53 protein-coding genes and 1 other RNA gene (2 of these 54 cut by a window edge) are annotated in these 57,671 nt (G+C 45.8%); 48 read left to right on the top strand and 6 right to left on the bottom strand.

Annotation, left to right across the window (positions count from 1 at the left end; translation table 11 throughout):
- From ybeY to rnpB, 14 genes are all read left to right on the top strand, one after another.
- Positions 1-483, top strand: the 3' portion of a protein-coding gene (gene ybeY / locus CXK86_RS25240; RefSeq protein WP_036674804.1) for an rRNA maturation RNase YbeY. The gene continues 15 nt to the left of window position 1, outside the view; 483 of the gene's 498 nt are visible here — the last part of the coding sequence; the start codon falls outside the window, past its left edge; its stop codon occupies positions 481-483.
- On the top strand, positions 483-854 hold the full coding sequence (locus CXK86_RS25245) for a diacylglycerol kinase family protein (protein WP_076250701.1): 372 nt from the start codon (positions 483-485) through the stop codon (positions 852-854). The genes ybeY and CXK86_RS25245 overlap by 1 nt, the downstream gene beginning before the upstream one ends.
- 297 nt (positions 855-1,151) lie before the next feature.
- Complete coding sequence (locus CXK86_RS25250) at positions 1,152-1,565, top strand: cytidine deaminase (protein ID WP_036615035.1); 414 nt, start codon at positions 1,152-1,154, stop codon at positions 1,563-1,565.
- 37 nt (positions 1,566-1,602) lie between these two features.
- Complete coding sequence (era, locus tag CXK86_RS25255) at positions 1,603-2,502, top strand: GTPase Era (RefSeq protein WP_047843779.1); 900 nt, start codon at positions 1,603-1,605, stop codon at positions 2,500-2,502.
- Between the two features lie 104 nt (positions 2,503-2,606).
- Positions 2,607-2,747 carry a YqzL family protein gene (locus CXK86_RS25260; RefSeq protein ID WP_074095877.1) on the top strand — a complete coding sequence of 47 codons (141 nt, stop codon included), beginning with the start codon at positions 2,607-2,609 and terminating at the stop codon, positions 2,745-2,747.
- A gap of 33 nt (positions 2,748-2,780) precedes the next feature.
- The gene (gene recO, locus CXK86_RS25265) at positions 2,781-3,533 is read left to right on the top strand and encodes a DNA repair protein RecO (RefSeq protein WP_047843778.1); all 753 of its coding nucleotides are present in this window, start codon (positions 2,781-2,783) and stop codon (positions 3,531-3,533) included.
- 410 nt (positions 3,534-3,943) lie between these two features.
- Complete coding sequence (glyQ, locus tag CXK86_RS25270; protein WP_076250703.1) at positions 3,944-4,831, top strand: glycine--tRNA ligase subunit alpha; 888 nt, start codon at positions 3,944-3,946, stop codon at positions 4,829-4,831.
- A complete protein-coding gene (glyS, locus tag CXK86_RS25275) occupies positions 4,824-6,899 on the top strand; it encodes a glycine--tRNA ligase subunit beta (protein WP_076250705.1) in 2,076 nt (691 codons plus the stop codon). Before glyQ ends, glyS begins: the two co-directional genes overlap by 8 nt.
- A 207-nt stretch (positions 6,900-7,106) precedes the next feature.
- On the top strand, positions 7,107-7,595 hold the full coding sequence (locus CXK86_RS25280) for a YaiI/YqxD family protein (RefSeq protein WP_047843776.1): 489 nt from the start codon (positions 7,107-7,109) through the stop codon (positions 7,593-7,595).
- Between the two features lie 47 nt (positions 7,596-7,642).
- Complete coding sequence (dnaG, locus tag CXK86_RS25285) at positions 7,643-9,463, top strand: DNA primase (protein ID WP_076250707.1); 1,821 nt, start codon at positions 7,643-7,645, stop codon at positions 9,461-9,463.
- A gap of 43 nt (positions 9,464-9,506) precedes the next feature.
- Positions 9,507-10,646, top strand: a complete 1,140-nt coding sequence (gene rpoD / locus CXK86_RS25290; RefSeq protein WP_017687256.1) for an RNA polymerase sigma factor RpoD — start codon at positions 9,507-9,509, stop codon at positions 10,644-10,646.
- A gap of 184 nt (positions 10,647-10,830) precedes the next feature.
- Complete coding sequence (locus CXK86_RS25295) at positions 10,831-11,589, top strand: tRNA (adenine(22)-N(1))-methyltransferase (protein WP_076250709.1); 759 nt, start codon at positions 10,831-10,833, stop codon at positions 11,587-11,589.
- The gene (locus CXK86_RS25300) at positions 11,565-12,680 is read left to right on the top strand and encodes a Nif3-like dinuclear metal center hexameric protein (protein ID WP_076250711.1); all 1,116 of its coding nucleotides are present in this window, start codon (positions 11,565-11,567) and stop codon (positions 12,678-12,680) included. The genes CXK86_RS25295 and CXK86_RS25300 overlap by 25 nt, the downstream gene beginning before the upstream one ends.
- An 82-nt stretch (positions 12,681-12,762) precedes the next feature.
- An RNA gene (gene rnpB / locus CXK86_RS25305) (RNase P RNA component class A) lies at positions 12,763-13,172 on the top strand.
- A gap of 256 nt (positions 13,173-13,428) precedes the next feature.
- Here rnpB and CXK86_RS25310 read toward each other — a convergent pair.
- Positions 13,429-14,658: an aminotransferase-like domain-containing protein gene (locus tag CXK86_RS25310; RefSeq protein ID WP_076250713.1), complete on the bottom strand. Its 1,230-nt coding sequence runs from the start codon at positions 14,656-14,658 to the stop codon at positions 13,429-13,431.
- Positions 14,659-14,765: 107 nt separating this feature from the next.
- On the opposite strand from CXK86_RS25310, the gene pdxR reads away from it, so the two are divergent.
- Both pdxR and CXK86_RS25320 read left to right on the top strand, forming a co-directional pair.
- A complete protein-coding gene (gene pdxR / locus CXK86_RS25315; protein WP_076250715.1) occupies positions 14,766-16,286 on the top strand; it encodes a MocR-like pyridoxine biosynthesis transcription factor PdxR in 1,521 nt (506 codons plus the stop codon).
- 86 nt (positions 16,287-16,372) lie between these two features.
- A complete protein-coding gene (locus tag CXK86_RS25320) occupies positions 16,373-16,630 on the top strand; it encodes a hypothetical protein (RefSeq protein ID WP_036615016.1) in 258 nt (85 codons plus the stop codon).
- A gap of 102 nt (positions 16,631-16,732) precedes the next feature.
- On the opposite strand, the gene CXK86_RS25325 is transcribed toward CXK86_RS25320, so the two are convergent.
- Entirely contained in the window at positions 16,733-18,607 is a 1,875-nt protein-coding gene (locus CXK86_RS25325; protein ID WP_076250717.1) for a S8 family peptidase, read from the bottom strand.
- 283 nt (positions 18,608-18,890) lie between these two features.
- On the opposite strand from CXK86_RS25325, the gene CXK86_RS25330 reads away from it, so the two are divergent.
- From CXK86_RS25330 to thiI, 6 genes are all read left to right on the top strand, one after another.
- Positions 18,891-19,397: a YpuI family protein gene (locus tag CXK86_RS25330; RefSeq protein WP_017687263.1), complete on the top strand. Its 507-nt coding sequence runs from the start codon at positions 18,891-18,893 to the stop codon at positions 19,395-19,397.
- 165 nt (positions 19,398-19,562) lie between these two features.
- Positions 19,563-19,781, top strand: coding sequence for a DUF1540 domain-containing protein (locus CXK86_RS25335; RefSeq protein ID WP_074095869.1), 219 nt, complete (start codon positions 19,563-19,565; stop codon positions 19,779-19,781).
- 35 nt (positions 19,782-19,816) lie between these two features.
- Positions 19,817-20,230 carry a hypothetical protein gene (locus tag CXK86_RS25340; protein WP_036615008.1) on the top strand — a complete coding sequence of 138 codons (414 nt, stop codon included), beginning with the start codon at positions 19,817-19,819 and terminating at the stop codon, positions 20,228-20,230.
- Positions 20,231-20,420: 190 nt separating this feature from the next.
- A complete protein-coding gene (locus tag CXK86_RS25345) occupies positions 20,421-21,173 on the top strand; it encodes a lytic transglycosylase domain-containing protein (RefSeq protein WP_076250719.1) in 753 nt (250 codons plus the stop codon).
- Positions 21,174-21,345: 172 nt separating this feature from the next.
- Positions 21,346-22,494 carry a cysteine desulfurase family protein gene (locus tag CXK86_RS25350; RefSeq protein WP_076250721.1) on the top strand — a complete coding sequence of 383 codons (1,149 nt, stop codon included), beginning with the start codon at positions 21,346-21,348 and terminating at the stop codon, positions 22,492-22,494.
- A gap of 5 nt (positions 22,495-22,499) precedes the next feature.
- Entirely contained in the window at positions 22,500-23,741 is a 1,242-nt protein-coding gene (gene thiI, locus CXK86_RS25355) for a tRNA uracil 4-sulfurtransferase ThiI (protein WP_076251201.1), read from the top strand.
- Positions 23,742-23,863: 122 nt separating this feature from the next.
- Here thiI and CXK86_RS25360 read toward each other — a convergent pair whose 3' ends face one another.
- On the bottom strand, positions 23,864-24,574 hold the full coding sequence (locus CXK86_RS25360; RefSeq protein ID WP_047843768.1) for a TerC family protein: 711 nt from the start codon (positions 24,572-24,574) through the stop codon (positions 23,864-23,866).
- Between the two features lie 87 nt (positions 24,575-24,661).
- On the opposite strand from CXK86_RS25360, the gene CXK86_RS25365 reads away from it, so the two are divergent.
- From CXK86_RS25365 to CXK86_RS25390, 6 genes are all read left to right on the top strand, one after another.
- Complete coding sequence (locus CXK86_RS25365; RefSeq protein ID WP_076250725.1) at positions 24,662-25,321, top strand: TerC family protein; 660 nt, start codon at positions 24,662-24,664, stop codon at positions 25,319-25,321.
- A 297-nt stretch (positions 25,322-25,618) separates the two neighbouring features.
- Positions 25,619-26,113 (top strand): hypothetical protein, encoded by a 495-nt coding sequence (locus CXK86_RS25370; RefSeq protein ID WP_036614997.1) that lies wholly within the window; start codon positions 25,619-25,621, stop codon positions 26,111-26,113.
- Positions 26,114-26,290: 177 nt separating this feature from the next.
- Positions 26,291-28,135, top strand: coding sequence for a translational GTPase TypA (typA, locus tag CXK86_RS25375; protein ID WP_036614992.1), 1,845 nt, complete (start codon positions 26,291-26,293; stop codon positions 28,133-28,135).
- 298 nt (positions 28,136-28,433) lie between these two features.
- Entirely contained in the window at positions 28,434-28,730 is a 297-nt protein-coding gene (locus CXK86_RS25380) for a YlaH-like family protein (protein ID WP_036614990.1), read from the top strand.
- 90 nt (positions 28,731-28,820) lie between these two features.
- Positions 28,821-29,882, top strand: a complete 1,062-nt coding sequence (locus CXK86_RS25385) for an LCP family protein (protein ID WP_076250727.1) — start codon at positions 28,821-28,823, stop codon at positions 29,880-29,882.
- A gap of 98 nt (positions 29,883-29,980) precedes the next feature.
- Positions 29,981-30,433 (top strand): pyridoxamine 5'-phosphate oxidase family protein, encoded by a 453-nt coding sequence (locus tag CXK86_RS25390; protein WP_017687276.1) that lies wholly within the window; start codon positions 29,981-29,983, stop codon positions 30,431-30,433.
- A gap of 7 nt (positions 30,434-30,440) precedes the next feature.
- On the opposite strand, the gene CXK86_RS25395 is transcribed toward CXK86_RS25390, so the two are convergent.
- Entirely contained in the window at positions 30,441-31,136 is a 696-nt protein-coding gene (locus CXK86_RS25395) for a YhcN/YlaJ family sporulation lipoprotein (protein ID WP_076250729.1), read from the bottom strand.
- Between the two features lie 152 nt (positions 31,137-31,288).
- Between CXK86_RS25395 and CXK86_RS25400 the strand changes: the two genes are divergently transcribed.
- Positions 31,289-32,623, top strand: a complete 1,335-nt coding sequence (locus CXK86_RS25400) for a PhoH family protein (RefSeq protein ID WP_024628438.1) — start codon at positions 31,289-31,291, stop codon at positions 32,621-32,623.
- Between the two features lie 221 nt (positions 32,624-32,844).
- On the top strand, positions 32,845-34,116 hold the full coding sequence (locus CXK86_RS25405) for an ABC transporter substrate-binding protein (RefSeq protein WP_076250731.1): 1,272 nt from the start codon (positions 32,845-32,847) through the stop codon (positions 34,114-34,116).
- Positions 34,117-34,139: 23 nt separating this feature from the next.
- On the opposite strand, the gene CXK86_RS25410 is transcribed toward CXK86_RS25405, so the two are convergent.
- The gene (locus CXK86_RS25410) at positions 34,140-35,219 is read right to left on the bottom strand and encodes a coiled-coil domain-containing protein (RefSeq protein ID WP_076250733.1); all 1,080 of its coding nucleotides are present in this window, start codon (positions 35,217-35,219) and stop codon (positions 34,140-34,142) included.
- A gap of 184 nt (positions 35,220-35,403) precedes the next feature.
- Positions 35,404-35,640, bottom strand: a complete 237-nt coding sequence (locus CXK86_RS25415; protein ID WP_017687281.1) for a DUF2626 domain-containing protein — start codon at positions 35,638-35,640, stop codon at positions 35,404-35,406.
- Positions 35,641-35,954: 314 nt separating this feature from the next.
- Here CXK86_RS25415 and CXK86_RS25420 point away from each other — a divergent pair, with 314 nt between their 5' ends.
- The 18 genes from CXK86_RS25420 to murD form a co-directional block, all read left to right on the top strand.
- On the top strand, positions 35,955-36,605 hold the full coding sequence (locus CXK86_RS25420) for an RsfA family transcriptional regulator (RefSeq protein WP_036674824.1): 651 nt from the start codon (positions 35,955-35,957) through the stop codon (positions 36,603-36,605).
- Positions 36,606-36,756: 151 nt separating this feature from the next.
- Entirely contained in the window at positions 36,757-37,716 is a 960-nt protein-coding gene (locus CXK86_RS25425) for a ketopantoate reductase family protein (protein WP_076250734.1), read from the top strand.
- On the top strand, positions 37,716-38,090 hold the full coding sequence (locus CXK86_RS25430) for a DUF3397 domain-containing protein (protein ID WP_036674826.1): 375 nt from the start codon (positions 37,716-37,718) through the stop codon (positions 38,088-38,090). Before CXK86_RS25425 ends, CXK86_RS25430 begins: the two co-directional genes overlap by 1 nt.
- A gap of 153 nt (positions 38,091-38,243) precedes the next feature.
- The gene (locus tag CXK86_RS25435; protein ID WP_076250737.1) at positions 38,244-39,941 is read left to right on the top strand and encodes a peptide ABC transporter substrate-binding protein; all 1,698 of its coding nucleotides are present in this window, start codon (positions 38,244-38,246) and stop codon (positions 39,939-39,941) included.
- Between the two features lie 189 nt (positions 39,942-40,130).
- Positions 40,131-41,063 (top strand): ABC transporter permease, encoded by a 933-nt coding sequence (locus CXK86_RS25440; RefSeq protein WP_036614893.1) that lies wholly within the window; start codon positions 40,131-40,133, stop codon positions 41,061-41,063.
- 47 nt (positions 41,064-41,110) lie between these two features.
- Entirely contained in the window at positions 41,111-41,992 is an 882-nt protein-coding gene (locus tag CXK86_RS25445) for an ABC transporter permease (protein WP_370511422.1), read from the top strand.
- Between the two features lie 17 nt (positions 41,993-42,009).
- Entirely contained in the window at positions 42,010-43,779 is a 1,770-nt protein-coding gene (locus CXK86_RS32920; RefSeq protein WP_036614890.1) for an ABC transporter ATP-binding protein, read from the top strand.
- A 157-nt stretch (positions 43,780-43,936) separates the two neighbouring features.
- Entirely contained in the window at positions 43,937-45,568 is a 1,632-nt protein-coding gene (bshC, locus tag CXK86_RS25455) for a bacillithiol biosynthesis cysteine-adding enzyme BshC (protein ID WP_036674828.1), read from the top strand.
- Between the two features lie 44 nt (positions 45,569-45,612).
- Complete coding sequence (locus CXK86_RS25460) at positions 45,613-46,878, top strand: adenosylhomocysteinase (protein WP_036674829.1); 1,266 nt, start codon at positions 45,613-45,615, stop codon at positions 46,876-46,878.
- 273 nt (positions 46,879-47,151) lie between these two features.
- The gene (gene mraZ, locus CXK86_RS25465; protein WP_017687291.1) at positions 47,152-47,589 is read left to right on the top strand and encodes a division/cell wall cluster transcriptional repressor MraZ; all 438 of its coding nucleotides are present in this window, start codon (positions 47,152-47,154) and stop codon (positions 47,587-47,589) included.
- A gap of 18 nt (positions 47,590-47,607) precedes the next feature.
- A complete protein-coding gene (gene rsmH, locus CXK86_RS25470) occupies positions 47,608-48,558 on the top strand; it encodes a 16S rRNA (cytosine(1402)-N(4))-methyltransferase RsmH (protein WP_101314793.1) in 951 nt (316 codons plus the stop codon).
- Positions 48,559-48,585: 27 nt separating this feature from the next.
- Positions 48,586-49,014 (top strand): hypothetical protein, encoded by a 429-nt coding sequence (locus tag CXK86_RS25475; protein WP_076250743.1) that lies wholly within the window; start codon positions 48,586-48,588, stop codon positions 49,012-49,014.
- A 12-nt stretch (positions 49,015-49,026) separates the two neighbouring features.
- Positions 49,027-51,360 carry a penicillin-binding transpeptidase domain-containing protein gene (locus tag CXK86_RS25480; RefSeq protein ID WP_076250745.1) on the top strand — a complete coding sequence of 778 codons (2,334 nt, stop codon included), beginning with the start codon at positions 49,027-49,029 and terminating at the stop codon, positions 51,358-51,360.
- Between the two features lie 94 nt (positions 51,361-51,454).
- Positions 51,455-53,407: a stage V sporulation protein D gene (locus CXK86_RS25485; protein WP_036614879.1), complete on the top strand. Its 1,953-nt coding sequence runs from the start codon at positions 51,455-51,457 to the stop codon at positions 53,405-53,407.
- A gap of 140 nt (positions 53,408-53,547) precedes the next feature.
- Positions 53,548-55,035 (top strand): UDP-N-acetylmuramoyl-L-alanyl-D-glutamate--2,6-diaminopimelate ligase, encoded by a 1,488-nt coding sequence (locus CXK86_RS25490; RefSeq protein ID WP_076250748.1) that lies wholly within the window; start codon positions 53,548-53,550, stop codon positions 55,033-55,035.
- Positions 55,035-56,447, top strand: a complete 1,413-nt coding sequence (locus CXK86_RS25495; protein WP_076251203.1) for a UDP-N-acetylmuramoyl-tripeptide--D-alanyl-D-alanine ligase — start codon at positions 55,035-55,037, stop codon at positions 56,445-56,447. Before CXK86_RS25490 ends, CXK86_RS25495 begins: the two co-directional genes overlap by 1 nt.
- A 12-nt stretch (positions 56,448-56,459) precedes the next feature.
- The gene (gene mraY / locus CXK86_RS25500) at positions 56,460-57,428 is read left to right on the top strand and encodes a phospho-N-acetylmuramoyl-pentapeptide-transferase (RefSeq protein WP_047843751.1); all 969 of its coding nucleotides are present in this window, start codon (positions 56,460-56,462) and stop codon (positions 57,426-57,428) included.
- Between the two features lie 3 nt (positions 57,429-57,431).
- On the top strand, positions 57,432-57,671 hold the start of the coding sequence (murD, locus tag CXK86_RS25505; RefSeq protein WP_076250750.1) for a UDP-N-acetylmuramoyl-L-alanine--D-glutamate ligase. 1,182 nt of this gene lie beyond the right edge of the window; 240 of the gene's 1,422 nt are visible here — the first part of the coding sequence; its start codon is at positions 57,432-57,434; its stop codon lies off the right edge, out of view.

Consider the following 57,671-nt stretch of genomic DNA (forward strand, 5'->3'; position numbering starts at 1 on the left):
GCATGGAATAATGAACAACAGGATAAAGAAATTACAGAACCGATGATTGCAATGTTGGAACAGTTGCTGAATCTCGCAGGAGAAGCGGAAGGTGTTGCAGACGGGGAAGTGGCTCTGACTTTTGTGAACGATGAGCAGATTCATGAGTTGAACCGTGATTATCGCGGTATTGACCGTCCTACGGATGTATTGTCTTTTGCAATGAACGAGACGGTGGATGAAGAGCTCGATATTATCTATGAGCTGGACGAAGATGAAGAAATGGAAGAAATGCCGGATGTTCTTGGAGACATCATCATTTCCGTACCACGGACCATCCTGCAAAGTGAAGAGTATGGACACTCATTTGAACGTGAACTTGGTTTTCTGTTTGTCCATGGTTTCTTGCACCTGCTTGGATACGACCATCAGGATGAAGCAAGTGAGGCTGAAATGATGGGCAAACAAGAAGCGGTATTGGCCCAGGCCGGGTTGACACGATAATGAGAAGACGCTCCTGGGGTCTGGTATTCCGCAATGCTGCGGAAGGAATCGCATATGGGTTGCGGACTCAGCGTAATGTGAGAGTTCACACGGGAGTGGCTATTTTGATGTGTTTAGCCGGCTTTTTTTTCAGAATCTCAAGAACGGATTGGATGTTTGTGCTGACCGCTGTCTTTTTGGTCCTGGTGACTGAATTGATGAACACGGCTGTAGAGGCAGCGGTTGACTTGGCACACCCCCATATCCACCCGCTGGCAAAAGCGGCAAAGGATACCGCGGCCGGGGCAGTTCTGCTGGCTGCGGTATTCGCCGTCATCATCGGTTGTATCGTTTTCATTAAGCCGGTGATGAGCTGGCTAGGTTTGTACTGATTTTGTTTTGATTTGTTTTGTGATTTTAATACTACACAAATTTGTGAAGTTAGACCGTTTTTTAAGTTGAACTTGTTGACATTACACGATAACGAAGAGGACAGAAATAAACCTGTAGAAGCGAAGCGTTCGCCTTTATCCCCGGATTTTCACGTTGAAAAAGTGAATCAAAAAATCTGGGGGTAACAGCGATCGAAGGGTTATTCTGGACTCGGAGTGGCTAGTGTAAAATTGGCTTTGGTTGAACTTAATTCGTAGGTACTAACTTTATATTGCACCCTAAGGGAGAGAATATTAATGGATAACGGTTTGTTAATGCAAGAAGCAATTAAGGCACGTACGAAGGCGTATACGCCTTACTCCCATTTTGGTGTTGGCGCGGCTTTGCTTGACAGTGAAGGTCATGTGCATCATGGTTGTAATATTGAGAATGCTGCGTATACACCAGGTAATTGTGCTGAGCGTACGGCGATGTTTAGTGCCATTGCAGGTGGGCAGAAGCCTCGCAGCTTCACAGCGATTGCCATTGTGGGAGACACGGATGGTCCGATTGCTCCATGTGGCGTATGTCGTCAGGTCATGTACGAACTGTGTGAACCTGATATGAAAGTCATCTTGGGGAACTTGAAAGGTGATCTGCAAGAGACCACCGTTGCTGAACTGTTACCTTGGGCTTTTGGGCCTTCTGATCTGAATTCTGCCAAAAAATAAACCAATATTCCAGGCCTAGGCGCCTGAGGAGGAACATATGAAAAAACAAGCATTTAAATCCGGTTTTGTAGCCATTATTGGACGTCCAAACGTAGGTAAATCCACACTGATGAACCAAGTGATCGGACAGAAAATTGCGATTATGTCGGACAAGCCACAAACCACACGTAATAAAATTCATGGGGTGTATACATCCGAACATCAGCAAATCGTATTCCTGGACACACCGGGTATTCACAAACGTCAATCCAAACTTGGCGATTACATGAACCAGACTGCTCTGAATACGCTCGGAGAAGTAGAAGCAGCACTGTTCCTGATCGACGCTTCGGAAGGCTTGGGTGGCGGTGACCGTTATATTGCGGAACAGTTGAAAAATATCCGTACGCCTGTCATTCTTGTCATGAATAAAATTGACAAAATTGAGCCGGAAGCACTGCTGCCACTCATTGAGACGTATCGCAAGCTTCACGATTTCGCTGAAATCGTTCCTGTCTCTGCCATGCTTGGCAGCAATGTCAGCACGTTGCTGGAACAGCTCGGCAAGTATTTGCCAGAAGGTCCACAGTACTATCCTGATGACCAGGTTACTGACCATCCGGAGCAGTTTGTATGTGCCGAGTTGATTCGTGAGAAAATTCTGCAAATGACTCGTGAAGAAGTGCCTCACTCCATTGCTGTAACGATCGAAGATATGAAAGTGCAAGATAATGGTGTCGTTTATATCTCAGCAGTCATTTTTGTGGAACGGGATTCCCAAAAAGGGATCATTATCGGCAAGCAAGGTGCCCTTCTGAAAGAAGTGGGTAAACGAGCTCGACACGACATTCAGAATTTGCTTGGCTCCAAAATTTTCATGGACCTGTGGGTTAAAGTGAAAAAAGACTGGAGAAATCAGGATCGAGTTCTGCGTGACCTTGGCTTTGGCCGCGACTAATCGTCGGAATTGTATCCAGTAATTGCAACACATAGTTTACCTTGCAAGACTCCATCCTATTTGGTAGATGCAGACGTCATTTCCGAAGAGAGGATGAAATTCCGATGCGAGATTTTTCGTGGAAGGTTTTTGCGATGACGGGGGATGTAGAGTCCTATTTGTTATATACCGAGGCTTGTAACTCGTTAGGACAGGAGTCGGATAATGCAAGGGAAGTGATTGAAGATGAAGAAGCTGAAGGATAACTGGCTGATTCGGGAATGGTTAGGTGACGAGGCATGCTATACAGGGTGGAAGGGATTGTCATCCGCAGCATGGACTACGGCGAAGGGAACAAAATCATTACGCTTTGCACCGAAAGCGGCGGGAAAGTAGGGGTACTCGTCCGCGGTGCCAAAAAGCCCAAGAGCCGACATGCTGCACTGGTGCAGCCGTTTACGTATGGTCAATATGTATATTTTCGCAATACAGGTCTAGGCACATTGAACGCTGGAGAAATTGTTGAATCTTATCATGAGTTGCGTGAAGATCTGGTCAAGGCCTCTTATGCCTCTTATGCGTGTGAACTATTGGATCGGGTGCTTCAGGATGAGGAAACAGGTACATTTTGGTTCAAACAGTTAAAGGCGTGTTTGCAGGCGTTGAAGGAAGAGAAAGATCCGGTTGTTATTACAAGTCTGTACGAAATGAAAATATTACAGGCATCCGGATATGGTCCACAGTTCGATGAGTGCATCTCCTGCAACCAGGAGCGACCAGATGAGCAGTTGTTTATAAGTCCCAGACTTGGTGGCGTCTTGTGTCGAGCATGCAAACATTTTGATCCTCCAGCGATGTCAGTTAGTCCAAAGGCTCTGAAGTTGTTGCGTTTGTTCGCACAGTTGGATCTGCAGCGCTTGGGGAATATATCAGTGAGTGAGTCTACCCGTGATGAGATCAAAAAGTTGATGCGTGCCTTTATGGATCATCAGCTCGGTCTGAATCTTAAATCCCGTTCTTTCCTCGATCAGATGGAGAAGTACGGGATTTGAGGCGTTTTGGTGGAAGTGAAACTATATCTTGACTTCATACTAGATTTTATATATTATGAAATATAATTTCTCTTTATGAGACATGCATTGAACGAGAAAGTAAAAGACTGGATTTATTACATTTATGGAGACAAGTCGTTGTATAACACTTGGGAATCATGAATGAGCGAGCCGGGGATGGTGGGAGCCTGGCTGAATCGATCTTTGAAACGGCACTCGGGAGCATGAATGGACACGGAAAAGTGGGCTGGAACGAACAGGATCATCTTGTTTGATCTAAGCCAAGTAGGGTGGAACCGCGGGAATAGCTCTCGTCCCTACGTCTGTACAACAGGCGTAGGACGGGGGCTATTTATTGTTGTCTTCACCGTCCTAAGCTTGCTAACAAACCATTGAAAAGGAGCATGATTATGAATTTTCAGCAGATGATTCTAACGCTGCAACAATTCTGGGCCGAGCATAACTGTATTATTGTCCAGCCATACGATACGGAAAAAGGGGCAGGTACGATGAACCCGATGACCTTTTTACGCTCGCTTGGACCCGAACCTTGGAAAGTGGCCTATGTGGAGCCTTCCCGTCGTCCTTCGGACGGACGTTATGGTGAGAACCCTAACCGGCTGTACCAGCATCATCAGTTCCAGGTCATCATCAAGCCTTCTCCGGACAATATTCAGGAAATTTACCTGGAAAGTCTGAAACGTCTTGGCATTGATCCGCTCAAACATGATATTCGGTTTGTTGAAGATAACTGGGAGAATCCTTCCCTTGGTTGTGCAGGTCTTGGTTGGGAAGTATGGTTGGACGGAATGGAAATTACGCAATTTACGTATTTCCAACAGGTTGGTGGGATCGAGACAAATCCGGTAGCTGTTGAAATTACGTATGGTATGGAGCGTTTGGCTTCTTACATACAAGATAAAGAGAATGTGTTTGATCTGGAATGGGTGGAAGGTATCACTTATGGTGATGTATTCCGTCAGCCAGAACTCGAACACTCTAAATATACGTTTGAAGTATCTGATGTCAAAATGCTGTTTACACTCTTCAACATGCATGAAGAAGAAGCAAACAAAGCCATGGCGCAGCATCTGGTATTCCCGGCATATGACTATGTGCTGAAATGTTCCCACACGTTCAACCTGTTGGATGCACGTGGAGCCATCAGTGTAACGGAACGTACGGGTTACATCACACGTGTTCGTAATCTGGCTCGCCAAGTCGCTGCAACATATATGGAAGAGCGTGAGAAGCTAGGCTTCCCGCTGATCAAGAAAGGGGGAGCCGAGCATGTCTAAGGATCTGTTGTTTGAAATCGGGCTGGAAGAAGTACCTGCACGCTTTATGCGCGCAGCAATCGCACAGCTGCAAGAGCGTGTCGTGAAATGGCTTGACGCATCCCGCATTGCTTATGGTGAAGTGAATGCATATGCTACACCGCGCCGTCTGGCTGTTTTGATTCAGAATGTGGCTGAAAAGCAGGAAGATATCGAGGAAGAAGTGAAAGGTCCTTCACGCAAAATTGCCCTGGACGACAGTGGCAATTGGAGCAAGGCTGCACTCGGATTCGCCCGCAGTCAAGGTGTTGAACCGGACCAGTTCACGTTCAAGGAACTGAACGGTGTCGAATATATCTATGCAACGAAGAGCAGCAAAGGTGTGGAGACGGCGTCTGTGGTTGGCGAAGGGTTACTTTCTGTATTACATGCCATGACGTTCCCAAAATTCATGCGTTGGGCTTCCTATGATTTCAAATTTGTACGTCCAATCCGCTGGATTGTGGCTATGCTCGGCAGTGAGGTTATCGATCTGGAAGTGACAGGTATTAAGTCGGGTAATGTAACTCGCGGACATCGTTTCCTCGGTAAGGAGGCTGTGATCTCCACTCCGTCTTCATACGTGGAAGTGTTGCGTTCCGAACATGTCATTGCTGATATCCAGGAACGTGAACAGATGATTGTATCCCAGATTCAGGCACTGGCTGCGGAGAAAAAATGGGATATCGCGATTAAGGAAGACTTGCTGGAGGAAGTCCTGTTCCTGGTGGAAACACCTACCGTATTGTTCGGGACATTTGACTCCTCATTCTTGAATATTCCACAAGAAGTATTGATTACTTCCATGCGTGAGCATCAGCGTTATTTCCCTGTACTGGACAATGAAGGACAATTGTTGCCATTCTTCGTGACGGTACGTAACGGCGGAAGTGATTCACTGGACGTTATTGCCAGAGGGAATGAAAAAGTTCTGCGTGCACGTCTGTCTGATGCCAAGTTCTTCTATGAGGAAGATCAGAAGCTACAGATTAAGGATGCATTGTCGAAGCTGGAAAGTATCGTCTTCCAGGAAGAACTGGGAACGGTTGGAGATAAAGTGCGCCGTATTCGCAAGATTGCGGATGGACTTGCTGCCAAACTGCAAGTATCCGGTGATATTGCTGAATCCGTTAGCCGCTCAGCAGATATCTGCAAATTCGATCTGGTGACACTGATGGTGGGAGAATTCCCGGAACTGCAAGGTGTGATGGGTGAGGATTACGCTCGTAAAGCTGGCGAAAAAGAAGAAGTGGCCAAAGCGGTATTTGAACACTATCAGCCACGTTTCGCTGGAGATCAATCCCCTGCTTCTCTTGTTGGTGCCATTGTGAGTGCTGCGGACAAAATGGATACAATCGTGGGTTGTTTCTCCATCAATATTATTCCAACGGGTTCACAGGATCCTTACGCGCTGCGCCGTCAGGCTGCAGGTATTGTACAGATTTTGCTGGATCACAAGCTTCCGCTGACATTGTCTGACGTGTTCGGAGTAGCACTTCAAGTACATGCCCAGATGAACCTGTTGAAACGTGCAGACGAAGAGGTTCGTAAAGATCTGCAAGACTTCTTTGGTCTTCGTGTGAAAAAATTGTTGTCCGAAACAGTTCGCTACGACGTAGTGGATGCCGTAATTTCTTCCGGATTCGATGATATCAGCGCTGTGGTTCCAAAAGGTGAAGCGTTGATGGCGGCTGTTATGACAGGAGACGCATTCAAAACAACGGTTGAATCGTTCAACCGTGTCGGTAATCTGGCTGCCAAAGCATCCAATGCTTCCGTACATCCAGAACTGTTCACAGAAGATGGAGAACGTCAGCTCCATGAGGCATGGAGCAAAACGAATGCAGAATATCGTCAGGCGTTGACTCAGCATCATGCTGCTGAAGCACTGGCTATTGCATCTGCCTGGAAGGATGGTATTACTTCATTCTTCGATTCGGTCATGGTTATGGCCGAAGATGAAGCTGTTCGGGCGAACCGACTTGCCTTGCTCGCGGCTATTGATCGTGACTTGAAAGGATTTGCTGATTTTTCCAAGTTGGTTTGGTAATTGGCGTATTTCATGAGTCCTTTTCCACAGACTTGGCGCAAAGCTAAAATTCAGTATTAAAGAAGGATATATGAGGGTATAAATATACGGAACGGGTTGTGAAATGTATTTTTGACAACCGCTCCGTATTTTAGCCTTTGATTTCCCTCGTTCCGGCAGAAGGATTTTGCCTGGCCGGGGTCGTATATAACAATATGCAGCTATTTTATGAAACCGGGTGGTCTGGGTTTGAGTGAGTTAAATATACGCCACATTGTTGTGGATGGTGATGCTTGCCCGGTCAAAACCGAGATTGCGCAAACCGCTCGCCTTTTCAACATCCCCGTACTGTTAGTCTCTTCATTTGATCATTTGCTTCAAGGAGGAGAAGGGGTACGAACCGTGCAAGTGGATCGCAGTGATCAGAGCGCAGACCTGTATATTGCTAATCATATTAAGCCATATGATGTAGTTATCACTCAGGACTATGGACTTGCGGCACTTGCGCTTGGCAAACGTTGTTATGTTTTGTCCTTTCGTGGTCGTGAGTTCAACGATCGTGACATTGATTTCATGTTGGATTCTCGTCATACTGCGGCCAAAGCGCGAAAAAGAGGCCATTACGGGAAAGGCCCAAAGCCTTTCACAGAGCAGGATCGAGAAATGTTTCAACATAAACTGACAAAACTTTTAAAAGATTTGCAGGAGAATGTGTAAGTTTATCGAATTATATTTACGTGTTGAAGAGATGAAGGTGGCCAGAGATGAGTACCGGACAAGGCGGTATACCCGAAAGTATTATTGAATCGGTGTTACAGCAGAATGATATTGTCGATACGGTGAGCCGATTTGTGCATCTGACCAAACAGGGGAAGTATATGAAAGGCCTCTGTCCTTTTCATTCCGAGAAGACGCCTTCGTTCACCGTTACACCTGAGAAACAAATTTTCTACTGCTACGGTTGCGGCACGGGTGGAAATGCCATCAAATTCAGGATGGAAATCGAAGGGTTATCCTTTCCCGAGGCTGTCAAAACGATGGCGGAAGAAAGTCACATCTCTATGGGGGACTGGCAAGGGCGTGAATCTGCTCATGTGAATCCGGAGACGGAACGTCTGTTGGAAGCTTATGAGCTTACCGCGAAGCTGTATCATTTTTTGTTGAAAAATACAGAGCACGGCAAGTCAGCCATGGAGTATTTACGCTCAAGAGGTTTTGGCGACAAGTTAATCGACCAGTTCCAGATTGGTTTTGCACCAAATCGTTGGGACACACTGGTACAATTTCTTGAGAAACGTAACTATCCGCTCGAAGAGATGGAAAAGGGTGGACTTCTGTCACCGCGAAATGAAGGTCAGGGATATGTGGATCGATTCCGAGACCGGATTATGTTCCCGATTAATGGCAGGAGCGGTAAGCCGATTGCATTTGCAGGACGCATATTGGGAGATGGGCAACCGAAGTATCTAAATTCACCGGAAACCCGGTTATTTAACAAAAGCCGTGTTCTCTATAATTTGCATCATGCCAAAAATGCAATTCGCAAACAAAGACAAGCCATTTTATTCGAGGGATATGGTGATGTCATCTCCGCATGGGACCAGGATATCCAGAATGGTGTAGCGGCAATGGGCACTGCGTTAACCGAGAATCAGGCACTGATGCTCAAAGGGATGTGCGACGAAGTCATTATATGTTATGACGGCGACAGAGCAGGACAGGCTGCTGCACTCAAAAACTTCCCTATTCTTGAGGAAGCTGGATTGCAGGTCAAAGTGGCTCTCATTCCCGAGGGACTTGACCCAGATGATTTTATCCGGAAGCATGGTGGTGAACGGTTCCGAAACCAGATTGTGGACGGTGCCGTGACAACTACAAAATTTAAACTTATAAACTTAAAAAAAAGCCATATACTGCTAGAGGGTGGCGGACAAATCGCCTATTCGAAAGAAGCAGTAAAGTTGATTGCACCCTTACCTTCTCCAACAGAAAGGGAAGTGTATCTTCGTGAACTGGCTGCAGAAGTGGACGTATCCTTCGAAACATTGAAGCAGGAGTGTAATGAAGAACGGGAGGCGATGAAAAATAACCTCCAGTTTGGGGATAATAACCCGAAAAGGTGGAATAATGGTAGGCAACAAAATAGGCAGGTGCCTACACCTAATCTGTTGCCGGCTTATCACGCTGCCGAACGCAAACTGATTGCCTGGATGTTGCAGGATGATGAGGCTGCCCAGTACGTGAATGAACATCTTGGTGAAGCATTTAACTTGGAGGATCATGCAGCTATTGCTGCTTATCTATATGCCTACTATGCGCAAGGCAAACCGTCGGATACAAGCCGTTTTATGTCTTCACTGCATGACGATCGCCTGGAAAAAACGGTCAGTTCAATCTCGATGATGGATGGTCCAGGTGAATGGAGTATTCAAATGCTCGATGATTGCATCAGGGAAGTGCTGAAGCATCCGCGTAAGAAAGAGTACGATTTGAAAAAAGAAGAAATGATTGCTGCAGAGCGGGCAGGTGATTCTGTACGCGCGGCACAGATTGCAATTGAAATGATTGCCCTAGAGAGACAGTGAACGTCTGATGATTAGATGTTTCTAGGGAGGAGGGAGTCGAATTATGGCGAATGATCAGCATACTGAACTAGAAACAGAATTGACACTGGATCAGGTTAAAGATCAATTGATTGAATCAGGTAAAAAAAGAGCTTCGCTGAATTACAAGGAAATTATAGAGAAACTCTCTCCTTTTGAGCAGGATGCAGAGCAAATGGATGAGTTCTATGAGCAACTGAGCGATCTGGGTATCGATGTAGTGAATGAAAACAATGAAGAGGTTACACTTCGTCCTAGTGAAGATTCCGAGAACAACACCAGAGAGGGAGAGGACGAATTCCACTTTGATGATGATCTGAGCTTGCCGCCAGGTATCAAAATCAATGACCCTGTCCGTATGTACCTCAAGGAAATTGGTCGTGTGCCACTGTTGTCGGCAGATGATGAAGTACAACTGGCTAAACGGATTGAGAACGGGGATGAAGAAGCCAAGCGTCGTCTGGCTGAAGCTAACTTACGGCTCGTTGTCAGTATCGCCAAGCGTTACGTTGGACGTGGAATGTTGTTCCTTGATTTGATTCAGGAAGGTAATATGGGTCTGATCAAAGCGGTTGAGAAGTTCGACCACAAAAAAGGATACAAGTTCAGTACGTATGCTACATGGTGGATCCGCCAAGCGATCACTCGTGCTATTGCTGACCAGGCGCGTACAATCCGTATCCCTGTGCACATGGTGGAGACGATTAATAAGCTGATCCGGGTATCCCGTCAGCTGTTGCAGGAACTTGGGCGTGAACCGACACCAGAAGAAATCGCTGCTGAGATGGATCTGAGTGTAGAGAAAGTTCGTGAAATTACGAAGATTGCACAGGAACCGGTTTCTCTGGAAACACCAATTGGTGAGGAAGATGATTCCCATCTGGGTGACTTCATTGAAGATCAGGAAGCACTTGCTCCGGCGGATGCTGCTGCGTATGAGTTGCTGAAAGAACAGCTTGAAGATGTATTGGATACATTGACTGAACGTGAAGAGAACGTGCTTCGTCTACGTTTTGGTCTGGACGATGGACGGACGAGAACGCTGGAGGAAGTCGGCAAGGTATTTGGTGTTACGCGTGAGCGTATTCGTCAGATCGAAGCCAAGGCTCTTCGTAAGTTGCGTCACCCGAGTCGTAGTAAACGACTCAAGGATTTCCTCGAATAATCGAACTATGGGAGACTTTCCGCAAGACGCTTTAGCGGCGGCGGGGTCTCCTTTATTTTTAATTTAAACGTCTTGATTTCTTGGTTTTGGAAATTCATCCTTGAAATGTTTTATTGGATTTTATTTTATCGCTTTTCCTTGTTCAATGCAAATCAATAAATTAAATGAATGGTGTAGGTGCTTCATGAAACTTTCGAATCGATTACAGCGAATACATGATCAAATTCCCGATGGCAGCCGCATGGCTGATATCGGTTCAGACCACGCGTTGCTACCAGTAGCCGCAATCCGCAGTGGGAAAGCTGCAAGTGCAGTAGCCGGGGAAGTCAATCCTGGCCCTTATGATGCTGCATGCAAACAAGTCAGCGATGCTGGCCTGAGAGAAAAAATCACGGTGCGTCGTGGAGACGGTCTTGATGTGATCTCTGCGGGTGAAGTGGATGTCATCACCATTGCAGGTATGGGCGGTGCCTTGATTGCTTCTATTTTGGACAGAGGTATATCCAAACTGGAAGGAGTCCAGTTACTTATTTTGCAACCAAATGTGGGTGAGGATATCCTCAGACGCTGGTTACTGGAGCATCACTGGGTGGTTGTAGCAGAACAGTTGCTCGAAGAAGATGGCAAGATTTATGAGATTATAACGGCGATGCCACAATCTGTAAGCCCGATTGCCAATGTAGAGGTGTATCGTGCACGTCCGCTTCAAGGCGGGGCAGAATTAACGGAAGATTTGCTGCTGCGGATGGGACCTTATTTGGTGGATCGTCCATCGGATGTATTTTTTGCCAAATGGGAAAGTGAGATCATCAAGCTGCAAGGGGTTGTTAACTCCATCTCCAAATCCGATCAGGATTCTTCCCGGGACAAGGCGGCTGAGGTAGAGCGTCTTATCGCAAACTTGAAGGAGGTTTTGGCATGTTTGCCAAAGGTCAAACTGTAATTCAACTGATGGAGCAACTCGCTCCCAAACATCTGGCTGTACCGGATGACCGCATTGGTCTCCAGCTTGGCAGTTTGCAAAAAGAAATCAGTCACGTGTTAGTAGCTTTGGATGTGACGGATGAAGTGGTGGACGAAGCGATTCGCATTGGAGCCAACCTGATTATCGCTCATCACGCCATCATTTTCCGTCCGGTTAAGTCACTGAGTACAGATACACCTATGGGTAAATTGTATGAAAAGCTGATTAAGCATGATATTGCTGTCTATATCAGTCATACAAACCTGGATGTGGCCGAGGGTGGGATGAATGACTGGATGGCCGAGGCACTTGGCATCGAGAGTAAAGAATCGCTGGAAGATGTACACACAGATCATCTGTACAAGCTGGCTGTGTTTGTGCCTCGTACCCATCATGAACAGGTTCTTCAGGCCATTCTGGAAACCGGAGCGGGGAGTATCGGTCAATACAACAAGTGCAGCTTTAACACGGAAGGTACAGGAACGTTTGTACCTGGTGAAGGGACTCAACCGTTTATCGGTACCCAAGGGCAGATGGAACGTGTGGAAGAAATGCGTATTGAGACCATCGTACCCCAAAGTCTGAGAAGTAAGGTCGTTCAGGCGATGCTTAAGGCTCATCCGTATGAGGAAGTGGCCTATGATCTCTATGCAATGGATTTAAAGGGCCGTACGCTCGGTCTGGGACGCTTGGGACCCCTTAGGGAACCTAAGACATTAGGTGAGCTAGTGGAGGTCGTGAAGACCCAATTCAATGTGCCTCATGTGCGGGTAGTAGGAGATCTGAACAAGCAGATCAAAAAAGCAGCGGTTCTTGGCGGCTCTGGCAGCCGTTACGCGCTCACTGCCCGCTTCAAAGGTGCGGATGTTATTGTGACCGGAGATATCGATTATCACACGGCTCATGATGCGTTAATGGCAGGTATGTGTATCATCGACCCGGGACATAATTCCGAGAAGATTATGAAACCAAAAACAGCGGATTGGCTTCGTTCCCGTTTGGAAGAAAAACGATATGATACGCAAGTTACGGCTTCTGAGGTAAATACGGAAGTATTCCAGTTTATCTAAAAAGACCGTTGATGTGCAGCTCCCAGTAATATTAAGCTTGTCTGGGAACCTAAATGCCTGTATACTATGTAATGTTGTTCGGAAAGCTTGACAGACAATCGCTGGTGGCCTTTGTTGCCACGAGAGGAAAGTCCGGGCTCCACAGGGCAGGATGCTGGATAACGTCCAGTCAGCGCGAGTTGAAGGATAGTGCCACAGAAATGGACCGCCGATGGCCGGATTTTCCGGCACAGGCAAGGATGGAACCGAGGTGTAAGAGACCCCGAGGAACGCTGGTGACTTCGTTCCTGGTAAACCCCATCTGGAGCAAGACCTAATGGGACACAGCCGCCTTTTCGGAGGAGGCAACCTTAGCCCGAGGTGTGTCTAGGTTGGTCGCTTGAGCTGTGCAGCAATGTATGGCCTAGATAGATGATTGTCGCTTCTGGTGGGAGGGTAGTTCCCGTATGAACCACGAAGAGCACAGAACCCGGCTTACGGTAAGCTTTCCTAACTGCAACAACAACACTATTGCAACACAATGTAGTCCACCTATCAGTCGAGGACAGCTCGTATGAATTATCCGATGGCCTGACTGATCAGAAGGACCCACAAACATCTAAAAAAACATAACTCCTGTTGATAACAGGTTCTATAAAAATAAGGCGGCAGTTCCGAGATTCTCGGGCCTGCCGCCTTATTTTTGTTTCTCATATCAAGTTATTAACCTTCATACGCTAAAGAATCGCGAAACGTTTATGACAGTTCATTACAGTGTAACAACACTGTCGGATGTTAAGGAAGCATGCCAACGTTGGATGGCGCGATCCATTCTTTCCACGGCTTCCGGAAGGAGCTCAGGGTCCGTATGAGTAAAGTTGATCCGCATGCGGTTTAACTCCGGTGTACCTGCATAGAAAGAATCACCTGGCACGATGCACACTTTCTCCTGGATACCGTAAGTGAACAGATTGCTTGCCAACATGCCTTCAGGCAGTTGCAGCCACAAGAACATACCACCTTGTGGTGAATTCCACGAGATACCTTCCCATGCTTTGGCTGCCATAAGAGTAGTCAGTGTTTTCATGCGTTTTTCATAATCCTCTGAAATATGGCGGATATGCGCATCCAGATCGAAAGATTCAAGCAGTGCATGAAGCGCTCTTTGGTCAATGCTGCTGGAGTGCAAGTCGGCACCTTGTTTGGCTCGTGCTGCCATTTTGACAATATCGGGAGCAGCCAGTATCCAGCCCGTACGAAGGCCAGGTGCTACCGTTTTGGAGAATGTACTGGTGTAGATAACGTTGGAAGGGCCGTCATAGGATACTGCATCCAGTTCTGCGAGAGCAGGGACATCCAATTGCTCCGGATTAAACCGAATTTCACCATAGGGATCATCTTCCAGAATAAGTACACCATACTTGCGGCACAGATCCACAGCTCGCTGTCTTCTTTCTCGTGACCATACTTTTCCCGTAGGATTGGAGAACGTGGGGTTAATGTAGACAAGTTTTGGACGATGCAACTGGAGTTGTTCCTCCAGAGATTCAGGCAACATACCGTGATCATCACAGGCTACGCCGTGAGATTCAGCTTGATAGGAATGAATGACTTGCAGAGCAGCGAGGTAGGTTGGTGATTCAACCAATACGCGGTCACCCGGGTCGAGAAGGATGCGGCAAACCAAGTCAATGGATTGCTGTGAACCCGTAGTGAGAAGCATGTGATCGGGTGAAGCGGGAATGCCCTTGGATTCAAGGCGTTCGGCGATTTTGGCGCGAAGAGGACGGTAACCCTCAGTCTCCGCATATTGAAGAGCGGCTGCTCCGCTCATAAATACTTTTTCATATGCAACGCGTATGGCTTCCAGCGGGAATGAAGTCTGGGCGGGTAATCCACCGGCTAGTGAGATCATTCCAGGTGCCTGAGCGGCCTGGAGCATGTCGCGAACGACAGAGGACGGGGTGTTTTGTGCCATTTTGGACCAAGGGATACTCATGTTATTCTCATCTCCTGTTATTCACTGTTATACTGATATTATAAACTATAATAGACGGACTACACTATAACAGTAAAATGAAGATCATAACAGTTGGGGGAGCACATATGCATATTGAATTAAAGCGGGGAAGCAGTACCAAATTGTACGTGCAGATTGCGCTAACGATTGCCGATCGCATCAGATCAGGACTCATCGAACCCGGAACCCGACTTCCTTCTGTGCGTAAAATGACCGCGGATTTGGGTGTCAGCCTGGTCACTGTATCCAAAGCGTATGCTGAACTTGAAGCGATTCAATTGATCACCTGCTCCCAGGGGAAAGGTTGTTATGTGAGAGGTACATTGAACGTGGATCAGATGGAGGATGTGGACCGAACGCAGCGAAACAATGCCAACAGTGAATCCAGTACGTCATGGAATTGGCAGATGGCACTGGTGGATTATTTACCGCGAGCCCAGCTCTGGAGACATTTTGATACGTCACCTCAAGTGCGGTATGAACTTCATATGTCAGCGATTCAGCCTGAACTGTTGCCTACACGAGAGATTATCGACAGCGCCTACCGACTCTCCTCTGATCATACAGAGCGTATGGCAGCTTACGGATCTTTTCAGGGGGATCGGGAGCTTAGACAGATCTTGGCCGAACACTTTGCCGAGCGTGGACTACAGGCTGCACCTGAACGCATGTTAATTACAAGTGGTGCTCAGCAGGGGATCGATCTTGTGGCACGAACTTTTGTCGGACCTGGGGATGTTGTATACATGGAGGCACCAAGCTATACCGGAGCCATTGATGTATTTACGAGTAGAGGCGCGAAGATCATTACGGTCCCGATGGATGACGAAGGCATGCGTATTGATCTGTTGACCCGATTATGTGATACCTATCCGCCCAAGCTGATCTATACGATCCCGACCTATCACAATCCAACAGGTATCACGATGAGTGCAAGAAGACGAGCACAACTTCTTAATCTCGCGCAAAGCTACCACTGCCTCATTCTGGAGGACGATCCGTTTGCAGATCTTTATTTTAGGGAACCTCCCCCGGCTTCCATTAAATCGATGGATGGGACAGGTCATGTCGTATATATCAAAAGCTTCAGCAAGGTGTTGTCTCCCGGTTGCCGTATAGCCTGCGCCATCGCAGACGGAAGTGTATTGACCCGGCTTGTGGCCGCGAAATCTACGGCGGATTTGGGGAGTCCGCTGCTTACACAAAAGGCACTGCAATCTTTCATTCAGAATCAGTACGGTGCCTATGTATCCCGATTGAGGGATGAATTGTATTCTCGCTTGTGCGCAGCATCTGAAGTGCTGGAAGAGCATGCTACTATGGGCATGCAATGGCGCTTGCCAGAGGGAGGACTCAATCTGTGGCTCCAACTTCCGAGTAACTTGGATATGCGTGAGTTGCATCATCAGTCACTTGCTGCAGGGGTCTCTTTCCTCCCTGGTTCAGCCTGTTATGTAGGGGAGATGGATACACCAAGTCTGCGTATCTGCTTCACGGTAACAAACGTTGAGCTTTTGTGTGAGGGACTTCGTGTACTGTGCCAAGTCATTGACAGAGTAACACCTGGGCAGGGTGGGACAGTGGCGGACAGGCTACCGCTCATATAATTTTTCGGACTATGGACATACATCCAATCCACTTTCGATCTGTTGCAATAGGTTATAGTATCACCAGAAAGGGAGTTGGTTTTGAAATGAACCATTACTGTCCACCGCTTTGCCCGATTGTTTGTGACCCGATCCAGGTTGTTGAGGATTATTACATCCCACAAATCGTGCCTGTAATCCACCCGATTGAAGTGATCAAAAAACATCACTGTGTTCCGATTCATCACCACATGTATCCTGTTGTTGTCAAAGAAGAAGACCCTTGCTATGTATCCAGCCATAATCCGAAGAAAAAATCCGTAAAAAAATCAAGCAAAGCCCGCACAACTTCTCGCAAACGCTAATCGCAGCGGGTGCCCCGGGGAATTGGATATAAACCAAAAAGAGCAGCGTACGCCCCGGGGCGCAGCTGCTTTTGTATTTTTTACAGATTATCCTCATTACGCTTACTGCGTATACTTTTTCATCGTATTATCCATTTGTTGTCTGACATGTTGCGGCCAGAACTGCAAAGGAGCGCTGTTGCCTGATGCGGCTTGCAGTGCCTTATAGACATCGATTTGACCATAGCCGAAATATTTGTCGTGACCTGGATCACCGAGGTCAATAACACTTTGGCGCATCAAATCCATCACTTCCGTGTTGGTCAAGTCCGGGTTCAACGAACGAATCAAACCTGCAAGTGCGGCTACATGAGGGCTAGCCATGGACGTTCCAGACAAGGCCGCATACTGATTATTTGGATAGGTACTGGCGATACTGGACCCTGGAGCCATCACATCAACATAGTCCCCGTAGTTGGAATAGGAAGCTTTGCTCATATCCGGGTCCGTAGCAGATACGGCAAATACTTCCGGATAAGCAGCAGGGTATCCTGGACGCTCTGTATTATCATTCCCCGTGGCTGCAATCAGGACGATATCCCGGTCAAAAGCGTATTTAATGGCATCATGAAGAAATTGCGCATCAGCATAATTGCCCAGACTCATGTTGATAACTTTGGCTCCATGATCGGCTGCCCAGATGATGCCTTCGGCAACGGCATATGTGGTACCAGAACCCGAGTTGTCGAGTACTTTAACCGGTAGTACCTTGTTATACCAGCTCATGCCTGCCACGCCTTCATTATTGTTGACAGTAGCGCCGATAATGCCTGCGACGTGTGTCCCATGTCCCACATCATCCATCGGTTGGCTTCCCGGCTCGACCACATTATAACCCTCAAGGAGCTTGCCCTTCAGGTCAGGATGATTCATATCAACCCCCGTATCAACTACTGCTACGATGACATCTTTGTTTCCCTTGGTAATATTCCAACCTCTGTTTGTCTCAATCGCAGGCAGGTTCCACTGATAATCGGAGAACAAAATGTCATTGGGTATCGTTACATCTGTTTGTTCAGTTACAGTATCATTGGTTAAATACATATAGTGGGGCTCCATATAAAGTGGATTCCATTTGCTTTCGAAATAACTATGCAATTGTTTGTAACTCATGTGTTCTGACCGAAAAACATACGTGTATCCCAGCTTGCGCGCAGATTGCGCTCTCAGATCGGATTTAATGATACGCATATCCCGTTCACCGGGATCTTGGCGAAAACGGATGACGATTTCATTTTCATAAAAATGACTGGCATTTGCATTATCATGTCCAGTTTTCACTGTGATTTCGTTAAGCGTATCCGGGTGAACAGACTCAATTTTGAATTTACCCTCTCGCGGATAAGGGATCATGCGCAGATTTTTGCGCTGATGTTGTTCAACAGCATTTAATACGTTCTGACTGAACAAGGCAATTACAGCTCTTTTGCCATCTTTGGAGGGTTGGCCCATAACAAAATATTTTTCTTTTCCCAAAGGAAAAGAAGAGGATTCAAAACTTTGACGTTTGTTTACCGCTTTTTTGGCAAGGTTGAGCGAATGTTGAAGCTTCTGTTGTTCCAACTTGCTTCCTTGTGTGGAGGCGTGATCAAAGGGCTTGTTAAAAGAGCCATTGGTATTCATCAGATGAATGGATCTGATATGTTCATGTGAACTTTGGAGATCATTCACATATCGGCTAACCTGAGCAGCATTCATTGTGGCGGTTTTCTCCAGCATGATACTGAGATGTTGCTTGGCATCCATACGGGTCAGAAGATCGGTTGCTTTGACATCCTGCACTTTCAGACGATGCTTACTCGTGTGCTCCTCATGAGCAGAGTCGGACAGGGCACTTGGCTTAGGTTCGGGACGATTGGATGTTGGGAGCAAAAGCGTCAGGGCGAGTGCTCCTGCACCAGCTGCAAGGGCCCAGTTAATCCATTTCGGTCTGGACATGGTGGATGGAACCTCCTTCGTTCATTTTGGACAATCATTAACAGTGCTTCGTCGTTGTCACTGGTTATATCTATCGTTAGAAAAAGCGGATATTTTTATGCAGGCGGGTTCGAGTCTAACTGCGTATAATAGGCATGTTTAACGGCAGAAGCGGAAAGCATGATTAAGGGATACCGCTCGTCATCTTTTTATGGTAGGATTATAGCTGAGAATTCAAAGGTCAGGGGAAAACCACCGTTGGCCGACCTATATGTAAGGACTTATTTAAGGGGGAGCTACCTTTATGTCAGCAGCCAATGTACAGAAAACATGTGAGTCAACTAGGGAAAAGTTAAAACCGGCTATCGATCGGATTGAAAATTTTTTGAATGAGAATGCTTTGCCTGAACTGGATCAGAATCAGACGGAAGAATCAACAGCCTTCTACAAAGGATTTCTTTCAGATCTCCGTCATTTGCTCGTTTTTTCTGAAGTTTCTTACGAAAAACTTGGCGTTGTGCTGCGTCGTGCCAACTTTGATGTCGATTTTGCCGAAAAGGCTCTTTATAATACGTATCACCAATGCGTAAACAGCTTTTTCTATCCCAAAAATGAATGTTATTCCGAAGACGGAAGATACGCTTACACAGGACAAGATGCCATTCGTTTCCGTGACAAGCCAATCCGTGCAGTACGGGATGTCATTCTTGAGGTTTCCAAAACGTACGAAGAATTGCGCGATGATCTGGCATATTATGAAAGTGATTACCTGACTCAGCGCCGTATGCAAAATCAACGGAATCACGCCTAATTAACGTTTAAACTTGAATATGAAATTGGACGAAACCGCCCTTGTGGCGGTTTTTTTGTGTTATTAGTGTGAATCGGACGAGGTGTAATCATGTCATCATCTGGCATTTTGACGGGGAATATCAGGTTTGTGGCGGGGAGACAATAGTAGTCGAGGTGATAAAAAATGAGCCAAGACAAACCAATTGTCAAATGCAGCGTCTCCAACTGCAACTTTTGGGGAGAGAACAACTTCTGCCACGCTGATGCCATCATGATTGACATCGACCAACATGCCACCCGTCGTCTGCATGAGGAATTTGCCGGTGAGACATTTGACTCCGATCACCATGATCATGCACGCACATCCTCTGCAACATGCTGTCACACGTTCAAACCCAAGTGAGCAGTCATCCCTATTCATAACGGAGGTGCTTCCCAATGAAAAATGACGATAATAAGTTTAATTTTCAGGATCGCCCTAAAATCAATGTTGACGGTGAAAAACAGCGTATGCGCGTCGATTATCCCAGAAAAGCACATCGGGAAGAATACGGGGCAGAGGTCGCTCCTCCGACTGTCGTAAGAACTGGAGGTACCGAACGGGCAGAACCTGTACCTGAGAAGCATGAGGCAGACCGGGTCATGGAATCAACAGGCAAGGTTGCGGGTTACATGGGACTTGCCTTCGGGATCGCGTCTTTGTTCATGTGGTCAATCGTACTTGGACCGGCCGCAGCCGTACTGGGTTACTATGCCTATGTGAATGGTCGTAAGACAGCGGGAGCCTGGTCCATTGGACTGGGTGTTGTAGCTACGCTGAGTTATTTTTTCATGATTCCATTCGCTCGCTAACGTGTAAAATGATTCATTCAAAAGCCTTCTGTTCTCACCCAAATGCGGTGAATTACAGAAGGTTTTTTTCGTATATGCGCAGGTTATGTGGAGAGATTCATATATTTTTTTGAAAACAATGGAACCTTGCTGTAAAACGATGTAGAATAAGGTCATAATACGCTTAATTATACGGGAGTGGGTATAACTCATGCAGATTGATCCAAGCGGATCGCGGCAGTTGTTGGAACTGCAATTGTCCAATGTGAATAACCAAACCAGTGGATCACAATCGGATGCTGGTTCAACAGTGGATTTCGCCAATGTGATGGACGGGCTGTTAGGTACGGGTGCCAATTCGACGAGCAATACAGATTCTACCGCTACGGTCTCCAAAAGATCCAGTGATGGTCTGTTGTGGCTGCAACTCGGAAGCACGTACAATCCAGATATAAATACGGCAGGATCGTCCTCTGTCTCCAATAACATCGTTGAGTCTTTATTATCTTCATCCAATACAGGAATCGTGGATTCAGATGCATCTGTACCTACGGATTATGAATCTTTGATTGCCGAGGCAAGTGCCAAATACGGTGTTCCTGAATCATTGATCAAGGCCGTCATTGACACAGAGTCCAATTTTAACCCAAATGTGGTGTCCTCTGCCGGTGCCAAAGGGCTCATGCAATTAATGGATGGCACGGCTGCAGGGCTGGGTGTGAGTAATTCATTTGATCCTGCCCAGAACATTGATGCGGGTACGAGGTATCTTTCCCTTCAGCTCCAGCGTTTCGGTGGAGAAGTGAAGATGGCACTTGCTGCATATAATGCAGGGCCAGGGCGTGTTTCACGTCTGGGCGTGTCGAGTGATAGCGAACTGATGAGTGTACTTAACCGTTTGCCTTCCGAAACTCAGAATTATATCTCCAAGGTGGAGAAGGCACAGTCGAAATATGTGATCTAAACTCACAGATAGACAGTTGTGAAAACACATGGTAGACAGGATGAGATCAAATGTGGGAGCAGAAGCGCTTGAAACGCCTGTTCCCGGTTGGTCTTTTTGTGTTGTATGGGTATCGTGTTACAATGCTCACTGTAGGTTCAAGAACGAAGAGATAAGGGAGGTCTAACCTCATTTGAAATATTTTGATTATGCTGCAACCACACCTCCCCATCCTGATGTGATTCGTACGATGGCCGAAATTATGGAGACACAATTCGGTAATCCGTCCTCCATCCATGGGTATGGAGAGCGTGCCGATCAGTTGCTGCGTCGTGCTCGATCTGGATGCGCTGCTGCAATCGGCGTTAAGCCTGAAGAGATTGTATTTACTTCCGGTGCCACCGAGAGTAACAATCTTGCGATAAAAGGTGCGGCATTACGTTATCAGTCACGAGGCAGACACATCATCACTACGGCTACCGAGCATGCCTCGGTGTACGAAAGTTTTATGCAATTGCAGCAGTGGGGATGGGAAGTGACATTAGTTCCCGTGAATTCCGATGGAGTGGTCAACGCTCAGCAGGTTGTAGACGCGATCAGGCCCGACACGGTGCTTGTAAGTCTGATGCATGTAAACAATGAAACAGGAGCCATCCATCCGATTGCAGAGATTGGCAAACAGCTCAAAAAGAAAGCACCACGGGTGCTTTTCCATGTGGATGGTGTTCAAGGCTTTGGAAAAATGAAGGCGACACCTGCCGTTTGGGGTGCAGATCTATACAGTCTGTCTGCTCACAAGATACGTGGACCGAAGGGAGCAGGTCTCCTGTATGTGCGAAGTGGAGTGGAGCTTACGCCACTATTGTCAGGAGGATCACAGGAGCAAGGCCTAAGAGCAGGCACAGAAAACGTGGCCTTGCTGGTAGGCATGGCAAAGGCTATGCGAATGGCAGCAGAAGATCAGGTTGATTTTGCCCGGCGTACAACGGTGCTCCGTGATCGATTGATGGAAACGATACGTGCCATTCCTGAATTTGAATTGAACAGTCGCCCAGAGGGTGCACCTCATATTGTACACTTCTCCTATCCCGGGATGAAGGCAGAAGTGGCGCTGCACACCTTGGAGCAACTTGGCGTAACCATATCGACCCAATCTGCCTGTTCTTCGCGTTCGGCTGAACCGAGTCGGGCTCTACTTGCGATGGGCAGAGATGCAGCTTGTGCTGTTGGCGGATTGCGTATTAGTCTTGGAGATGAACATACAGAAGAAGATGTAGCCTTGCTTGAACAGGCTTTACATCAGATGGTGGCGCAGTTGCGGCCCCTCGAAAGGCGGATGTAATGGATATGAAATATGATATGCTGCTTCTCCGTTTCGGAGAGTTTATGTTAAAAGGGAAAAATCGTGCCCGATTTGAGAAAACGATCATTACACAGGTGAAAGCTTTGCTTAAACCTTATCCAGGAGCGAGCCTTCGCAAAGAATATGGCCGTGTCTATGTGGATCTTGGCGGTGAATCACATACTGAACTGATTAAGGTGCTGAAGCGGGTATTCGGTGTGATGTCGATTAGTCCGGTTAAAGTTACTCCATCTGAGCTTGATGAGATTGTGAAAACCGCAGTTGCGTTTATGGACGAAAGGGAGGACGAATTCAAAGAAGGCACCACATTTAAGGTAAATGTAAGGCGGGTTTGGAAAGAGTTCCCGAACTCTTCCCATGAAATGAACCATTTGGTCGGTTCCCCGATCCTTCGGAAGTTTCAGCAATTAAGTGTTGATGTTCGTCAACCTGACATTGAACTGCGAGTGGAAATTCGGGATCAGGGCACCTATATTTTCAACGAAACCATTCCGGCAGTAGGTGGGTTTCCACTGGGTACGAATGGCAAAGCGATGGTACTGCTATCAGGAGGAATAGACAGCCCGGTGGCAGCCTGGTCTTCCATGCGCCGTGGACTGGAAGTGGAATGTGTACATTTTTACAGTTACCCGTTCACAAGCGAGCGCGCCAAAGAGAAAGTCATTGATTTGGCACGTGCCCTTGCTGATCATGCGGGAACAATCAAGCTGCATCTGGTTCCATTTACAGAGATTCAAACGGCATTTACCCAGCTGGGTCAGGATAATCTGATTATTACGCTGATGCGACGTTCAATGCTGCGAATTGCATCCAAACTTGCCGAGCGTGAGCGGGCACTCGCACTGATCACCGGGGATAGCCTGGGCCAAGTAGCGAGTCAGACTCTTCCGAGTATGAATGTCATTGGTCGTGCGACGGATCTGCCACTGTTGCGACCACTGGTTATGATGGATAAACAGGAGATCATTACCTTGTCCAAACGGATCGGAACGTATGACATTTCTATTTTGCCATATGAGGATTGCTGCACTCTCTTTGTGCCAAAGTCACCTTCAACCAATCCAAATCTTCGAATTGTGGATAAAATAGAATCAACAATGAGCCATCTGTCAGAATGGGTGGATCAGGCGGTGGAACTAACTGAAACGATCACACTGCACGCCGGTGAAACTTCTGTGGTAACGAATCCAACAGGAGACAATGGCATGAAGGATGACTGGTTCTAAACTCAATAAAAATTAGCATGGCTGACATAATAAGGGCTATGTTAACTGCAAAAAAGGACTGTCCGATGAAATATCGTTCAGTCCTTTGCTGTATTCAGATGAAATTGTTAGTTTAAATTAGCCTACGAATAGGAGCGCTGTTGCTCCCCGCCAGATCCCTTGTGGCTGGAACTGCTGGAGCGTTTGCGATAACCTGCAAAGACTACACCTGCAATAACCACAACGATGAAGAGAATGCGTAATGCCGGATGTTCCGTAAAGTAAGGCAAGAGTCGCTGTTCCTCAGTGATCATATTGGAAGCCGTATACCCGAGAACAATGGCTCCGACATAGATGATCCAAGGAAAGTGATTAATTAGCTTGATAAACAGGGTACTGCCCCAGACGATAATAGGTACACTAATCAGGAGTCCAAGGATGACAAGCACGAGATGCTGCTGCGCTGCTCCAGCAACTGCAATCACGTTATCTAATCCCATGGCTGCATCCGCGATCACGATGGTACGAATAGCGGTCCACAAGGAAGTTCCCGCCTGAACATCATTGTGTTCATCTCCCTGATCCGCCAATAATTTATAGGCAATCCAGATCAGAAGTATGCCTCCCACAAGCAAGAGCCACGGAACTTTAAGCAACCATAAAACAACAACTGTTGCTAAAATTCGAATCAAAAGTGCGCCGCCAGTTCCATATAGAATCGCCTTTTTCTGCACGGAAGGGTGCAAGTTTCGAGCTGCGAGACCAATGACGATGGCATTATCCCCAGCCAGAATTAGATCAATAAAGACAACGTTCAGCAAAGCCAGCCAGAATGTGGGACTAAATAGCTCCATGATATATGTCACTCCTTATATACGGTTCAATCATTAAGAATAGCATGGACAACTCCGACATACAAGTTAATGTGGGGGGATGAGGACATGGATACACTATGGCTTTTAACTGAAATTTTAATGATCAATCTGGTATTAAGTGGAGATAATGCGGTTGTTATTGCGCTTGCCAGCAAGGATCTGCCACCAATACAACGCAAAAAAGCGGTATGGTGGGGAGCTTTTGGTGCGGTACTGCTGCGTTGTGTGTTAACCTTTGTAGCGGTATTATTGCTGGGAATTCCCTTTATCCAAGCGGCAGGTGGGCTGTTACTACTCTGGATTGCAGTAAAGCTGCTGCTTCAAAATGAGGATGAAGTACATATTCGAGAAGCTTCTACGACCTGGAAAGCCATTCAAACCATTCTGATTGCCGATTTTGTAATGAGTTTGGATAATGTTTTGGCCATAGCGGCTTTGGCAGATGGAGATTTGGCTCTGATCGTCATTGGTATTGCAATCAGTATCCCCATCGTCGTATGGGGGAGTGGGTTAATTGTTGGTTTGTTGAAGCGATTTCCGATTCTTATATTCGTCGGATCAGGCATCCTGGCCTTCACAGCAGGTGAGATGGTAATGAAAGACCCCAAGTTAGGAGAATGGCTGGGAGGTATGGCATCAGAGGTGCATACGCTGCTACCCGTAGCCATGGCTTGTCTTGTGGTTGCGATTGGAGGCGCACATAAATTTGTGCGGAAGAACGCATAGTTTAATTTTGGATAAAAGCTTGAACATATGACCGTCTGAACCGTCCGGTTTAGGCGGTTTTGTGGTGAGATAATACGCTTGTCAATATAACAATCATTGGGCTGGTCATAAGTTGCACATTTTAGGGTAATACAGGTAAAGGACGCACGCAAAGTGCGACATAAAGTATAGTTTTTTGCCGAAACATCGGATACACTAGAAGCATGATTAAAGGTTTGATTATCAACAGTCAGCATGGAATGCGTATCGTTTATGAAGAAATAAAGTACATAGCCATAGTATAAGAGGTGATTTTAGATGAGGATGAGAAATGAAAAAGCGATTGGACTATTTATTGCAGCTGCGGGAATTATTATTCTGCTTGGCAAGTTTGGCGTGTTTGGATTTATTGGTCGTAATTTCTGGCCTTTGCTGATCCTGCTGCCAGGCATCGCCCTTCATGCGTTATATTATGCGCGTATTTCACCATCGTGGTCACTCGTTCCTGCCGGCATACTAACGGTGTATGGTGTTTTATTTAGTATAACGAATACCTGGGGCGCTGGACTTATGAGCAGGCTGTGGCCAGCATTCTTGCTTGGGATCGCCATAGGGTTACTCGAATATGGAATGGCTGAACGGCGAAGACCGGAATATGTGTTACCTGCAGCTTTGATCCTTGGTGCGGTGTCCATCATATTATTCGGATTTACCTTGCTGCAAACGGGAATAATCTATGTACTTGCTGTCCTTTTGATCTTGGGTGGAGTCTGGTTATTACTTGGACGAGGACGTCAAGGGAGAGGCTGGTAACATTCCCAGTGGTCTTTTCGTGCGAAATATCTTGATTTTTACCTATAATAAACTATAATATAAGGGATATAGACATGCGTCGGGATATCACCGACGCTTATTTTGTGAGTAACCTGCGAAATTGCGGGAAGTTTAAGTAGATATGATTTGAAATTGGAAAGGATATGGATACAAAACATGCATTCAAGAGAACACATTCGCAATATTGCGATTATTGCCCACGTCGACCACGGAAAAACAACACTCGTTGACAAGTTGCTCCAGCAATCCGGTACTTACCGAGATCACGAAACGGTACAGGAGCGCGTAATGGACTCCAACGATTTGGAGCGTGAACGCGGTATTACGATTTTGGCCAAAAACACGGCTATAACTTATAAAGATTACTTGATTAATATTGTGGATACACCAGGACACGCCGACTTCGGTGGTGAAGTTGAACGTATCATGAAAATGGTTGACGGTGTATTGCTCGTTGTTGATGCTTATGAAGGCTGTATGCCACAAACGAAGTTTGTACTTCGTAAAGCACTTGAGCATAACCTGACACCAATCGTTGTTGTAAACAAAATTGACCGTCCAGCGGCTCGTCCGACTGAGGTTATTGATGAAGTATTGGACCTGTTCATTGAACTGGGTGCCAACGATCAACAACTCGAATTCCCTGTTGTATATGCTTCCGCATTGAACGGAACATCCAGCATGGATAATGATCCTGCCAAACAAGATGACAACATGATGGCGATCTACAATACCATCGTTAGTCATATCCCACACCCTACCGAAAATGTTGAAGAACCACTTCAATTCCTCGTTACTTTGATGGACTACAATGAATACCTTGGCCGTATTGCCATTGGTCGTGTTAACCGCGGTGTGATCCGTCAAGGACAATCGGTAACGGTTATTATGCGTGATGGTAAGAGTAAAACTGCACGTATCGAGAAACTGTTTGGTTTCCAAGGTCTCAAACGTATTGAGACGGAAGAAGCAGGAGCAGGCGACATCGTTGCCATTGCAGGGATCAAGGACATCAACATTGGTGAAACCATTGCCGACCCTAACAACCCGGAAGCTTTGCCAGTTCTGAAAATTGATGAGCCAACACTGCAAATGACGTTCCTCGTGAACAACAGTCCATTCGCAGGTCGTGAAGGTAAATGGGTAACTTCCCGTAAACTTCGTGAGCGTTTGTTGAAAGAGTTGGAAACAGATGTTTCCCTTCGTGTTGACGAAACGGATAGCCCTGATGCATTTATCGTTTCCGGACGTGGTGAGCTTCACTTGGGTATCCTGATTGAAAATATGCGTCGTGAAGGATATGAGCTTCAAGTATCCAAACCAGAAGTTATCGTAAGAGAAGTTGACGGTAAGAAAATGGAACCTGTTGAGCGCTTGTTGATTGATATCCCTGAAGAGAGCATGGGTTCCGTAATGGAGAGCCTGGGCGCACGTAAAGCAGAGATGGTTAACATGGTTAACACAGGTAGTGGTCAAGTTCGTCTGGAGTTCCTGATTCCAGCACGTGGTTTGATCGGATATAGCACAAACTTCCTGACATTGACTCGTGGTTACGGTGTAATGAACCATGCATTTGACAGCTACGCTCCAGTAGTATCCGGTCAAGTGGGTGGACGTCACCAAGGCGTGTTGATCTCAACTGAAACGGGTACATCTACGTTCTATGGCATGATGGGCGTTGAGGATCGCGGTACACTCTTCTTGGAGCCGGGTACTGAAATCTACGAAGGTATGATTGTTGGTGAACATACACGTGACAATGATATCGTTGTTAACATCTGCAAAGAAAAACAACTGACTAACGTTCGTTCTTCCGGTAAAGATGATACGGTTAAAATTAAAACTCCGATTATCTTCTCGTTGGAACAAGCGCTTGAATATCTGAATGAAGATGAATATTGTGAGATTACACCAAAATCTATTCGTCTTCGTAAAAAGATCCTGAACAAATCCGAGCGTGAGCGTGCAGAAAAACAACGCAAAATGGCTTCAAAAGCCTAATAACAACAAAATAAACTATATAAGTTAGCATTTGATGGGCCCGGCAAGTAACGAGAGGGTTGTACAGCTAAAGTAGTGTAGGGATCAGAATCGATTCTGAAGAAGCGAAGCGCTCGCCTTTATCCACGGATTTTACCATTGAAAAATGGATCAAAAAAATCTGGGGATAACAGCGATCAGAAGAACGAGCTGAGACCGAAACGGTCACGATGCACGTACTGGCTCTCTAAGTTGCTAAAGGGAATTCCATCAATCAGTTAACTTATCCTAGCATGAACACGAAAGGAGCTGGCTGTGCATGCAAGCATGGTTCGCATCACACCCGATCGTAGCCTACATCGTCATCTTTGTATTGATTACTTACGTATATAACAAGGTGTTTCGGGTACGTCAGAAATTGCCACTTGGTAAGGAAATCGTTCTCTATATTTTGATGGCGATGGGCACATTCATGCTTCTTATTTTTCAGATCGACAAGCTGCCCATCATTCAATGTTTGCTGGTGGCGGTTGGTTTGATGTTATTAGTGAGAGTGCGTTATTTTATTGAAGGTCGTCAAAAGAAAAAAGCGGAAGCTGCCGCTCGAAACTCATAAATCCTGTCTTGTACAGACCATCCGTTTTCCTTAGGGAAAGCGGTTGTCTTTTATTTAGACAAAAACAGATGTGATAAAGGTGTTGAAGATATGAACTCAAATTCGAACGGACTGCCTCCACGGAGACAGGCACCAACGCAATCCGGTGCTTCTGGATCGAAGAATGGCAAGGGCAAGCAGCCTAAGAAGAAAAAGAGAATGAATGCTTTTGGCAGAATCCTTTTAAGTCTATTGGTTATTGCCATTGTGGTAGGCGGTGGATATGCGTACTGGGTATACAATCAAGTCGTGGATACAGGCATCGATAAACCGGTACCTCCCGGGATGTCAGCCACAACCAAACCGATCACGATGCTGTTATTAGGCACAGATAACCGTCCTGAAACTGGCACACATCTCTCGGATGTTGTTATGGTGGCTTCGTTGAATCCGGAGACCAAGACGGCAACCATTGTATCTTTGCCTCGAGACACGCGTATTCAATTGGATGGGTACAAATCCAACAAGCTGAATTCCTATTATCCAAGATTCAAAGCACAGGAAAAAACCACTGGCAAAAATGCAGAGGATCAGATGAAAGAAATGATGGGCAAGTATTTGGATGTAGATATTAATTATACAACCGTCCTGAATTTCCAGGCATTCCGTGATGCTGTCAATGCCGTAGGTGGGGTGGATGTGACTGTGGATAAAAATATGTGTTATAGAGATACAGCCGATGGTACAGATATCAATCTGGTCGCAGGCGCACAACATCTCGATGGTAAAGCAGCACTAGATTTTGTTCGTTACCGCAAATCCAATTGTAATCCAAAGACTGATGAATCCAATGACTTTGATCGTAACAAACGTCAAAACCAAGTGCTGAACTCTATGCTGGATCAGATGAAATCTCTTGGGGGCATTACAAAGATCAGCAAAGTGATTGGTGCAGTTGACAAGAATATGACGACAGATGTGGAATCGGAACAAATGAAAAACTTTATCTCAACGTATTGGAACATTTCCACTTCGGATGTGCATTATACTCCGGTTACTGGAGAGTGGAGAAGTCCATATGTGTATATTAATGAAACGGAACTCGCCAATGCCAAGCAGGCATTACAAGATACACTTTCAGGTAAAGTAACGGCTTCACCTTCAAGTGAATAACCTTCATTCTTTTGGGATTGGAAGCACGTTAATCGGTATGCTATAATAACATAAACCAAGTACAAGAATTGCATAAAGAAGGTTAGGGGGCTGGTTGAATGTCCGAAGCCGTCACACAATTAACTGAATCTCTTTTACAGCAATTCAAGAATGAGACCTTTGTGCTTCTGAGCACAGTGGATGTAGAATCCGGAGGTCCGACTTCAACAGCCATCTCCTGGATTTATGCGGAGAATGCTTCTACTTTTCGTGTAGCGATCGATCATCGTTCACGTTTAGTGAATAACATGATTACTAATCCGCTCATTACGGTAACTGTCTTTGGAGAAGAGACGGTGTACGCAGTGAACGGACGTGCTGCGGTACGACAAGATCCGCTGCTGGACGTTCCATTTAATATGTGCTGTTTCGACATTACAATTGAAGCGGTGAGGAATGCTCTGTTTTACGGCGCTCAATTGTCCTCTGTGCCTCAATATGTCAAAATATATGATCAGCGTGCTGCTGAGAAATTAGATGAGCAGGTTTTTGCTGCCATGAAAAAAGCCTAGTGAGAGATCACTGGGCTTTTTGTTGTCTTTTGTCCGATGAATGCAGCTGCTGCATTTGTTGTTTTTGATTCATGTGTTCATCCGGATTTTGACGGACTTGGACGTCTTTCGGGAGTTGAGGGATAATTCGTCCCACCATGTCAGCGAGTTCTGAAGCAAAACCCGAAATTGGGTGCCCTTGACGAATATGTTCACCAATCTCTTTAATTCGTTCAGTGACATCTGCATCAGCAGTAACGATGGAATCTATACCTTCGGGGTCTTTGCGAAGTGCTTCGGCAACAGCGTACTTAATGGTACCCACCCGAGCACGTTCCAGTTCACCATCAACATCGATGCCAACTACAGCTGTATTACCGAGTATGACGCAGTTCGCATCTTCAACACCTTCTACTTGCTTGGCAAGGGCTTTAAGGTGATTGATTCGTTTTTCATTGGGCATCCGGCCACTCTGTGCATCATCCGCAATGTTGGTATCATGGACTTCACCTGTATTCTCATTGAGACGGTCCAAACGTGAAGGATTCATCCGATCTTCCTGTGCATTGAGCATGTGAGATCCTTTCCCTTGATCTTGCTGAGTTGTTACATTTCCTCCGTAACCTTTCGCATGTGTACCTTGATTCGGCGAAGCGCTGCGTGTGGAACTGTTGCAACCTGTAAGTATAAAGATCAGAAGCAGCGTGCAAACCCATATTTTCATAAATGTTCATCCTTTCTTGGAGTTTTTCAGAATGGTTGACAATTATTTTGCCCTAGTCGAATACATTTATGTATGGGATCATGATTGTCCATGCCGCTGCTGAAAGATCACACTATTCATGCCTTTAACGACGCCGCTTTGGAGGGGATTGAATGAAAAAGATTTTTGTATTGGATACCAACGTGCTTCTGCATGACCCCAATGCCATATTTGCCTTTGAGGAACATGAGGTAATCATTCCCGCGGTTGTACTGGAGGAGATCGACTCCAAAAAAAGAAATGCCGATGAAATTGGGCGTAATGCCCGTAATGTATCCAGACTGTTAGATGGATTACGAGAGCTGGGTCACTTGCACAGTGGGGTACCTTTGGCTAATGGAGGTAACCTGAAAGTAGAGCTGAATCATCGGAGTTTCGTGAAAGTTCAGGAAATGTTTGGTGAAGTGTCCAACGATAATCGCATTTTGGCTGTCGCACTGAATTATCAGATTGAGGAGAATGAAAAGGAAGTAGTCGAACGTCAGGTCGTGCTTGTCAGTAAAGATGTACTTGTGCGTATCAAAGCGGATGTACTTGGTCTGTTCACACAGGATTACTTATCAGATCGGACGGCAGGACTCAGTGAGTTATATCCAGGTTATACGGCCCTAAAAGTTCATCCGTCAGTGATTGATGAGTTTTACACATATCGTTTTTTACCAATCAAACCGTTACAGTTGTCTTATTCGTTGTATCCGAATGAATTTGTCATTCTCAAGGATGAGATGGGAACCAATAAATCGGCTTTGCTTAAAGTGAACACAGAGGGAACAAAGCTGGAGCCGCTTTTCCTCAGTAATGATAATGTCTGGGGTATTAGTGCACGTAACGCACAACAACGCATGGCACTGGAACTGCTTTTAAATGATGACATCCCGCTTGTTACTATCACCGGTAAAGCCGGAACAGGAAAAACCTTGCTGGCACTTGCAGCAGGTCTGCTTAAGGTAGAGGATGATCATAAATACAAAAAACTGTTGATCGCTCGCCCTGTCGTTCCAATGGGGAAAGATATCGGTTATTTGCCTGGTGAGAAGGAAGAAAAACTTCGCCCATGGATGCAGCCGATATATGATAATCTGGAGTTTTTGTTTGACACCAAAAAAGCCGGAGATATCGATAAAATCCTAATGGGGCTTGGCAGTATTCAGGTGGAGGCCTTAACGTATATTCGTGGAAGATCAATACCTGGACAGTTTATCATTATTGATGAAGCCCAGAACCTGTCGCGCCACGAAGTGAAGACCATTGTATCAAGGGTCGGTGAAGGCAGTAAGATTATTTTGATGGGAGACCCCGAACAGATAGACCACCCGTATCTTGATTCTGCCAGTAATGGTCTGACGTATATCGTGGAACGGTTCAAACAAGAGGGAATCAGCGGACACATCATGCTCGAAAAAGGAGAACGGTCCAAGCTGGCACAACTTGCAGCTGATTTATTGTAAAATTCAGGGGATTTATTTCCCGGAAAATGTTGTTATTGAAGCCGGCTCCTGGAGCCGGCTTTTTGCTGAAAAAATAAGTAAGCGTTATTACACAGAACTCGATATGCTCGTATTATGCAAAAATCCGAAAAAGTGTTTTTCGGCAGGGTAGGACAAGAGTACTACTTATTTGTTACAATAATTGCTGCAGGAAAAAACTAGGTGAACAGGGAGGGAAGTTAATGAAGCGTAGACATCAGGTTGTTTTATTCGCGGTATTGCTGCTTTCGTTAACGATCTTGTCACCGAGTTTTGACTTTAGAGGTTCGCAGCTCAATCAGGAACGCGATCAGGAGAAGGATGCTTTTCCTGGGTCTTCGTCCCGTAATGAAGATGCTCAAGCTCCGCTGGAGATTGTAGTGGCCATGTCGGATGAAGAGTTTCAAGCCTTTCAAAAGATAGCCAAAGAAGTTGCTGCCTCCCAGCTGGTAGAGATTAATCTTCGGAATGAGAAGCCGGATACATATAAGCATGTTTTGGATCTTGAATTTTCACTAGGGGAGAACGGTGATGTTGTTCTGCTTGATAGTGAGGAAGTGCAATACTATGCCCAAAAAGGGTACCTGTATCCGTTAAACGGAACAACATTATCGAAGTCGCTAGGAGATACGGTAGTTGGGTTACGGGGAATGACAGAGTGGAATGGTTATCAGTGGGGAATGCCTTTTGATTTTGATCCGTACATTCTGGCTACACAATCTTCATTTCTGAAGAGAGCTGGTCTGGAGTCATTACCCCGCAATAAAGATCAGTGGGTCAAACTTACTCAACAAGCCGTTGCGGAAGGCACCCCTTTAATTACAATGAACATCAATGATATGTACGGGACAAATGCGTGGCTGAATCATTTGGAACCGAAAATGGCACCAGACCAAGTTAAACGAACACAGATAGATTCGCAAACGGGGAATCTTCAGCAGGGGATTCAGTTGATGAATCAGATTCAGCCCCTTATTAAGCTGGAGTCTACCAATTCAGAGTTCTCTCCAACTGCTGACCAGAACGGCACACCGATGGTTGTATCATTGTTATCTCAATTATTAAGTGCGGATCAAGCGAGTGCAGTTGATAAAGATTCTTTGGAGCGGATTTCTTTCGAAACCTTGGAAACCGTAAACTCCAGAAGCCTTGTTATTACTGCGGGGTCGGTTGAGGCTGAGGAGGCCAGTAGATGGATTGAAGGAATGACGTCCGCTACGACACAGCTGAAATGGTACCAACAGGTTAACCGGTTGCCCGCAAAGCAACAGGAGCTGGATATGGAGTCTGAGAAACTCGTTGGACGTTATGACATGACAAAGGGACAATCCTGGTTCCCGACCACCCAAGATGTCCCTGCTGCAACGACCGAAAGTCATGCTCTAATAACTCGTTTTCATAAAAAAGTACAACAATTCTTAAAGGGTGAAATTACAGCGAATCAATACGTAGACAGTATTAAAACAACGAATTAACTTTAAGTTCGTGTTCAACCTCTTTAAAAGGATATAGCTAGTTTTACTTCCAGTATGCCTTCACTTGTCGAAACATCGGTTGCTTTCACAAACGAGAGGATTTTCTGTGGATAGAACCCAAGGTCAAATTCTCTTTCCAGCATTCGGCGAGTGGTGTCTGGTAATTCAAGCTGGTTGAATACAAGTTTGTCCACATGAAAACGAATGGAGTTTTGCGGTTCATTTTCAACCGTATAATGTCCTTCAATGCTTAATTGCAACTGATCCCGCTGACCGGAAGCTATAATCTTATCCTGATTAAACTGAAAGGCAAAGTCTTCAAAGATTGGATTTTGGGAACGTAGAAATGCATTAAGCTCATCCTGTCCAATTCGAATCGTATACGTTGTTCCAGTCGTGGATATTCCTCCGTTTTGTTTTTGGATAAAATCGGGCAGGTTCTGCATGGCAGATGCCAATGCTTTGAAATATCGTTTCACCTCATAGATGCCGATATTCTCCCAATAGAGGGTTAATTCATCCATCAGTTTCTGAATCGCTGCCGCATCTCCGCTGGTGGCTATTTGGGCATCCACTTCTTTTTCCAAGGCGACTACACGTTCCCGCTGGTTTTGAAGATTAGTCTTCATTTCGGTTAATTCTGTTGTAGTCTGACGAATCTGAGTGGAAGTCTGTTGCAGGGTGCGATAACGGTCCTGATACTTGTCCAGCACAGCCTGATCCCGTCCGATAATAATCTGGTAATAATCATACAGTACAAACAGGTCTTTGAATGACCTGGCTCCCAGGACCGTCATGAGGAGGCTGTCGCGTTCTCCTGTGTAGTAGGACCTCACTACAGCTCCGGCCCGATCTTGCTGAATATGTATCTGCTCTTCCTGTTCCTGCAGCTGGACGGATAATGTCTCGTGTTGTTGACCCAGCTGCTTCTGCCTTTCGGTGATGCGTTCGATTTCATGATCGATTTCAACGATGGATAGACTTTTTTGTAATATCTCACGTGTATCCTCAGGTGAAGACTCTCCATAGGCATAGGCTAAAGGTAGCTGGAGGAATAAAATGATGCATAATATAAAGGCGGAAATGCCGTGTTGATGTTTCACCGATCCATTCTCCTTTCCACTTCTTAAATGACAATCGTACAGGCTTGTTGTCTTCCAGACAATATATGAAACAAATACGTGAAATATCCTTAGTGGTTACATAACACCATGAGCATTCATTTAATCTGAACACAACAAAAAAGCAACCCGACAGATATCGGATCACTTTGATGCTGCAGGTGGATTAGAGCGGCAACCCCATTTCGAATACGGTCCAGTAGCTGAACCCCGTGAATGTTACGATCATATAACCCCAGAAGAGCAATATGTACGTTCGCTCGGTAAATTTCAAGTATCCCAAAATGACAAAAAACGCAGTCTGCAGGAAAAAAAGCAAAGCCATTTCGACCAGATCTCCTGCAAAAGCCATCAGGCCAATTGCAAGCGTGAAGAACCCGAGTACCCGAAACATGCGTGCCACGGTAAATCCTCCTCTCCTAAGTACGTTCATAGATTGTCTACACAACATTATACCGGGAAAGGAAAAACGTGTAAACAAATTTGGATATGAAAGCGAATTCTTTTTTTGCTCAAAGTAAGTATAGAAGGATATGTTTTACATATGTCACGTATGAGCAAGCCTGAATGTGGAAATACATTTTAGTATGAAATCAATTCTATGAACTCTATGAGAGGCATAAGAATGAATGAAGCAGCTTTTATACCTAATTCACATACCGGGCTTCCGGTAATGCGGACGGTTATTTTAGGATGTTGTTAGGAGGGTATTATAGCATGACTGCAGTGAGACAGGATGCTTGGAGTACAGAGGACGATTTGATATTGGCTGAGGTTACTTTGCGTCATATTCGGGAAGGCAGTACACAATTGGCCGCTTTTGAAGAGGTGGGCGAAAAAATAGGCAGAACATCTGCCGCATGCGGTTTTCGCTGGAACAGTTGTGTACGTAAAAAGTATGATTCTGCCATCAGTAACGCCAAGGCACAACGACAAAAACGAAGTTATCTCAGAAAGCAACCAGCTATGCTCGGACCGCAGGTTGCAGCACTGTCTACACTGGACACTGAAGAACATCTGTACAAATCAGATGGGATCTCAGACGATTCATTATCGATGGATGCAGTAATCCGCTTCCTGCGACAATGGAAGGGAACGGTGCAGGAGAGTAGTCGTCAACTCAAGATGCTGGAGAAGGAGCTTCGGGAGAAAGAAGATGAATTGCTTGAACTACGTCTTGAGAATGACCGTCTCTCCAAGGAAGTGAATGAAGTACAGACGGATTACCGTGTGGTGAATGACGACTACAAAGCTTTGATTCAGATTATGGATCGGGCTCGCAGACTCGCATTTTTGTCCGAAGAAGAAGAGGAACTTAAGACACGTTTCAAGATGGATGCCAACGGGAATCTGGAACGAATTGAATAACAAATTCAGACGTTTGATTTGTGAAAGTCAGGTATGAACCCGCCACACCTCCGTTACACAACGGCAGGTATGACGGGTTTTTAGTTTGGTGTTTTTGTTCTATTATAGATAATAGAAGGAGAAACTACTGAAGCGGAGAGGAGTGCATCATATGATCATTGACATCGTAGGAGCGGGGGCACTTGGTCTTTTGTATGGCGGGAAACTGCTGGCGTCAGGTAACCAGGTCAGATTTTGGACCAGAACAACAGCTCAGGCAGACCTCCTCAGCCATAATGGAGTAACCATTGTGGAACAAGACGAGGAGATACATATTCTACCGGATCAAATACAGGCGAAACCAATAAGTAAGCTGACTGACACATGGAAGAACACACAAGGAGAATGGTTACTGCTCATGGTTAAGCAGACAAGCATTGATGATTTCATTGATGAGATTAGTCCATTACAAGATCATGTGCTGAATGTCGCTTGTTTTCAGAATGGGATGGGCCATCTTACAAAACTTCAAGCAGCTTTGCCAAAGTCGTTTCTGTGTAGTGCGGTTACAACAGAAGGTGCGAAGCGAACACAAAGTCAGGTGACTCGTGCAGGTACAGGTGAAACTAGGCTGGGGAGGTACAACATACATATAGGAGCTTCTACCTCTATAGAGGAGCAGAGAACATTTACTCTGTCGGGATCGTTGCAGCAGGCAGGATTTGACTGTACAGTGTCGAATGAAATCGATAAGCTGATATACAGGAAACTATTGATTAATTCAGTCATTAACCCGCTCACGGCACTATGGCGAATCCCTAATGGAGAATTGATCGTCAAGGAAGAACGAAAGAGGCTAATGCGCCAGTTATATGATGAAGTATTGTTAATCTACTCTGCAAGTGGAATATGTTTGGATCAGGATATGTGGGATCAACTGATATCGGTTTGTCGTTCTACTGCCACGAATACTTCCTCCATGCTTGCAGATGTTCTCGCTGGACGTGGTACAGAAGTGAGGTCAATTAACGGTCATATTGTAAAGATGGCACAGAAGTTGGACCTTTTTGCACCTACACATGAAATACTGCTTCATCTGATTGAAGGAATGCAACCGGAAGGAGTGAATTAATGGGACTTTTTATTGTGTTGAGCATATTGCCCTTTTTTCCGTTCTTTCTTGTCTATTGGGGCATGTACGTATGGAAAAAAGACAAACGTAAAGCATTGCGAATGGCAATGGATGTAACCACTTTTTTTCTTGTATTTTCAGTTTCAGCGTTATTCAACTTAACATTTGATTCGAATTTTGGTTTTTATCTGACATTAATACTCATACTAGTAGCACTTGGATTCATCGGGGGTGCGCAAAATCGACTAAAAGGGAAGGTCGATAGGGGTAGAATGTTCCGGGCCGTATGGCGCATGTCTTTCGTTATCATGAGTTTCGGGTATGTTTTGTTTACTTTATTTGGATTATTTAGATACTTCATGCAACTGATGTAAGGTTACATAACGCAAAAGAGGCAAAAAATGTGTCGATTTTGTCGAAAACTGAAAAAAACATTACTTTCTGAAAAAGTAATGTAGATTTTTTTGACCGGTGGTTGTATAATCTATAAACATATAAACCATATCAATTTAGGGGGAACGTGTTAGATGAAAAGGAAAAGTCTATTAGTCCTTTTGACGCTGATTTTGGCGTTCGGTACCGTACTTGCAGCGTGCGGATCGAAAAACGAAGGCACAGGTAACACCGATACTGGTTCTGCAAACGAAGGAAATGGTCTTGCTAAAGATCAAATTCTGAAAATCAACCTGTCAGCTGAACCTCCTACGTTGGACCCGGCTCAAGCAAAAGACAGCCAAACCAACACAGTTCTGAAATTCTTGTACGAAGGTCTTGTACGCATTGATGCTGATGGTAAAGAACAAGCAGGCGTAGCTAAAGACTGGAAAATTTCCGAAGATGGTTTGAAATATGTTTTCAACCTGAACCCGGAAGCTAAATGGAGCAACGGTGATGCAATCACTGCCGAAGACTTTGTTCGTTCTTGGGAACGTGCTTTGAAACCGGAAACAGCTTCTCCATATGCATACCAATTGTACTACATTAAAGGTGCTGAAGGTTACAACCTCAGCAAAGATGAAACATACAAAGGTACTAAAGTCACAGATTTCTCACAAGTAGGCGTTAAAGCTAATGATGAGCACACATTGGAAGTAACGTTGGAAAACCCAACACCTTACTTCTTGGGTCTGACAGCATTCTACACGTACTACCCAGTACATGCATCTGCTGACACCAATGACAAATTCTTCACAGACTACAAAAACATGATCGTTAACGGACCATTTGTAATGGATCAATACTCTAAAGGTCAAAAAATTGTTGTGAAGAAAAACGATGGTTACCATGCAGCTGCCGATATTAAATTGGCTCAAATCGATATGTCTCTGACAAACAGCAGTGCTTCCGAACTGCAAGCTTACAAATCAGGACAATTGGACTACACTGGTGCACCTAACGGTGAAATTCCATCCGACCAAATTCCTTCTGTAAAAGCGGAATTGCCGGACGAGTTCAAAGCTACTGGTATTGCAAGTACGTACTACTATCAGTTCAACGTAAACGAAGCACCATTTAACAACGTAAAAATCCGTAAAGCATTTGCAATGGCAATTCAGCGTCAGCTGATTGTTGACAAAGTTACACAAGGTGGACAAATTCCAGCATTCGGCTTTGTACCTCCAGGTATCCGTGGTGAAAACGGCGAATTCCGTGATGAGCACAAAGACGATTACTTCACAGAAAATGTTGAAGAAGCTAAAGCATTGCTTGCTGAAGGTATGAAAGAAGAAGGTTACACAACATTGCCAGCTGTTACGTTGATCTACAACACTAGTGATGGTCACGCGAAAATCGCTTTGGCGGTTGCTGACATGTGGAAACAAAATCTTGGTGTTGATGTGAAAACAGAAAACCAAGAGTGGGGCGTATTCCTTGAGAACCGTCAAAACCAAAACTTCCAAGTAGCTCGTGCAGGTTGGTCTGCTGACTACAACGATCCATACAACTTCTTGGAAATGTGGACTACTGGAAACACAAACAATGATTCCAAATTCAGCAACGAACAGTATGACAAAGATGTTAAAGAAACTGTAAAATCTGCTGATCCAGCTGCACGTATGGCTGCATTTGCTGACGCTGAGAAAATCCTGATTCAAGATGAAATGGGCGTTATGCCAATCTATTATTACACTAACGTATCTTTGACTAAGCCTTACCTGAAAGGTGTACAACTTGATTTCAGTGGAGCTATTGACTACACTCGTGCATATCTGGAAGAGAAATAAGTTGTTCTGAAGTCTAATATGAATACTTCGGGATATATATGTGGAATTCCATATATATCCCGATTTTTTGTATGTGCACCGATTTTCCTTATAATTCTTGAAATTTCCGATAAATGGATTGGACTTTATTTCTGTCTAATTCTACAATCGATTTGTATACAAAATATTGTTTGTGGAGGTGTGCAAGGGTTGGTTAAGTATGTGTTGAAAAAACTATTATTTATGCTGCTATCGCTTTTCATACTCGCATCTGCAACCTTCTTCCTGATGAAGGCTATTCCGGGTGACCCTTTTACATCTGAGAAAAAAGTATCGCCTGAAATTCGGGTCTTGCTGGAACAGAAGTATGGATTGGACAAACCGATGTATGAACAATACCTGAAGTATATGGGTGGAATCATTAAGGGAGATTTCGGAGTCTCAATGAAATATCTCAATCGAGATGTAGCCGGAATGATCGGCGAAACATTCACCGCTTCGCTGAAGCTTGGAGTGTTTGCAATTGTTATCTCCATTATCGTGGGTGTTCTGCTGGGCCTTATTGCTGCAGTTTACCATCGTAAACTCATTGATGATATCACGATGATCCTGGCTGTCATAGGGATAGCTGTTCCGAGCTTCTTGCTTGCGTCACTATTGCAGTATCTCTTTGCTACTAAATTAGGCTGGTTTAACGTTATGGGCTTTGATGGTCCATTGGATTATGTTCTTCCGGTTGCAGCGCTATCTGCATCTCCGATTGCTTTTATCGCTCGTTTGACGCGTTCGAGCATGCTTGAAGTTTTACATGCAGATTATATCAAAACAGCTAAAGCCAAAGGTTTGAAATGGCCTGCAATCATGTTTAAACACGTTGTAAGAAACGGTATTCTACCAGTAGTAACTTATGTTGGTCCAATGACAGCGAATATCATCACAGGTTCCGTTGTAATTGAACAGATCTTTAACATCGGGGGAATTGGTAAAGTATTCGTAGAGAGTATCACAAACCGTGATTACACTATGATCATGGGGATTACGATTTTCTATGGTATCCTCCTGATGTTGGCTCGTTTCTTTACGGATATCGCTTACGTGCTGATTGATCCTAGAATTAAGCTGGAAAGCCGGAAGGGGGCATAACGTTGTCTGGCACGAATAATAAAAAGAATGAAACGGCGAACACGAACCTGACTAGTCAGGCAGCGGTTAAACCGCAAGAAAGTGTATCCCTTTTTAAAGATGCCATGTACAGACTTGCAACCAATAAGGCTGCAATGATCAGTCTGAGCGTGTTGGTTCTTGTCGTGATTTTCTCTTTGATTGGTCCAACTTCTTTGTTTACAAGTTATAATTATTATTCCAATGATTTGTTGAATGCCAATGCAGCACCGAGTGCGGAGCACTGGTTCGGTACGGACGAGCTTGGTCGCGACGTGTGGGTAAGAACTTGGGTAGGAGCACGTGTATCCCTTACTGTAGGTTTGGCCGCAGCCTTGATTGACCTTGTTATCGGGGTTATTTATGGAGCGATCATGGGTTTCTATGGTGGACGTGTAGATGGAATTATGAACAAGTTTTCCGAAATCCTCTACTCCTTGCCGTACATGCTTGTTGTAATTTTGTTGCTGGTTGTACTGGAACCAAGTCTGACAACGATTATCATTGCCCTCACCATCACAGGCTGGATCAGCATGTCATGGATTGTGCGTGGTGAAATTATGCAACTCAAAAACAGAGACTTTATTCTTGCTGCAAGGTCCATGGGAGCAAGCACAGGGCGTCAATTGTTCCGTCATTTGTTGCCCAATGCAATAGGACCGATTCTTGTAACATTGACGTTGTCCATTCCAAATGCAATCTTTGCTGAAGCGTTCCTGAGCTTCCTTGGATTGGGTGTATCAGCACCAAGATCTTCACTTGGTTCTATGATCAATGATGCACTTACAGGCTGGACGCTATTCCCGTGGCGGATGTGGTTCCCAGCAGGTCTGATGGTTCTTACAATGCTTGCATTTAACTTGCTCGGAGACGGTCTGCGTGACGCACTCGATCCGAAATTACGTAAATAGAAACAGGAGGTGGGATTATGGAGCCGATTTTAACTGTCAAAGACCTGAGTGTGTCGTTCTCAACACGTTCTGGTGAATTTGATGCCGTTAAACATGTGAGTTTTGAACTTGGCAAAGGAGAGACGCTGGGGATCGTAGGTGAATCGGGTAGTGGTAAGAGTGTTACCGCCCAAACCATCATGAAATTGATTCCCTCCCCGCCTTCGAAGGTCAAAAGCGGAGAAATTACTTTTCACGGGCAAGACCTGCTGAATAAGACAGACAAACAAATGGAAGCGATTCGTGGTAAAGATATCGGTATGATCTTCCAAGATCCAATGACTTCATTGAATCCTACCATTAAAATTGGTAAACAAATTACTGAAGTATTGCGCAAGCATCAAAACATGTCCAAACAAGCGGCGAATAAAGCGGCTTTGGAGATGCTGGAACTTGTAGGTATTAAAAATGCGGCTATTCGCATGAATCATTATCCTCACCAATTCTCTGGTGGTATGCGTCAGCGTGCCATGATTGCGATCGCGCTTGCATGTCGTCCATCCCTTCTGATTGCGGATGAGCCGACAACTGCACTTGACGTTACAATTCAGGCTCAAATTCTGGATGTCATGAAAGACATGCAGCAAAAGCTTGGAACATCGATCATGCTGATTACGCATGACCTTGGTGTCGTAGCGGGTATGTGTGACCGTGTTGTTGTTATGAAGGAAGGCGAAGTTGTTGAAACAGGAACAACTGCAGAAATCTTTAGTAACCCTCAACATCCATACACCATTAAATTGCTGAATGCCTTGCCACGTCTGGACGAGCCCAAAAAGGAAAAACCAGCTCCAGCTGGTATTATCAAAGGCAGCAATAAGCCTCTGGTACAAGTGAAAAACTTGAAACAGTACTTTAATTTGGGTAAAGGTAACATTCTCAAAGCGGTCAATGACGTAAGCTTTGATATCTTTGAAGGTGAAACACTTGGCGTTGTAGGCGAGTCTGGCTGTGGTAAATCCACAACAGGTCGTACCATTCTGCGTCTTTATGAGCCAACTGGCGGAAATGTTAACTTCAACGGAACGGATATCTACAAGTTGTCCCCGCGCAAAATGAAAGAAATGCGTAAAGATATGCAGATGATCTTCCAAGATCCATATGCATCTCTTAACCCGCGTTTCAATGTTATGGATATTATCGGGGAGTCACTCGATATTCATGGTCTGGCTTCCAGCTCTAAAGAGCGCAAGAGACGAGTGGAGGAACTGCTTGATCTGGTAGGTTTGAATCCAAGTCATGCACTTCGTTATCCACATGAATTCTCCGGTGGTCAAAGACAACGGATCGGGATTGCGCGTGCGCTTGCTGTAGACCCTAAATTCATCATCTGTGATGAGCCATTGTCTGCACTGGATGTATCCATTCAGGCGCAGGTCGTTAAATTGCTTGAAGAGCTTCAGCAACGTCTCGGCTTGACATACCTGTTTATTGCGCATGACTTGTCAATGGTTAAACATATCAGTGACCGTGTAGCTGTAATGTACATGGGTAAAGTGGTTGAGCTCGCAGAAAGTGAAGAACTATATGCGAACCCTGTCCACCCTTACACCAAAACATTGCTTTCCGCGATCCCTGTACCTGATCCGGAAGTGGAAGCGAACAAACGTCGCATCTTGCTGCCAGAAGAGCATATGAGCCCGATTCAGAACGGATCTGGCGGTCCTGCAAATGATCCGTACAACCTGGAAAATTCTCAATTGATTGAGGTTTCCAAAGGTCACTGGGTTGCAGAACCTTACGTATAATAGGAATATTAAAGCGATATGCTATTATTGATGTATTAAATGCCGCCGACTCGTTCGGCGGTTTTTTTCGTATTTTAATTACTTTCTTTTGACGAAGCGGCCCTGAATTCGGTACAATCAAGAAAGGCTCTTTGAAGCAGAATAGGAGGCAGACCTCATGAACGGTATTACCGAGGCACTCCGCAGCGGATCAAGACTTGCAGAAGATTATATCTGTTCAAGAGATGCTGCGCGTGGCCTTTACGAGTATGACATTCGCTGGGAATCAGGACTTCAGGCGCGTGCCGAGTGGCTGGACCAATCGGAAAACACACGTATTGATCGTCGTGATCTGGCAGAGTATTTACGTATATATAATAAGCGGGTGAACGACCATGGAGAGGTTCATGCGTCCATCACACGTCTTGCAGAACAAGATGCACTAGTGGTTACAGGAGGACAGCAGAGCGGTCTGCTCACCGGACCACTGTTCGTCATATACAAAGCCGCCAGCGTAGTGGCAGCTGCGCGTGAAGCGGAAGAAAGACTTCAACGCCCGGTAGTCCCAGTATTTTGGATTGCCGGTGAAGACCATGACTGGGATGAGGTTAACCACACATATCTACCTGATCGTCAGGGAGACATGAACAAGGTTAAGTTACAAGGACGATTCGCAGGAAGGGATTCTGTGAGTAATGTTCATGTGGATACGCAGCAGTGGATGAATGTACTCGAACAGGTGGAACATCTTTTACCTGATACGATACATAAACCAGGACTGATGAAATGCATCACAGAGATCCATCAATCCAGTTCAAATCTGAGTGATGCATTTGCCCGCATGATATCTGCTTTGTTTGCCAGCAGTGGACTTGTTCTAATGGATGCATCGGATCCAGATTTACGCAGGTTGGAACAGCCCGTGTTTGAGCGGTTGATACGAAAAAATGAAGTGCTGCGCAGCGCATACACTCAAGGTGCTTCGCTGGTACAACAAGCTGGTTATGCTATGCCTGCCGAAGTGGCGGAGGATGGAGCTAATCTGTTCTACATTCATGAAGGTACGCGTCTGCTCTTGTTGTTGAAGGACGGTTTATATAGTGATCGCAAAGGTTTGGTTTCTTTCTCAGAGGAACGTTTGCTTCAGGAACTGGGAGAACATCCGGAGCGCTTCAGTAACAACGTATTGACACGACCATTAATGCAAGATTCCGTGTTGCCTGTAGCCGCTGTTATTTTGGGGCAAGGTGAAATTGCATATTGGGGTTTGACTCGGGAAGCATTCCGTCAGTTCGGCCTGCAAATGCCCATTTTGTTGCCGCGGTTGTCTTTCACCATTATGGAAGATATTCATCACAAACATATGAAACAATATGGACTTTCTTTTCAGGATGTTCAATATCATATGGAAGAAAAGAAGGAGCAATGGCTCGCACAGCAGGAGACGTTCCAGGTAGATGAACAGTTTGACAAGGTTCAGGAAGCGTTTCTTGATCTGTATGGACCGTTGCTAGATGAGATCGCGGAGATTCATCCGGGGCTGGAACGAATTGGCGACACCAATTTGAGTAAAATCAACGAGCAAATGCAGTATCTGAAACAACAGACTCACAAAGCTATCGAAGATAAACACAATGTGAGTCTAAGGCACTGGAACGGCATTCAGAACTCCTTATTCCCAACGGGCAAACCACAGGAACGAGTACATAATGCACTCTTTTACCTGAATCGTTATGGCACCGAGTGGATCGATGAACTGATTAAGGCCTCAAGTGAATTCCTTGGAGAGCATAAGGTTATTGCACTGTAGAGCCCTTTATAATAGAAGAAACACATAAACGAGGAGGACGTGAAATGACTACACCTGCATTGCAAAACAGTATTGTTAAAGATATGGGACTCGCTTCAGAGGGTCACCTGAAAATTGATTGGGTAGAAGCGCATATGCCGGTACTGAACCGCATTCGTCGCCAGTTCGAACAGGATCTGCCCTTCAAAGGTTTGAAGGTTGCTATTTGTCTTCATCTGGAAGCGAAAACAGCTTACTTGGCAAAAGTGATCCAAGCCGGTGGAGCAGAAGTGACGATTACGCATAGCAATCCATTGTCTACACAAGATGATGTTTGCGCAGCATTGGTGGAAGACGGCGTTACGGTGTATGCGAAGTACAATCCGGAGCCTGCGGAATTCAAATCACTGCAACTGCGTGCGCTTGAGGTGAAGCCTGATCTCATTATTGATGATGGTGGAGACTTTGCAACCATTATTGCATCCGAGCGCCCTGACCTCGCAACAACCATTCGCGGAGGAGCAGAAGAAACGACAACGGGTATTATCCGTTTGAAAGCATTGGCGAAAGAAGGCCAATTGAAGTTTCCGATGGTTGCGGTTAATGACGCATACTGCAAGTATCTGTTTGACAATCGCTACGGTACTGGACAATCTGCATTCGACGGGATTATTCGTACAACTAACTTGGTTATCGCTGGTAAAAACGTAGTGGTAGCAGGTTATGGCTGGTGTGGTAAAGGTGTAGCGATGCGCGCCAAAGGTCTTGGTGCAAATGTGATCGTAACCGAGATCGATCCAATCAAAGCGGTAGAAGCACACATGGACGGGTTCCGGGTCATGACGATGGTGGAAGCTGCCAAATTGGGCGATTTCTTTATTGCAGTTACAGGCAATAAGGATGTTATCACAGGGGAGCATTACGATGTGATGAAGGATGGAGCGATCCTGAGTAATGCGGGTCACTTTGATGTTGAAGTGAATAAACCTGAACTGGCTAAACGTTCCGAATCGATTCGCACAGTTCGTCGCAACATTGAGGAATATCGTTTCAAAGATGGTCGTAAAATGTACCTTCTTGCTGAAGGTCGTCTTGTGAACCTGGGTGCAGCAGATGGTCACCCTGCCGAAATCATGGATACAACGTTTGCTCTGCAGGCGCTTGGTCTGCGTTATGTAAGTGAGAATTATGAAAACTTGGGTAAAAACGTTGTTAATGTACCTTATGATATTGACCAGCAGGTTGCCAGCTATAAACTTGAAAGCCTGAATATTGGCATCGACTCCTTGTCAGCTGAGCAAGAGAAATATCTGGATAGCTGGAAATTTTAAGCACTATCCAATAATTACAAGCTGATGAAATGATTCAATAGGTATAGAATGGTTTATTGATGATATGGCTCATGTGCGGGTAGACATACGATTGCCCGTTTAAGGGAAGCGTCTTTGATCCTGAGTTACAGGATCAAGGACGTTTTTTTATGCTGAAAAATTAAAAAATCAAGTCATGCAAGAAGGGTTTTGATTTTTTTGTGCGAATCTATTATGCTTAGGTGGTGGAAAGTGGGGCAAAGTGGGAGAAACGGGTGAGGAGTGAGTGGGCCAATGTTTATGGGGGAGTTCCAACATAGCATTGATGATAAGGGTCGGGTTATCATTCCGGCTAAATTCCGCGAATCTCTGGGACCGTCTTTCGTTGTCACACGGGGTTTGGACCAGTGTCTTTTCGTGTACCCCATGGAGGAGTGGGGGGTCATGGAACAGAAGCTCAAAGCACTGCCATTGATGAAATCTGATGCACGTGCGTTTACCCGGTTTTTTTTCTCGGGTGCAACCGAATGTGAACTGGACAAACAGGGCAGGGTAAATCTGCCGGGCAATTTAAGAGAGTATGCCAAGCTGGACAAGGATTGTGTTGTTCTTGGCGTGTCGAACCGGGTGGAGATTTGGAGCAAAGGCATATGGGAGAGTTATTTCAATCAATCCGAAGAAGCATTCAACGACATTGCCGAAAAGCTGGTCGATTTTAATTTTGATTTATAAAGTCAGGAGGGGTGCAGGTTGTTTCACCACATAACCGTACTCAAAGAAGAGGCAACAGAGGGATTAAACATCAAGCAGGACGGTATATACGTGGACTGCACTTTAGGCGGTGGCGGACATAGCTCCGTGATTGCTTCCAAGCTCGGTCCAGGGGGACGTCTGATCGCACTTGATCAGGATGATTGGGCTTTGGATAATGCTCGCGAGAAGCTCGCAGCTTATGGAGAACGTGTAACATTGGTGAAAACCAATTTTCGGGATCTGGAACAGGTACTCAAGGATCTGGATGTACCAATGAAGGATGGTGTACCACAGGTCGACGGTATTTTGTACGACTTGGGTGTGTCATCCCCGCAATTTGATGAAGGAGAACGTGGATTCAGCTACAATCACGATGCTCCGCTCGATATGCGAATGGACCAGGATGCAATGCTGACGGCCAAAGAGATTGTGAATGAGTGGCCAGAAGAAGAGATTGCTCGAATTTTGTATCGCTATGGTGAAGAGAAGTTTTCGAGAAGAATTGCCCGTGTTATCGTGGGAAAACGAGCGCAATCTACCATTGAGACGACAGGTGAACTCGTGGAACTGATCAAGGAAGGCATCCCGGCGGCAGCTCGCCGTACAGGTGGACATCCTGCCAAACGCAGCTTCCAGGCATTACGCATTGCCGTCAACGATGAGTTGGGTGCGTTTGAAGAAGGCTTACATCAGGCTGTTCGTTGTCTGGCACCAGGAGGACGTGTATCTGTTATTACCTTCCACTCCCTTGAGGATCGGATATGTAAACAGATTTTCAGCAGTTATCTGGAAAAATGTACATGTCCACCCGATTTTCCGTTGTGTGTATGCGGCGGCAAGGGGAGCCTGCGTTTAGTTAACAGAAAACCGTTGATTCCAACGGAAACGGAATTGACCGAAAATTCACGTGCTCGTTCAGCCAAACTGCGCGTAGCCGAGAAATTGTAGATCAAGAGTGGAGGAGAGAATCGGAGTATGGCATATACACGTGGTAATCTCGCTGTAAAAGAAAAAGCGTCCCAGGAACGTGTGACCCAGCAACGATACAAAGAAACCACCAAAGTGGTGACCCGTCGTACGGGTCTTCCGGCACGCGAGAAAATTTTGTATCTGATTACCCTGGTTGCAGTTATCCTTGTTGGAGGAGCCTTGATGTCTCGTTATGCTCATATCTATGATTTGAACAAGCAGGCGCAGTCCACTATTTCGGATATTAAGGGGTATGAAAAGACGATTGCAGACCTGCAGGTGGAAAAAGAAACATTGAACAACCAGGTCATCGAAAATGCAAAACAACTTGGTTACGTTGAAGCTTCCGGTAAGGATGTCATTTATGTACCTCGCTCAACAAGTACGAAATCAACTGGTACTGAGTCGTCCTCGAATACAGGAAGCAGTAAGTAAAGAGGTGTTCCGATGATAAAAAGAATAAAGATGCGCACGTTGCTTATAGGGGGATGTATTACCCTCTTTTTTCTTGTACTCGTAACCCGAATCTTTTTCATTCAAGTTGTGAATGGCGGTGTATGGCAGGAACGGGCAGCCGGTTTGGTAGAGCGGGAACAGACGATTAAGGCTGCACGTGGAACGATTACGGATCGAAATGGTAATATTTTGGCTACCGATGCCCCTGCGTATACGGTTTCCGTTAATCCCCTCTTGATCGATGAACTCGGCATACAGGATGTTGTTACGGAGAAGCTCTCTGCCCTTCTAGGGAAAAATGAGAGTGAGATGCGTACTCTAGTTACAGCGAAGAATAAAGATGGTGATTTTTTTCAACAACGTGAAGTACGCAGTGAAGGATATAAGATAAGTCCAGAGCTTGCGGAAAAAGTCAACGAACTGCGTGAGGAATTACAAGAAGAGTACAAGGCTCGTAATGCAATTGTGATGGCTCAGGAGTCGAAGCGTTTTTACCCTGAAGAAACACTTGCTTCTCACCTCTTGGGGTATATGAGCCGTGATGGGAAAGCTGTCAATGGACTTGAAGTCTCATATGATGAAGCACTGACAGGCACAGATGGATATCTGAATTATCAGAAGGATGCCAAAGGCATTAAACTTCCGGATTCACAGGATAACTATCTGCCACCTCAGAACGGTAAGAACCTTACGCTGACCATCGATGATACGATCCAGTTCTACATTGAGGATGCAATGAAAGAAGCCGTTGCCAAGTATAATCCACTGAGCATGACGGTCATTGCTGCGGACCCAAACACGATGGAGATTCTAGGGATGGCGAACTGGCCAACCTTTAACCCGAATACGTATGGGAGTACACCTGATCAAAAGAATTTTATCAACCATGCTACCCAATCCATCTATGAGCCAGGTAGTACATTCAAAATAGTTACTCTAGCAGGGGCTGTTGAAGAAAAACTCTTCGATCCCAATGCAAGTTTTGAATCCAAACGCATGTATATCGGTGGTTTCCCGATTAGTGATAATGGTCATTCCTATGGTTGGATCTCGTATCTCGAAGGTGTCAAACGGTCAAGTAACATTGCTTTTGTTAACTTGGGTTACAACATGCTTGGCGGTGAACGTCTGCGTCATTACATAGACGAATTCGGTTTCGGCAAAAAGACGGGTATTGATCTGCCAAATGAGGCAGCGTCCCCGATCAAGCCACTGGTTTACAAATCCGAGATTGCTACGGCAGCCTATGGGCATGGTCTTGTACAGGTAACACCAATTCAACAGGTCGCAGCCATCTCTGCGATTGCCAACGGCGGCAAATTGTTGGAGCCACATCTGGTGAAGGAGATCAAGAACCCGAATGATGGAACAACGGAAGTCATCAAACCTAAAGTTGTCCGTCAGGTGATTTCCAAGGAATCTTCCAAACTGGTGAGCGGTTATCTGGAACAAGTGGTTGCAGATCAGACGATTGGTACCGGTCGTAACGCCTATATTGAAGGTTACCGTGTAGCTGGTAAGACAGGTACAGCAAGAAAGGTTGTTAACGGAGCATACAGCAAGTCAAAAGACGTTGTATCGTTTATTGGATTCGCGCCCGTGAATAATCCGAAGATTGCTATACTTGTTGTCATTGACCAACCGGATGGAACCAACATTGGGGGAGGAACCGCAGCTGCGCCGGTGTTCAAAAAGATTGTCAGCCAGACTCTTCAATACATGGGAATACCCAAAGATACAGCCAAAACTCCTGACAAAAAGTCAAAAGAAGTCTCTGTCGTGCAAGCCAAGGCGCCTGACTTGAGTGGCAAGACAGCCAAACAGGCCAGAAGCCAGCTTCTAAGCGCAGGTATTGCTTATGTGACTCTTGGTCAAGGTGATAATGTAATTCGGCAGTATCCGGTTGCTGGCGCCTCTATGAATCCAGGCCAACGAATCTATCTGCTAACGGAAGAAAGCAGCAAGATGAAGATTCCCGATCTAACAGGTGAATCTCTCCGGGATGCCCTTGAAGTACTTTCTCTCATGAAAGTGGGGGTTACGGTCAAGGGCGAGGGTTATGTCATGAAGCAAACCGAGCAGGTTGCAGGTGAACAGAGAACTGTACAGCTGAACTTGCAAACTGCCAAAGCTGCAGTGACAGGTATAGCCGATGAAGCTCCAATCTCTTCTGATCCGTCATCAGAAGCTGAAGTGAAGGAACAAGAGGCTTCGGGCGGAGAAGCTAAAACCGACGAAACAGACGAAACAGATAACAACAAGGCTCCTACCAATGAATCCGAATCCTCTGACGATCCAGCAACAAACGGAGCTACACTTCCTTAGGGAGCTCTGACAGCTTGTTCTAACCCCCGGTTGTCCTGAATATTCATGAATGGAACGAATGTCATGATTTTGGGACGAGTGGGGGGATCTTTTAGTGAAGGGATCAAGCGTAAATCTGCGACGCAGGTTGCTATGGAGTTTAATGATTTTAGTTTTGTTATTTTCGGCCCTGATGATCAGGCTTGCTTATGTACAGCTCGGGGAAGGCCCTGAATTGTCAGCAAAAGCAGAAGAATCCTGGCGGCGTAATATTCCTTACTCAGCCAAGCGAGGGGAGATCCTGGATCGAAATGGAACCTCTCTGGCCTATAATGTGACAACACCAACCATTATGGCCATTCCGGCTCAGGTTAAAGAAGCTGAAACGACGGCTAAAGCGCTGGCCCCATTGCTTGGGATGACGGAAGAAAAAGTGCTCGCAACCATCAAGAAACGAGAACTCATTGTACGACTACAACCCGGCGGCCGCAAAATTACGATGGAGAAAGCTCAGCGCATCCGTGATTTGAAGCTTCCGGGTATCGTTGTTGCTGAAGACAATAAACGTTTTTATCCTTATGATGATTTGGCTGCCCATATTCTTGGTTTTACGGGCATTGATAATCAGGGCTTAACGGGTGTCGAGAAGAAATATGATGATAAGCTGAATGGTTTGAATGGCAGTGTGTCCTACTTGTCCGATGCGGCCGGAAGGCTAATGCCGGGCTCATCCGAGAAGTATGTGGAACCGAAGGACGGCCTTAACCTCAAGCTGACCATTGATAAATCCATTCAGTCCATCATGGAGAGAGAACTGGATCAGGCCATGGTGAAGTTCCAGGCGAACTCAGCATTGGCCATAGCGATGAATCCGAAAACGGGTGAAATTTTGGGGATGTCCAGCAGACCGGGATACGAACCTGCCGATTATCAGCAATATCCCGCGGAGATATACAATCGCAATTTACCGATCTGGATGACGTACGAACCGGGTTCTACGTTCAAGATTATTACCTTGGCAGCAGCGCTTGAAGAGAAAAAGGTCAATCTGCAACAGGATCAATTTTTTGATCCCGGATATGTTGAGGTGGGTGGAGCTCGTCTGCGTTGCTGGAAAAAGGGCGGCCACGGAAGTCAGACCTTTTTGCAAGTGGTGGAGAACTCATGCAACCCGGGATTTGTAGCTCTGGGGCAGAGGCTGGGCAAAGAATCGCTCTTCTCCTATATTAAAGACTTTGGCTTCGGTACCAAAACGGGAATTGACCTCAGTGGAGAAGCCAGTGGAATTCTATTCAAACTGTCGAGAGTAGGACCTGTCGAACTTGCAACAACTGCTTTTGGTCAAGGTGTATCGGTTACGCCTATTCAGCAAGTAGCAGCTGTGTCAGCGGCCATCAATGGGGGTAAACTTTACAAGCCATATGTTACGAAAGCGTGGGTCCATCCGGTAACGGGAGAAGTCATGGAAGAGGCCAAGCCGGAACTGGTTCGTCAGGTGATCTCGGAGAATACATCCAAACAAGTACGTGAAGCACTCGAGAGTGTTGTCGCAAAAGGTACCGGGCGTCCGGCATTCATTGATGGATACCGGGTCGGTGGCAAAACAGGTACAGCCCAGAAGGTTATCAACGGACGTTATTCCTCGACTGAGCATATCGTATCCTTTATCGGATTTGCACCGGCAGATGATCCACAGATTGTGGTCTATACCGCAGTTGATAATCCCAAAGGAATTCAGTTCGGAGGTGTGGTTGCCGCCCCGATTGTGCAGAACATCCTTGAAGATGCTTTGCATTATATGAATGTACCTGTTCGGAAGGATCAGGTCGCCAAAGAATACAAGTATGGTGAAACCAAAATCGTGACAGTCCCAGACCTGACAGGAGCTACAGTTGAAGATCTGTACGAAGACCTGAACATGAATTTTATGCTGGCGAAGTCTGGCAGTGGTAAATACGTGATTAATCAGGCACCCAAACCTGGGGCGAGGGTAGATCAGGGATCAACCATCCGCATTTATATGGGGAACGTACTGAACGATGCACATGATCACACAAAGGATGAATAACAGGACTTAGGGGTAGTTTGAGGCTTCTAGCGCAACAAAATTCATCCAAGTGCGTTTCATTATTGGGTTGTATTGACGATATTAATAAATACAGACATATGTTAAAACAGAAGTATAATTGGAAAAGTGAGGTTATTCATGTGCTTTTAAAACAATTTGCATCGATGCTGACCACCGCCCGCCTCGTGGGCGAATCAAATACAGAATGCCAAAACCTTCAGACAGATTCCCGGCAGGTAAAACCGGGTGATCTGTTTATCTGTCTTCCGGGACATACGGTAGATGGTCATGATTATGCAGAAAAAGCTGTAAATGCCGGTGCAGTTGCATTGGTGGTTGAACGGCAGCTGGATCTGCCTGTACCACAATTGCTGGTGAAGGACAGCCGATTTGCGATGGCTGTGCTGGCAGATTTCTTTTTTGACTCTCCAAGCCAGAAGATGAATATGATTGGTGTAACGGGAACGAACGGAAAAACAACGACCACCTATTTGATTGAAAAAATCATGAGTGATTACGGGCGCAAGACGGGATTGATCGGTACTATTCAAATGCGGTATGACGGTCGCACCTACCCGATGTCAGGAACAACACCAGAGGCGCTTGATCTGCAGCGTAGTCTGCATGATATGGTTCAGAAGGGTACGGACTGCTGTGTTATGGAAGTTTCTTCTCACGCATTGGAACAAGGGCGAGTAAAGGGAACAAATTTCCGTACTGCGGTATTTACTAACCTGACGCAGGATCATTTGGACTACCACCATTCCATGGAGGAATATCGCGGGGCCAAAGGATTATTCTTTGCACGTCTGGGTAACGGTTATACGGAAGATGTCTCACAGCGTAAATTCGCTGTTATCAATGCAGATGACCCGGCAGCGGATTATTTCATCTCTGTGACTGCGGCTGAAGTGATTACATATGGCATGGGTGAAAAGGCGGATGTACGCGCATCCCAAATCTCAATCACGTCTCAGGGAACTTCTTTCCACGTGGATACATTTGCAGGCAGCACAGATATTCGCTTGCGCATGGTAGGCAAATTCAATGTATACAATGCAATGGCAGCAATCTCTGCAGCGCTGGTTGAAGGAATTCCGCTGGAAGAGATCAAGCGCAGTCTGGAGACGGTTCCGGGCGTGGATGGACGTGTTGAAGGAGTGGACGAAGGACAGCCATTTGCTGTTATTGTCGATTATGCCCATACACCGGATGGACTTGAGAATGTGTTGCGTACGGTGAAGGAATTTGCCGAAGGACGTGTGATCTGCGTGTTTGGCTGTGGTGGTGACAGGGACCGTACCAAACGCCCTCTCATGGGGAAAATTGCTGCGAATTATAGTGATTTTGTACTGGTTACTTCCGATAATCCACGGACAGAAGATCCGGATCTGATTCTTAAAGACATTGAACAGGGCCTGATTGAAGAATCCGTTCCTGCTGAACGTTATACGATGATTGTGGATCGACGCCAGGCGATTCATGAAGCTATTGAAATGGCAAGCCCAGCCGATGTAGTATTGATTGCGGGCAAGGGTCACGAGACCTATCAGATTATCGGCACAACCAAAACCGATTTTGATGACCGAATCATAGCTAAAGAAGCGATAAGGGGCAAATCCAATTGATAAAAAGAACATTGGCACAATTGGCCGAGATGTGTGGAGGGACATTAAGTGACGTTGCTGCTCATGGCAATGTAATGGTCGAAGGGGTGTTTACCGATTCGCGTAAACCTCTGGAAGGCAGTTTATTTATCCCGCTAGTGGGTGAAAGGTTTGACGGACACGAATTTGTGCAAGTCTGTCTAGAGAAGGGGGCTGCAGGCGCGATCTGGCAAAAGGATCATGGTATTCCGCCACAAGGAGCTGTCATTGTTGTTGACGACACACTTGTCGCGCTGCAAGCACTCGCATCTGCTTATCTAACGGAGAATAAAGCGGCTGTAGTCGGCATTACAGGCAGCAACGGCAAGACAACAACAAAGGACATCGTAGATACCATTCTCTCGACGACGTTCAAAGTGCATAAGACGCAAGGCAACTTCAATAATCACATTGGTTTACCACTGACTGTACTAAGCATGGACCCGGATACCGAGATTATCATTTTGGAGATGGGTATGAGTGGTCGCGGGGAAATTAACGATCTGTCGGTTATTGCGCAGCCTGATGTAGCGGTCATTACCAATATTGGTGAATCACATCTGCTTCAGCTGGGGTCCAGACTGGAGATTGCCAGAGCCAAAGCCGAGATTGCCGCGGGATTGAAGCCTGGCGGGTTACTGATCTACAACGGAGACGAGCCTTTAATTGCACAAGTCCTTGAAGAACCCGCAACGAAACAACCCGATGGATTGCAGCGGTTTACATTTGGTCTGCAAACCGATAATGATGACTATCCTACCGGACTTATGAATGCGCAGAACGGGGTAGTTTTCACCACCAAACAGTCTGGAGAACATGCATTTACGCTACCTCTGCTAGGAACGCATAATGTCGTTAACTGTCTGGCTGCTTTGGCAATAGCCCGTCATTTCAAAGTGACGACGGAGCAGATTGCCGCGGGATTGTCTCGCTTGAAACTGACAGGCATGCGTATTGAGGTTACGCAAGGCGTTAGTGGTCTAACCCTGCTGAATGATGCATACAATGCAAGTCCAACCTCCATGAAGGCCGCAATCGATGTACTAGAAGGTCTGAAAGGATACCGCATGAAAGTGGCTGTGCTTGGTGATATGCTTGAACTCGGTCCCCAAGAGCAGGATCTGCATTACGGAATCGGAGAGTATATCACATCGGCCAAAATGGACATGGTGCTGGTATATGGTCCGCTATCAGCTAAGATTGCTGAAGGAGCAAGCAAGCATATGCCTACAGAGGCTGTGCATGCTTTTATAGATAAAGAAGAAATGACCCGTTATCTACTGGATAAACTACATCCCAGAGACGTTGTTTTGTTCAAAGCTTCAAGAGGCATGAAGCTGGAGGACGTGGTCGAAGCACTACAAATAGCACCATTACAGAATCGAGTAGACTAGAGGGGTGAACCCATGGATTTTCAGGTATTACTGTTAACAATCGGCGTTTCATTTATTCTGGCGGTGATTGCCGCACCGCTCCTGATTCCGCTGTTACGTCGAATGAAATTCGGACAGCAAGTTAGGGAAGATGGGCCTCAGAGCCATTTGAAAAAAAGCGGAACACCTACAATGGGTGGAGTCGTCATTTTAGTTGCGTTCACATTGGCCTTTTTGAAATTTTCAGCAGTCAAGAATACAGACTTTTATGTCTTGCTCGTGGCTACGCTGGGATTCGGGCTGATTGGCTTCCTGGATGATTACATCAAAATTGTGTTCAAACGTTCGCTGGGACTGACAGCCAGACAAAAAATGCTGGGTCAATTGTTCTTCAGTGCAGTGATGTGTTTCTTGCTGATCCAGAATGGACACAGCACAGCCATCTCTATTCCGGGAACGTCATTCTCGTTTGACTGGACCGGATGGTTCTATTATCCTTTTGTCGTATTCATGATGCTTGCCATTACCAATGCGGTTAACTTTACCGACGGTCTGGATGGTTTGCTGTCAGGGGTAAGTGCAATTGCCTTTGGCGCGTTTGCCATTGTGGCGATGCAAGCCACGTCGATGCCGGCAGCAGTGTGTGCAGCAGCGATGATCGGAGCCGTACTTGGTTTTCTGGTATACAATGCACATCCGGCCAAAGTGTTTATGGGAGACACCGGTTCTCTGGGGATTGGCGGTGCGATTGGTGCGGTAGCGATTGTAACCAAGACAGAGCTTCTATTTGTCATCATTGGCGGTATTTTTGTTATCGAGATCCTGTCTGTCATTATTCAAGTGGTATCATTCAAGACTCGTGGCAAGCGTGTATTCAAAATGAGCCCCATTCACCATCACTTTGAATTAAGTGGTTGGTCAGAATGGCGGGTTGTTATTACCTTTTGGGCGGTAGGCGCAATTTTGGCCGCTCTTGGACTTTATCTCAACAAGGGGTTGTAGATCATGAACCATCCTGAATCATATCGCGGACAACAAGTAGTCGTGCTCGGATTGGCCAAAAGCGGCGTACAGGTCGCCAAGGTGCTGGATCGCGCCGGAGCGAAGGTTACAGTAAATGATAAAAAAGAGAGAGATCAATGTCCCGAAGCTTCCGAATTGGAGGCTTTGGGAATTTCTGTTGTATGCGGAGGGCATCCGGATGATCTGATTCACAGTGGTGTGAAGCTGGTTGTCAAAAACCCC

The organism is Paenibacillus sp. BGI2013, assembly GCF_002843485.1.
GTDB classification, from domain to species: domain Bacteria; phylum Bacillota; class Bacilli; order Paenibacillales; family Paenibacillaceae; genus Paenibacillus; species Paenibacillus amylolyticus.

What these genes read in the sequence shown, in the direction of transcription:
- CXK86_RS25395 (WP_076250729.1), bottom strand. Translation starts at nt 31,136, where the DNA reads ATGAAAATATGGGTTTGCACGCTGCTTCTGATCTTTATACTTACAGGT.
- typA (WP_036614992.1), top strand. Translation starts at nt 26,291, where the DNA reads ATGCATTCAAGAGAACACATTCGCAATATTGCGATTATTGCCCACGTC.
- CXK86_RS25400 (WP_024628438.1), top strand. Translation starts at nt 31,289, where the DNA reads ATGAAAAAGATTTTTGTATTGGATACCAACGTGCTTCTGCATGACCCC.
- CXK86_RS25390 (WP_017687276.1), top strand. Translation starts at nt 29,981, where the DNA reads ATGTCCGAAGCCGTCACACAATTAACTGAATCTCTTTTACAGCAATTC.
- CXK86_RS25335 (WP_074095869.1), top strand. Translation starts at nt 19,563, where the DNA reads ATGAGCCAAGACAAACCAATTGTCAAATGCAGCGTCTCCAACTGCAAC.
- CXK86_RS25245 (WP_076250701.1), top strand. Translation starts at nt 483, where the DNA reads ATGAGAAGACGCTCCTGGGGTCTGGTATTCCGCAATGCTGCGGAAGGA.
- mraY (WP_047843751.1), top strand. Translation starts at nt 56,460, where the DNA reads ATGGATTTTCAGGTATTACTGTTAACAATCGGCGTTTCATTTATTCTG.
- CXK86_RS25420 (WP_036674824.1), top strand. Translation starts at nt 35,955, where the DNA reads ATGACTGCAGTGAGACAGGATGCTTGGAGTACAGAGGACGATTTGATA.
- CXK86_RS25300 (WP_076250711.1), top strand. Translation starts at nt 11,565, where the DNA reads ATGTTTGCCAAAGGTCAAACTGTAATTCAACTGATGGAGCAACTCGCT.
- CXK86_RS32920 (WP_036614890.1), top strand. Translation starts at nt 42,010, where the DNA reads ATGGAGCCGATTTTAACTGTCAAAGACCTGAGTGTGTCGTTCTCAACA.
- CXK86_RS25380 (WP_036614990.1), top strand. Translation starts at nt 28,434, where the DNA reads ATGCAAGCATGGTTCGCATCACACCCGATCGTAGCCTACATCGTCATC.
- CXK86_RS25480 (WP_076250745.1), top strand. Translation starts at nt 49,027, where the DNA reads ATGATAAAAAGAATAAAGATGCGCACGTTGCTTATAGGGGGATGTATT.
- pdxR (WP_076250715.1), top strand. Translation starts at nt 14,766, where the DNA reads ATGCATATTGAATTAAAGCGGGGAAGCAGTACCAAATTGTACGTGCAG.
- mraZ (WP_017687291.1), top strand. Translation starts at nt 47,152, where the DNA reads ATGTTTATGGGGGAGTTCCAACATAGCATTGATGATAAGGGTCGGGTT.
- CXK86_RS25280 (WP_047843776.1), top strand. Translation starts at nt 7,107, where the DNA reads ATGAAACCGGGTGGTCTGGGTTTGAGTGAGTTAAATATACGCCACATT.
- CXK86_RS25365 (WP_076250725.1), top strand. Translation starts at nt 24,662, where the DNA reads ATGGATACACTATGGCTTTTAACTGAAATTTTAATGATCAATCTGGTA.
- CXK86_RS25260 (WP_074095877.1), top strand. Translation starts at nt 2,607, where the DNA reads ATGCGAGATTTTTCGTGGAAGGTTTTTGCGATGACGGGGGATGTAGAG.
- CXK86_RS25345 (WP_076250719.1), top strand. Translation starts at nt 20,421, where the DNA reads ATGCAGATTGATCCAAGCGGATCGCGGCAGTTGTTGGAACTGCAATTG.
- bshC (WP_036674828.1), top strand. Translation starts at nt 43,937, where the DNA reads ATGAACGGTATTACCGAGGCACTCCGCAGCGGATCAAGACTTGCAGAA.
- CXK86_RS25425 (WP_076250734.1), top strand. Translation starts at nt 36,757, where the DNA reads ATGATCATTGACATCGTAGGAGCGGGGGCACTTGGTCTTTTGTATGGC.
- rpoD (WP_017687256.1), top strand. Translation starts at nt 9,507, where the DNA reads ATGGCGAATGATCAGCATACTGAACTAGAAACAGAATTGACACTGGAT.
- dnaG (WP_076250707.1), top strand. Translation starts at nt 7,643, where the DNA reads ATGAGTACCGGACAAGGCGGTATACCCGAAAGTATTATTGAATCGGTG.
- era (WP_047843779.1), top strand. Translation starts at nt 1,603, where the DNA reads ATGAAAAAACAAGCATTTAAATCCGGTTTTGTAGCCATTATTGGACGT.
- CXK86_RS25320 (WP_036615016.1), top strand. Translation starts at nt 16,373, where the DNA reads ATGAACCATTACTGTCCACCGCTTTGCCCGATTGTTTGTGACCCGATC.
- CXK86_RS25310 (WP_076250713.1), bottom strand. Translation starts at nt 14,658, where the DNA reads ATGAGTATCCCTTGGTCCAAAATGGCACAAAACACCCCGTCCTCTGTC.
- glyS (WP_076250705.1), top strand. Translation starts at nt 4,824, where the DNA reads ATGTCTAAGGATCTGTTGTTTGAAATCGGGCTGGAAGAAGTACCTGCA.
- CXK86_RS25325 (WP_076250717.1), bottom strand. Translation starts at nt 18,607, where the DNA reads ATGTCCAGACCGAAATGGATTAACTGGGCCCTTGCAGCTGGTGCAGGA.
- CXK86_RS25385 (WP_076250727.1), top strand. Translation starts at nt 28,821, where the DNA reads ATGAACTCAAATTCGAACGGACTGCCTCCACGGAGACAGGCACCAACG.
- thiI (WP_076251201.1), top strand. Translation starts at nt 22,500, where the DNA reads ATGAAATATGATATGCTGCTTCTCCGTTTCGGAGAGTTTATGTTAAAA.
- CXK86_RS25330 (WP_017687263.1), top strand. Translation starts at nt 18,891, where the DNA reads ATGTCAGCAGCCAATGTACAGAAAACATGTGAGTCAACTAGGGAAAAG.
- CXK86_RS25250 (WP_036615035.1), top strand. Translation starts at nt 1,152, where the DNA reads ATGGATAACGGTTTGTTAATGCAAGAAGCAATTAAGGCACGTACGAAG.
- glyQ (WP_076250703.1), top strand. Translation starts at nt 3,944, where the DNA reads ATGAATTTTCAGCAGATGATTCTAACGCTGCAACAATTCTGGGCCGAG.
- CXK86_RS25430 (WP_036674826.1), top strand. Translation starts at nt 37,716, where the DNA reads ATGGGACTTTTTATTGTGTTGAGCATATTGCCCTTTTTTCCGTTCTTT.
- recO (WP_047843778.1), top strand. Translation starts at nt 2,781, where the DNA reads ATGCTATACAGGGTGGAAGGGATTGTCATCCGCAGCATGGACTACGGC.
- CXK86_RS25460 (WP_036674829.1), top strand. Translation starts at nt 45,613, where the DNA reads ATGACTACACCTGCATTGCAAAACAGTATTGTTAAAGATATGGGACTC.
- CXK86_RS25435 (WP_076250737.1), top strand. Translation starts at nt 38,244, where the DNA reads ATGAAAAGGAAAAGTCTATTAGTCCTTTTGACGCTGATTTTGGCGTTC.
- CXK86_RS25405 (WP_076250731.1), top strand. Translation starts at nt 32,845, where the DNA reads ATGAAGCGTAGACATCAGGTTGTTTTATTCGCGGTATTGCTGCTTTCG.
- CXK86_RS25340 (WP_036615008.1), top strand. Translation starts at nt 19,817, where the DNA reads ATGAAAAATGACGATAATAAGTTTAATTTTCAGGATCGCCCTAAAATC.
- CXK86_RS25475 (WP_076250743.1), top strand. Translation starts at nt 48,586, where the DNA reads ATGGCATATACACGTGGTAATCTCGCTGTAAAAGAAAAAGCGTCCCAG.
- CXK86_RS25295 (WP_076250709.1), top strand. Translation starts at nt 10,831, where the DNA reads ATGAAACTTTCGAATCGATTACAGCGAATACATGATCAAATTCCCGAT.
- CXK86_RS25360 (WP_047843768.1), bottom strand. Translation starts at nt 24,574, where the DNA reads ATGGAGCTATTTAGTCCCACATTCTGGCTGGCTTTGCTGAACGTTGTC.
- CXK86_RS25370 (WP_036614997.1), top strand. Translation starts at nt 25,619, where the DNA reads ATGAGGATGAGAAATGAAAAAGCGATTGGACTATTTATTGCAGCTGCG.